Raw genomic sequence first — 44614 nt, 5'->3', positions numbered from 1 at the left:
CACCCGTAAACGTCTGCAAGCACAGGCTGAAAGTGTCATCAGTTGGAAAGACGTCTTCGGCGATCAGGCCGACCGCGAAGACCTGGACGTTTTGCTCACTGAGTGGCTGCAACTGGCTGATATACGGAAAGCCGCGCGACTGGCCAAAGCCTCGTACGACTCCAATCAAAAAATCGCCTGATTTAACGGACTATCAAAGGAATCCGCGTCATGACTCTAGCTCAGAGCGCCAATGCTTGCAGTGCATCCAATAAACCGAAAATAAACTCCGTTCCTCAGCGCAATGTAGTCGCGTATGACGAACTGGAGACTCAACTGAGAGTCTGTGATGACTTCGCTTCAGCTCGCCTGCCCGCCAGCCACAATCCACTGGTGTCCGCCGCGTCGCGCCTGCTGTCAAATCTTGCCCGCCTCAAGCCCCTCGAGGATCCTGACCACATCAAAAACCTGCGCAGCCGATTAGCCAAACGAATCGTTCGATTTACCCGTCAGGCAAGTCGGGCCGGAGCAGATGCGAAAACTGTCAAGGTCGCGTCCTACCTGCTGTGTACCGTTGCCGATGAAGCGGTACTGACCAGCGACTGGGGTAGTGAAAGCGACTGGGCAAATAACAGTCTTTTGCATGAGATTCATGATGAAGCATCAGGAGGCGTACGATTTTTTCAGTGGCTCGAGCACTACATGCGGCTCGCGTCAAACAGTGTCGAACTGCTTGAGCTGATGTACCTGTGTCTGGCGCTGGGTTACCAAGGTCGCTATGCCGCCATCGAGCACGGGGACAAGGAGTTGCTTCGGCTGCGTCATGCACTGTTTCAGTGTATCCAGCGCCAGCGCGGAGAGATCGCCCGCAATATTTCACGCGTTCCGTTGCCACAACGACATGAGCAACGCCGTCAGGTTCTGCTGATCCCCGGCTGGATACCGTTAATGCTGACGCTGTTCAGCCTGACGCTTGTGTATTCAGCCTTCGTCTGGATGCTCGACCAACAACGCGAGAAAGCCCTGATCCCCTTCCAGCAGTTTGATGCCTTGTCCGCCGGGCCCGGCATAGTTTGAGATTGAGCACGATGAAAACCTTCTTCACCACACTGGGAGGCGTGCTCCGTCGCGCCTGGGTCTGGAGCTTGCTGTTGCTTATGGGGGGCGGGCTGCTGATCTGGTTTGTCGGCCCACGCATAGGTGTTGACGAGTACCGACCGCTGGCCGATGCCTCTGCGCGCTTGGTAACCCTGTTGATACTGGCATTGGCCTGGGGGCTGTTTGTAGTTTTCAGCGACGGGAAACCAGTTCTGCACACCGGCGTATCAGCAACTGACAACGCGCCGGAAAAGCCAGCCACCCAACCTGACCACAAAGGGTTGCGTCTGCGCTTCAAGCAAGCACAACTCACGTTGTCCCGTGCGCGTTTGTACCGTGGTCGTAGTGAACGCTGGCGCATGGGGTTGCCCTGGTACTTGTTGCTTGGCCCCCAAGGCAGCGGCAAAACCAGCCTGCTCGAATACTCGGGCCTGAACCTGCCGCTCAATGCGCGCCAGAACAAAGACATCGCACCACCCGCGCCGACCGCTGATTGTGACTGGTATTTCGCCGAGCAAGGTGCCGTGCTGGACGTCTGCGGGGGCTATCTGACTCAAGACGATAATGCCAACGCCAGTGGCTGGCAGACCCTTTTGAAACTGATTGCCCGGCATCGTCGCAGCAAACCGCTCAATGGCGTGGTTATCAACCTGCCGGTCGATCTGCTGCTGGCCGAGGATCAGCACCCTCTTGATCAACTGGCCGATCACGTCCGCAGCCGTCTTGAGGAAATTCATCAGCGTCTACACAGCCAATCGCCTGTTTACCTGGTGGTCAGCAAAGCCGACCAGGTTCGTGGCTTCGACTGTTTTTATAACGATGCTGACCCGGCGCAGAACAGGCAGCCGCTTGGGGTCAGTTTCGGCGTTGCAGAAAGCCTGGACGCAAAAGTGCTGAGGCTGAAGTTCGATGAATTGCTGAGCCATATCGGCAGCCAGATCATCAAGCGCACGAGCAGTGAAAGCCAGGCCAAACGTGTTGCCCAAGTTCTGGATTTTCCTCGGCAGCTCGCCATGATCGTAGCGCCGTTGGCGGGCTTCATGGACAAAGCGTTCAGCGGCAATCGCTTTCAGCCGGGCAATCCGCTACGCGGCGTCTACCTGACCAGTGCGCCCCATATATTCCAGGCAAAGACCTCGGTCACTACGTCAACCGAGGGCACCGATAAAGCGACACCTCGCGGCACGCGCAAAACCGGAAAAATGCACGGCCCGACGCGCTTCATTCACGACCTGTTCAACCAGATTATCTTTGCTGAGACGGGGCTGGCAGTGCTGCATCAAAAGCACATTCGCAGACTCCGCTGGCGGCAACTGGCAATGTGCGGCGCAGCGCTGGCCTGTCTGGGGACGGTGACTACCATGTGGGCGAAAAACTTTGCTGAAAACAGCGAGCGCCTCACGAGCCTGAACCGACTGGGCGAGCAACTGGCGCTGGATCGCCTGACGCCAGGCCCGGCAAATGAAGCGTTTGCAACGCTGCCTCGACTTGAACGCAGCCACGCCGCGCTAGCGTTGTTCGCAAAGCCAGCGTCCAGCCTGCAAATGCTTGATCAGCAGGACGCCACTCTGCCTGCCCTGATCGACGCCTATCATCACGAACTGAAAAGCCAGTTACTGCCGCGCATCGCTACGCAATTGGCAAACCGGCTGCGTGGGGACTTGAACAACCGTGAACAACTGGGTAACAGCCTTCGAGCTTATTTGATGCTTGATGACTTAGAGCGCCGCGATGCTGATTTCATGAATGCACGCATTAGCCATGAATGGCGTGCGAGTTACGCCGCGACACCCAACGATCAGCGGCAACTCGGCAATCACCTTTCGCGCCTGCTCCAGCGGCCAGTGCGAATATCGCTCGACACAGCCCTGATCGAACAGGCCCGGCTGGCACTGAGTAATACTCCCGTGGCGGAGCTGACCTATCAGGCCCTGAAAGAGAAAAACCGACACTTGCCTGAGTACCATTTGAATCGACAGATAGATCCCTATGGCGTTGTGTTCAGTGCTGACACTCAGGCGATTCCGGGTTTCTACACGAAGAAAAGCTATCAGCATCATTTTCTGCTGCAAGGCATGTTACTGATTCAGGAAAGCTCGCGAGACGATTGGGTAATGGGTGAAGACAATCAGCTTGGCCTCGGCGATACACAGGCGCTGATGGTTGAACTGGAGCAACTTTACTTGCGCGACTATGCCGACCACTGGAGCCGGGCAATCAGTCAGGTTGCGCTGGTTCCACTGAGTAACGCGGGAGAAGGCGCGGAGCTGGCTTCACGGCTGACGGCTGCGAACTCGCCGCTTATACAGTTGCTGGTGGAAGTGCGAGCGAACACCCGGTTTGAAGCGCCAAAAGCAGACGCTAATGAGCCAGCTCAAGCGGATGCGAAAACCTTAACGACGTTAGCAAAAGCTGCATTGCCGGAGCCGTTGCCGAACAACGGAAAAATGGCATTGCAGCGTCGATTTGAAGCGATGCATCAATTACTGGATGACGACAACAACCCGACACTTGAACTCACCGCAGCACTACAAGCGTTGAACACCCTGCATTCACAATTAGCCACGGTGGCACGCTCTAGCCACCCGGAACAGGCTGCGTTCGAACTCGCCAAATCGCGCATGGGTGCCCAGCTGGATGGTATCGGCATAGTGCGCAGTTCAACGTCTCGTCTGCCGCAGCCGCTGAGTGGCTGGCTAGGCGCGATTGCCGATGACAGCTGGCGCGTGCTGCTGGATGACACCTACGCTCACATCAACCAGCGCTACCAAAGCGAGCTTTACAGCGTCTATGAAAAGGCTATCGCCAAGCGGTACCCGTTCATCGCTACCAGCGAAAGCGATGTCGCCATGGCTGATTTCCGTGAGTTCTTCAAGGCACAGGGGCTTGCCGAAAAGTTCTTTGATGCTTACCTGAAGCCATTTATCAAAAGCGACAGTACGCAGTACCGATTGCGCAGCGTGGATGGCCGTACCTTGCCGATATCCATCAATACGCTTAGTCAGTTGGGCCGTGTTCAGACCATTCGCCGCAGCTTCTTCAACGAAGACCCGGAACGACCGCATTTCAAATTTCGCCTGGAGCCCTGGTCGCTCGATCAAAACCTGAGCCGCGCCGACTTTCAGTTTGGCGATAAACAACTCGAGTATCGTCACGGCCCCATCGTACCCCTCGCCCTGCAATGGCCCGCCGAAGGTGATAACAGCAGCGCCAGTCTGATCGTCGAACACACGAGTGGCCGTCGTGTGGGCTATCAGGAAAACACGGGACCGTGGTCACTGTTCCGCCTGGTTGAACGCATGGAAACCGAGCACCACAGTGGCCGCGACGTACTGATGCTCAAGGCCAACCTGGAAGAACGCAGAGTGAATTACTTGCTGATGAGCCAGCGCTCGCCGAACCCGTTTGAGATGGGCGATTTACGGGCATTCAAGCTTCCGGCAGTGCTTTGAGAACTGGAAGTCAGGCATACATTCAGCTACTTGTCGCGCAGCAACAGCTCTTACAGGAATGTGACGTGGGACCGACTTCATCCGGGAAAGGGACGGTACATTCCATGCAACTGCAGCAGCAGACATACTGCTTTCCCGAATGAATTCGGCCCTACCGGGTCCGGCGTACGTCGCGTAGCAAACAGACAATTTGTAGGAGCTGCCGAAGGCTGCGATGGCGGTGTGTCAGGATAAATGCTTCGCAGCCTTCGGCAGCTCCTACAGGAATGCGGATGACGTGGGAGCGGATTTATCCGGGAAGCCGGGTCCGGCGCACGTCCCGCAGCAAACAGATAACTCGCAGGAGCTGCCGAAGGCTACGAAGCGAGCGAATCAATCAACCTGCCCAAACACCTGACTGGGCCGTCGCAATGTCGGGTCAAACGGGTTGATCCTGGCGCTGATAACCGCTGCTTCACGCTTGAGCAATTCCACCACGGTCAATAAACGGTCGGGGCCGAGGCGGTCGCTGATGGTGGCGACGCTGAGGGCGGCGACCGAGCGCCCTTCACGGTCGAAGATCGGTACCGCGAGACCCGCCATGCCCGGCAGTGCGCCGGTGTTGCGGGCGGCGTAGCCGAGGCGGCGGACGTTTTCCACTTCTGAGCGCAGGAATACTTCGTCGTAAAGGTGAAAATCCTTCAGGCGTGGCAGGTTATAGCGGATCACCGTGTCGCGCTCTTCTTCTGGCAGATAGGCGAGAATCGCCAGGCTGCCCTGCCCCACGCCCAATGCAACCCGGCCACCGATGTCGCCGGTGAAGGTGCGTATCGGATAAGGGCCCTCGCTGCGATCCAGGCAAACGGCATCGAAACCACTGCGGGCCAGCAGGAACAGCGAATCCCCCAAAGAGGCCGACAGGCGCAGCATGCTCGGGCGCACCACGTCGCGCAGATTGCTGGTCTTGCCTGCCTTAGCGGCCAGGGCGAAGAACTCGATGCTCAGGCGATAGCGCTTACTGCGCTGATCCTGCTCGACCATGCCTTCATCCATGAGGCTGCGCAGCAGACGGTGAGTCGTGGGTTGCGAGAGGCCGACTTGCTGGGCGAGTTGAGTAACGCGCTCGCCATCCTCGGAGCAATCACCCAGGCAGCGGAGCACTGCAAACAGCCGCGATACTGCCCCGACGCCGGTATCCTTGGGATTTTCATTCCGCTCAGTGGAATTCATATGATCACTTATCAATAACTAATTCATTGAACGAAAGAACTGAAAGAAATATACCATCCAGTGAAATTCATCCTTTCGCCCATCCTAGTCTTCGTCTTAATCTCAGTCCACAGGGCGATTTGAACAAAACCTGGTAGCCGACTCAGAGCGAGCACCAACGTCCACAGCAACTGCAAGATTTCATTTCGCATCTGCCCATAACAAAAACGCACCGCAACGCTGTGCGTGATGAAAAGGTGGAACGCAGCTATGGCTTTTTTGCAGCTTGAAGGTCTCTCCAAACGCTACGGCAGTATCGACGCCGTGGTCGCCACGAATCTGGCGGTGGAGAAAGGCGAATTCGTTTCTCTGCTGGGCCCCTCCGGCTGCGGCAAGACCACTACCCTGCAAATGATCGCCGGCTTCGTTGAGGTCAGTGACGGACGTATCGTCCTTGATGGCCGCGATATCACTCATGCCAAACCCAGCAGCCGCGGTTTGGGAGTGGTGTTCCAGAGTTACGCCCTCTTCCCGCACATGAGCGTTGCCGACAACGTCGCCTTTGGCCTGCGCATGCGTAAAGTACAGGCCGCAGATATTCAGCGCCGCGTGGCAACCGTGCTGGAACTGGTACGTCTGAGCCAACATGCACAGCGCTACCCACGTGAGCTGTCGGGCGGGCAACGGCAACGGGTTGCCCTGGCGCGGGCGCTGGTGATTGAGCCACCGGTATTGCTACTCGATGAGCCGCTGTCCAACCTCGACGCCAACTTGCGTGAAGAGATGCAGTTCGAGATTCGTCGTATTCAGCGCGAAGTCGGCATTACCACCTTGATGGTGACTCACGATCAGGCGGAGGCGCTGTCGATCAGCGACCGCGTGGTGGTCATGCAGGCCGGGCGCATCACCCAGATCGACGAACCCTACAAGCTCTACGAACACCCGCGCACCCGGTTCATTTCCGGCTTTGTTGGCAAGGCCAACATGCTGCCCGGTGATCTGGACAGCGAAGGTGCTGCGCAAGTGCGCCAGGTGCCTGGCGACGGCGCGCTGACCTTGAGCTTGCGCCCGGAAAAGATCGATCTGGTCGCCGCAGGTACCGGGCGCTTGCAAGGCAAGGTCGTCACCCGCTACTTCCTCGGCAGCCAATGGCTGTATCGCATCGAAACCGCCATCGGCGAGTTGACCGTGGTCCGTCGCAACGACGGCGACGCGCCGATGGAAGAAGGCACCGCAGTGGGCATGGACTGGCAAGCCGGATTGCTGCGCGTACTGGACGCCGACGAGGTGCACCCATGAGCCTGCTCAGTGATATGCGCCGAGGTGGCCGCGGTTACCTACTCTCGGCACCGGCGCTGGTGATGTTCACCTGCTTGTTGCTGGTCCCGCTGGCATTGACCCTGATCCTGTCGTTCAACGTCTTCGACTATGAAGTCGGGGTCAAAAGCGATTCTTACACCCTGGCCAACTATGGCGAAGTACTGACCGATTCGTACTTCTACGAAATCTTCCTGCGCACCTTCTGGATCAGTGCACTGGTGACCCTGCTCTGCGTGGTCATCGGCGTCCCCGAGGCCTATATCCTGAGCCGCATGGGCACGCCCTGGCGTTCGATCTTTCTGATTCTGATCCTCACACCGCTGCTGATTTCCGTGGTGGTTCGCGCCTTCGGCTGGAGCCTGTTGCTCGGCGCCGATGGCCTGATCAATCAGGGCATACAAGCGCTGGGCGGCCAACCGATCAAGATGCTCTACACCCCTTTCGCGGTGATCATTGCACTGGTGCACGTGATGCTGCCGTTCATGATCATTCCGATCTGGACCTCACTGCAGAAGCTCGACCCGGCTGCTGAACAGGCCGCTCTGTCCCTAGGCGCCAGTCAGGCCAAAGTGATGCGCTTGGTGGTTTTGCCTCAGGTCATGCCTGGCGTGTTGTCCGGCACATTGATTGTGTTTGGCTTGTCGGCCAGTTCTTTCGCCATCCCCGGCCTGCTCGGCGGACGCCGCCTGAAAATGGTCGCCACGGTGGTCTACGACCAATACCTCTCGGAGCTGAACTGGCCCATGGGCGCGACCATTGCCGTAGCGCTGTTGCTGGTCAACCTGTTGGTCATGTTGTCCTGGAACCGCATGGTCGAAGGCCGCTACAAGAAAACCCTGGGGGAATGAGCCATGTCTAAAAACGGTCCTTTGGCCCTGTCGTTTCACGCCCTGGTCGTGGTGTTCATGCTCGCGCCGCTGGTGGTGGTCTGTCTGGTCGCGTTTACACCGGAGAACACCCTCAGCCTGCCGACTTCAGGCTTTTCCCTGCGCTGGTTCCGGGCGATTTTCGAGCGCGCCGACTTCATCGATTCGTTCTACAACAGCCTGATTCTGGCCTTTGTCGCCGCCACACTGGCGACGATTATTGCCGTACCCGCAGCACTGGCGATCACCCGTCACCAGTTTCCGGGGCGCAATTTTCTCAATGGATTGTTCCTCTCGCCGATCATCATTCCGCATCTGGTCTTGGGCGTGGCGATGCTGCGCCTCTTTGCCCTGATGGGCGTCAACGGCAGCTTCTTCTGGCTGACCCTCGCCCACGTGGTGATCATTACGCCGTATGTCTTGCGCCTGGTGATCGCCGCAGCCATCGGTATCGACCGCAGCGCCGAACAGGCCGCTGAGTCACTGGGCGCCAGCCGCTTCACGCTGTTCCGCAAAATCACCTTGCCGATGATTCTGCCCGGCGTGGCCGGTGGCTGGTTGCTGGCCTTCATCAATAGCTTCGACGAAGTCACGCTGTCGATCTTCGTCACCTCGCCGTCTACACAGACCCTGCCGGTGCGCATGTATGTCTACGCCACGGAGTCCATCGACCCGATGATGGCCGCCGTTTCCGCGCTGGTTATCGCCCTGACCGCCGCCACCATGATCATCCTCGACCGGGTGTATGGCCTGGATCGGGTGCTGGTCGGCAAACATTAATTCGAGGCCTGGAGCGCGAACCTCATGGCATTGCTCAAACGTTTGGTCGAACACGACCGTCCGGCGCTGGCCTTCACCCTCGACGGCCAGCCTGCCAGCGGCTTGCAGGGCGACACCCTACTCACGGCGGTGTTGACCAGCAGCGAACACCTGCGCGGCAGCGACTTCAGTGCCGAGCCTCGCGCCGGTTTCTGCATGATGGGCGCGTGTCAGGATTGCTGGGTGCGCCTGGGCGATGGTCGCCGGGTACGCGCCTGCTCGACATTGCTTGAAAATGGCCAGGTCGTCAGCCGTGATCCGGGACGGCAGCTATGAGTACGGATACCGCGCAATCAGTGGTGATCGTCGGTGCGGGTCCTGCAGGCATTCGCGCTGCGCAAACCTTGCACGCTTATGGCGTAAAAGCGTGTTTGCTGGACGAGGGCCTGCGGGGCGGCGGGCAAATATATCGACGTCAGCCCGAGAACTTCCGACGCGAACCTAAAGCACTGTATGGCTTTGAGGCGGGCAAGGCCGTCGCCGTGCATCAGACCCTCGACGAACTGGCGAAGCACATCGACTATCGCCCACAAACACTGGTGTGGAACGCCGAAGAACAGAGGCTCGACACCTTGCAGGAAAACCGCGCGGGGTACATCGATTACAGCCGACTGATCATCGCCACCGGCGCAACCGACCGCATCTTGCCGGTACCCGGCTGGACGTTGCCGGGCGTGTACAGCCTGGGCGCGGCACAGATCGCTTTGAAATATCAGGGCTGCGCCATCGGCGAAAAAGTGGTGTTTGCCGGGAGCGGTCCGCTCTTGTATCTGGTCGCTTACCAATACGCCAAGGCCGGGGCCGACGTTGTCGCCGTCCTGGACAGCGCGCCCTTTTCCGCCCAGTGCCGGGCATTGCCCGCACTGCTCGGGCAGCCGCTGACCCTCGCTAAAGGGTTGTACTACCGCGCCTGGCTGACGGCCCATGGCATTGCCGTGCATCAGGGCGCGACCTTGCAACGTGTCGAAGGCGACAAGCGCGTCAACAGCGTGCAGTGGCAAGGCAGCGGCGCAGTGCAACAACTGGAGTGCGATTCCGTGGCCTTCGCCCACGCGCTGCGCAGTGAAACGCAGCTGGCTGACCTGCTCGGCTGCGAGTTTCAGTGGAGCGAGCTCAATCGTGCGTGGCTGCCCACGCGTGACGACGCCGGGCGCAGCACTGTCGCAGGCGTTTATCTGGCCGGTGACGGCGCGGGCATCATGGGTGCTGACGCTGCAGAAATGGCCGGCGAACTGGCCGCCCTCACACTGCTGGAGGACAGCGGCCTGGTCGTCGACAAAGCCCGCAGCGAACACTTGAAGAACATGCTGGAGCAGATCAAGCGCTTTCGTCATGGGCTGGAAACTGCATTCCCCTTCCCCGCTGACTGGGCCAAGAAAGTCCCGGACGAAACGATCATCTGTCGCTGTGAGGAAATCAGTGCAGGCGATATCCGTACCGTGGTCGACGAAGGCCATTGGGAGATCAACCGGGTCAAAGCCATGTGCCGGGTCGGCATGGGCCGTTGCCAGGGCCGGATGTGCGGGCTGGCGGCAACGGAAATCGTCGCGCAGTGCAGTGGCCGAGACCTGCAAAGCATCGGTCGGCTGCGCGGGCAGGCCCCCATCAAACCGTTGCCATTTGGTGTGGAGACGTCGTCATGAGCGCAATCATCGAAAGCGATGCGCTGATCATTGGCGGCGGTATTGTCGGCGCATCAGCCGCTTTGTTTCTGGCCATGAAAGGCAAACGCGTGACGTTGCTGGAGCGCGATTTCTGCGGTTCGCATTCCAGCGGCGTCAACTACGGTGGCGTGCGCCGACAGGGTCGTCCGCTGAGCCAGTTGCCTTTATCGCAGCGCGCCCATGGCATCTGGAGTGGCTTGCGCGAGCTGATCGGCATCGATGGCGAGTACCTGCGTTCCGGCCACTTGAAACTGGCCCGCAGTGGCAAGGATATGGACGCACTGCGGGCTTACGCCGATGCCAGCCGTGGTTTTGGGCTCGACCTGCAATTGCTCGATCGCGAGCAATTAAGGGCGCGCTTTGCCTGGGCGGGTGATGTGGCAGTGGGTGCCTCGTTTTGCGCCGAAGACGGTCATGCCAACCCGCGGCTGGTCTCTCCGGCATTTGCCCGGGCGGCCCGGAAGGCGGGTGCGCACATCCATGAACAAGCCAGGGTCGTAGACGTCAATCATGACGGCGGAGCCTTCGTGGTGCGCACCGCTAACGGCCTGAACCTGCGTGCACCCTGGCTGCTCAACTGTGCAGGCGCATGGGCCAGCGATCTGGCGGCGCAATTCGGCGAACCGGTGCCAATGGTCTCAGGCCACCCGGCCATGCTGGTCACCGAGCCGCTGCCGATGTTCATGGACGTCAGCACGGGTGTCGAGGGCGGTGGTATCTATGCCCGGCAAGTAGCCAGAGGCAATTGTGTGCTGGGCGGCGGTCAGGGCTTTGCGCTGGATCCGACCCGCGCCAGGCCGGGGCAAGCCGCCGTGGTCGATATCCTGCGCAACGCGGTGGAGCTGTATCCGCCACTGGCCGGTGCACAGGCGATTCGTACCTGGAGTGGTACCGAAGGGTACTTACCGGATCGCGAACCGGTGCTCGGCCCGAGCTTCCTGCAACCTGGCCTGCTGCATGGCTTCGGTTTTGCAGGTTCTGGTTTTCAGATTGGCCCGGCCGCGGGCGAAGCCCTTGCCGAATGGGTATGCACCGGTCAGTCGACGATTTCCCTGGAATCATTTTCCATCCGCCGTTTTCAACAGACTGCCCAAACCTGTAAAACCGTTAACCATTGATTTCATCCCTTTGCACAGAGGAAGGTCGCTGCAATGAAGAACGCAAAACGTATCGCATTTACCGGCTTGTCGTGCCTGCCCCTCGCGGTGATGCTCGCCTCTTCCCCGGCCCAGGCCGCCACCACGCTTTATCTGGGCATGAACGGCGGGACGATGGAGCGCCTGTATGCCGATCAGGTCCTGCCTGCTTTCGAGAAAGCCAATAACGTCAAAGTGGTGATCGTGCCAGGAACGTCTTCGGACATTCTCGCCAAGGTTCAGGCGAGCAAAGACAACCCGCAGATGCACGTGATGTTCCTCGATGACGGGATCATGTATCGGGCGATTTCCATGGGCCTGTGCGACAAATTGCAGCCAAGCCCGTCGCTGGCTGATCTGCCTGCCAAGGCGAAGATCAAGGACGAAGCGGCAGCGGTGAGCCTGGGCGTTACCGGGCTGGCGTACAACACGAAAATGTTCAACGAAAAAGGCTGGGCAGCCCCGACCTCGTGGATGGATCTGGCGGACAAGAAGTTCAAGGAGAAAGTAGTATTCCAGTCCATGGCCTCTTCCACTTTCGGCCTGCATGGCTTCCTGATGTTCAACCGTATTCAGGGCGGCAGCGAAACGGATGTCGAGCCGGGCTTCAAGGCATGGCCAAAAACCGTTGGCCCTAACGTGCTGGAGTACATTGCCAGCTCGGCGAAGATTTCCGAGATGGTGCAGACCGGCGAAGCCGCGTTGTTCCCGCTCACGCCGACCCAGGTCACTGCATTGAAGATCAAGGGCGTGCCGGTAGAGTACGCGCCTCCTAAAGAAGGCGGCGTGGTGTTGAACGTGGCCGAGTGTGCGATCGCCAAAAACGATCAGCCGGAACTGGCGCAGAAACTCGCTGCTTATCTGCTGACCCCAGAAGCTCAGGCGCCTGCGCTGGAATTTGGTGACCAGATCCCGTCCAACCCGAAAACCCCGACCACGGACAAGACCCGGGGCCAGGTTGAGGCGATGAACAAATATCTGGAAACGGCGGTGACCATCGACTGGGACCAGGTCAACCTGACACGCCCGGAATGGAATGCGCGCTGGAACAGGACAGTGGAGCGGTAAACCAAATCGCGAGCAAGCTCAATCCTGCAAGCCGTATCACCATCTGTAAGAGCGAGCTTGCTCGCGATGGCAGGAGATCTGTTAAGAAGGTGTCGTCTGACCTGACGCTATCGCGAGCAAGCTCACTCTCATCAAACCACACGTAACTATCTGAATTCACGAAGAGCCGGTCGGTCCCACCAGTCCTCTGTTTGCTGCGCGACAGCGTGGTGTCAGGGACACAGGGGCGACTCCTACAGTTACTGCGTCAGGTCAGCCAGCACATCGCCAATGGGTGGATTAAATCACCACCCCGGATCTTCCCGTAACCCACCCTGATAGCCTTTGATACCAAATGTTTCAACTATCCCATCCCTGAGCAGTCACAACCTTATCGCCTCGTCTTTGCGAGGCCCCGTTGTGAGACTTCAGGCCGGATGAGCTTCATTCTTTGCATGACCGTACTAGGCGCGTTGCTGATGATGCTCGCGCTGACTTCTTCCTACTTGCGCTGGTTGCCCGTCACCACCTCCGCAGTGTGCCTCGCATTCGGCTTTGCGATCGGTCCAGCCGGGCTGGACATGCTGAATCTGGACTTCAAGCAGGCTTCAGGCTGGCTGGAGCGGTTGACTGAAGTTGCCGTGCTGTTTTCGCTGTTCAGCACCGGAATCAAGCTTCGCCAGCCACTGAACAGCAAGGCCTGGCGCTCCGCCTACTGGCTGGCTGGGCCTGTGATGCTGGTGACTATCGCCGGTACCGCCATGGCGGCGCATTACCTGTTCGGTTTGTCATGGGGGATTTCGATTCTGCTGGGCGCAATGCTTTCGCCTACCGACCCGGTGCTCGCCTCACTGGTGCAAGTCAACAGCGCACAGGACTCCGACCGCCTGCGCTTTGGTCTGTCCGGTGAAGCTGGCCTCAACGACGGAACGGCATTTCCATTCGTGATCTTCGCCCTGTTGTTTTTGACCCATGGTGCCGGTGATATGAGCTGGGTCCAGCACTGGGCGATAAAGAACCTGCTGTGGGGCGTGCCAGTGGGGTTGCTGATCGGCTATGGGCTGGGCCGAGGTGTCGGGCATTTGATGATCTACCTACGGATCAAGAACGCCGACAGCGACACATCCCCCAATGACTTTCTGGCCTTGGCGTTGATTGCCATTGCCTATGTGGTGGCCAACGGCCTGGGCGCGTTCGGATTCCTGTCAGTGTTTGCGGCTGGCCTCGGTTTACGTCAGGCCGAGGCCCAGATCACCCGCTCCGAAGTGCCCGCTGAACACCTCGCGCAACCCGTTATCGGGCACATGAGCGGCAGCGTCGAGCGGGCCACGGTTGCCGAGAAAGAGGACTTGAGCGACTCGCAAATGGCTGCCGGCGTCATGATGGGCGACATGCTGGCGTTTAGCAGCCTAGTTGAGAGATCGATGGAGGTGTTGTTGATTACCCTGTTGGGGGCCTCTCTTTCCCTTTATTGGGATTGGCGTGCGGTCGGTTTGGGACTCGCGCTTTTTTGCGTCATCCGCCCCGTTGCCGTGTGGTTGTTGATCAGCCGTCGCTTGCTTAACAAGCGGCAGAAAGCGCTGGTGGGCTGGTTTGGTATTCGTGGCATTGGCAGCCTGTTCTACCTGTGCTTTGCCCTGGGCCACGGGCTGCCGGAAGAAGTCGCGCAGGCCAGCATTGGCCTCACGCTGTCGGTGGTAGCCCTTAGCATTCTGCTGCACGGGGTCAGTATCCAGCCGCTGCTGGAGCGTTATGAACGCAGCATTCAAGTTGAAAAACCCTGATTCCCCCTCATTCGAATGTTTTTTAGAACCTTTTATGAACCATTCAGTTAAGGGGTAGCCAAACTTCCAAGTCCGTGCATTTGCATGAATAAACGCTTTTTGCTCCGCGACGTAATAGCTAGTTGATTATCCACGTTGGCGTGTAGCGCTTAGAAGGCAGGAATGAAAAATGCGCATCCTCCTGATAGAAGACGATCCAATCCTTGCAATGATTGCGGCGGCCACACTAAGTGCAGAGCATCAAATCATCGGGCCGGCCCACGATGTCTCCCATGCGATGAAACTGGCCCGCGAACAGCAAGCTGATGTCGCTTTTGTCGATATCAATCTGGGCGGCCATGACGAGGGCATTGCCCTGGCGCGTCGCCTGCGTGATCAGCACGGCATCAACTCTGTATTTATCAGTGGTCAGGTCCAGACAGCGCGCGCCAATGCCGATGCCGCACTTGGCCTGTTACGCAAGCCCTACGCCCCTGGAGACCTTGCACATTGTGCGCAGGTGACCGAAGCATTGCTCGATGGCAGCCCCTTCGGCAGCCTGCCTGCGCACAGTGCGCTGGAAATTTTCCGCAATGCACCGCTGCGAAAGCCAATGGTCAGCCCTCATGAAATCAGAACCTGAGGGGCTGGATCAGCCATGCATGCTCGGTGAACTCGAGTTTCGTGAGCTGGCCGACCACGCACCCGTGATGATCTGGCGGGCCAGAAGCGATAAGCATTGTGACTGGTTCAACAAGCCCTGGACTGACTTTACCGGCAAGACCCAACAGCAACTGTGCGGATACGGCTGGAAAGACGATGTTCATCCTGATGATCTCGATAAGTGCGTTGACGCCTACCATAAAGCGTTCGATGAACGAGCCCCTTTCAAGACGCCATATAGGGTAAGGCGTCACGACGGCCAGTATCGCTGGATGCTGGACAGCGGTGCGCCGTTCTACCGTGACGGGCAATTCGCCGGTTACTTCGGCAGCTGCGTCGACATCACCGAGCAACGGGAGATGGCTGACAACCAGCAAATGCTGCTTGCTGAGCTCAATCATCGGGTCAAAAACAACCTGCAACTGATCATCAGTCTGCTGCAACTTTCAAGCCTGCGTGCGCAAGGCGACGAAGCCAAAAACCTGATGCAGTCGGCCATTACGCGAGTGGTGGGTGTCGGTGCCGTACAGGAGCAACTGCATCGCAGTAGCCGTAATCAGGTTGATCTCGCCCAGTTACTTCCCGACCTGGCCCAACGCCTGATCAACACGCAATACAACCGCTCAATCACGCTGAGCCTGCAGACCCGACCGGTTTATGTATCGCTGCAGATGGGCTCGAATATGGGCCTGATCCTTAATGAGCTGCTCGACAATGTCATCAAACACGCTAATGGCGGCAGCGTCGAATTGCAGATAGCCCCCATCGACGCAACCACTGCGCGCATCTGCGTGAGTGACGATGGCCCAGGCTTCAACGAAACCACACTGAAAGCCTTCATAAGCCCCGGCAGTGCATCGGTTCTCAGTCTCGTTGACGCCTTATCAAAACGCTGCGGTGCCAGCGTGCTCCGCAGCAACAGACAGCTAGCTACCGGCCAGGGCGCGCAGGTTGAGCTCACTTTCGCGCATCAACAAAGCCTCTGACCAAAGCGCTTTAGCCCGCGGTCTGCAAGGGCTTCAGGGCGACGATTGAGCATGTCGATGAGTTCATCGGAACAAGCGATTGGACTGCGGCATTTCGACTCAGTAGCTTGCTTACTAATTCAGGTGCCCCGCAGATCATCCCGGTATCCCCGGTTTGATTGCTATAAACCGGACACCTCTCGCCTCTGAATTACAGGAACCTGCGCACGTGACGTACGCGACGCTGCGCAACCAGACCGGACGCTAAAGAACCCTACTATTGACTGGTGACTGCCAGCGACGCGTGCTTATGCGCGCGCCCCGTATTGTCACTCTGCTTGAGCCAGAACCATGTCCGTGAATACCCCGCAACAGATCGCCGAACTGACCGTCGAAGCTGGCGTGAAAAAAGCGCACCTCCCCACCCTCTCTATTCTGATTCTGGGCTTTCTGGCGGGCGCGTTCATTTCCATTGGCTTTCTACTCGATATCCACGTCAGTACCATGATTCCCGCTCAATGGGCCTCGTTTGGCAATCTGCTGGGCGCAGCGGTGTTCCCGATTGGTCTGATTCTGGTGATTCTCGCGGGTGGTGAACTGCTGACCGGTAACATGATGAGCCTGCCCATGGCCATGTTCGCCGGGCGTATCCAGCTTTCAGCCGTAGCGCGCAACTGGCTGCTGGTGACCCTGGCCAACCTGCTGGGCGCTCTGTTTGTCGCGTTTTTCTTCGGTCATCTGCTGGGTTTGACCGAAGGCCCCTATCTGGCTAAAACAGTCGCTATCGCCACGGGTAAAGTCAGTGCTGACTTTGGTCAGGCGTTCATTTCCGGCATCGGCTGCAACTGGCTGGTGTGCCTTGCCGTGTGGCTGTCCTACGCAAGCAAGGACGTTGCAGGTAAGATTCTCGGCATGTGGTTTCCGGTCATGGCCTTCGTCGCGATCGGTTTCCAGCACGTCGTTGCGAATATGTTCCTGATTCCCGCCGCAATCTTTGCTGACGCGCTGAGCTGGACGCAGTTTGTAGAGAATTTTGTCGCGGTATTCCTCGGCAATGCGGTAGGTGGCGCAGTATTTGTAGGTCTGGCTTACTATGTTTCCTATAACCAAACGCTGACATCGGCCGATAAACCTGTAGCATCGACGGCCCGCTCGCAAAAAGTATGAAACTTGCCATGAACAGTGCTGTTAAAGGACTGTTGGAGAATGTGTTGAGAAGGTGGAAATGTCAGACCGTATCCTGATGGACAGCTTTGCACGCAAGGTCGATTACCTGCGGATGTCAGTGACAGACCGTTGCGACTTCCGTTGTGTGTATTGCATGGCCGAGGAAATGACATTCCTGCCACGCCAGCAGATTCTTTCTCTGGAAGAGATTTACCAGGTTGCCGAGCAGTTTGTCGCACTGGGCACCCGCAAGATTCGCCTTACCGGTGGTGAACCATTGGTACGATCCGGGATTGTCGGCCTCTGCCAGCAGATCGCCGCCCTGCCCGGCCTGCGCGAACTGTGCATGACCACCAATGGTTCGCAGTTGGAAAAACTTGCACAGCCGCTGTTCGATGCCGGGGTGTCCCGACTGAATATCAGCCTGGACAGCCTTGATCCGGCGCGCTTCAAGGAAATGACCCGTACTGGCGAACTGAGCAAGGTGATCGCCGGTATTGATGCCGCCAACGCGGCAGGTTTCGTGCACACCAAGCTCAACTGCGTGGTGATGCAAGGTCGCAACGATCACGAAATCAACGATCTGGTGGCCTTTGCCATCGACCGCAAGCTGGATATCTCCTTCATTGAAGAGATGCCGCTGGGCATTATCAGCGACCACAGCCGGGCCGAGTCCTTCTATTCGAGTGATCAGGTGCGCGAACGTATTGCCGAGCGCTACACGCTGATCAATTCCACCGAATCGACTCAGGGACCTTCGCGCTACTGGCGCCTGGCGGAGGCACCGGATATTCGCATTGGCTTCATCTCGCCCCACAGCCACAACTTCTGCGCGACCTGCAACCGCGTGCGCCTGACTGTTGAGGGCCGTCTGTTGCTGTGTCTGGGCAACGAACATTCCGCCGACCTCAAGGCCGTGCTACGGGCTAATCCGGGCCAGCCGGAAAAGCTCGAAAAAGCCATTATCGACGCCATGCAGCTCAAACCCTGGAGCCATAACTTCAGCGTTAACGATGAAGTGCAGGTGGTGCGGTTCATGAATATGACGGGTGGGTAAAAAAGCCCCCCTGAGCTGGCATTCAATCTCTAACGAAGCAAACATTGGCCTGTAGGAGCTCCTACAGGTCCTCTATTAGCATTTTGTCCTGTCAGCCCTCCCTCACCATCCCCTCAAACGCTTCTTCGATATCACTGACATTGCCCGGTCGCACCAGGCGACTCAGTTCGACGCCGTCGCGCATGAAGATCAGGGTTGGCCACAGTTTGATTCTGAATGAACGCCCCAGAGGCCGTCCGCTGCCGTCTTCGATTTTGAGATGACGAACATCCGGATAATCCGCCAGGACCTTGTTGACCAGCGGTTCAGCCGCTTTGCAGAAGCCGCACCAGTCCGTACCGAACTGAATCAGCGTCGCGCCGGCATAGGCATCGACTTCGGCGCGACTCGGCGCTGTTGTAGCGTAAGGTTGACTGCTCATTGGTAAATCTCCGGCCCGTTCAAATGACCATCATGGCCGTGACCTGATGATCGATATGTCACGTTTGAACGATCTTCTTCAGTGAAGTTCGAGGATCGCAGGCCTTACCAGCAGTGTTCAAGGATTACACCTGCATGCCATCCCGGGCCACGATCACGTGCTGCGGCAACTCATGCCCATGGTTCATCAGCCATGCGTCCAGCGTATGCCCGACGTGGGTCAGCACCGCTTTACCCGGTTGCAGTTGCTCGACGGCCTGCAGTGCAAGGTTCAAATCATTGTGATTACGTGGTGCTTGAGGTTGCGGCGGCATCGAGCAATCGAGAACCAGCACATCCAGTGGCTGACGTTGCAGATACTCGGCTGTCGCGTCAGGCAGACCAACAGTATCGGTGAGATAGGCGATACGCCTGCCCTCACCCTCCAACAGGTAGCCCAGGGTGGGTCTGGAATGCACCAGCGGCATAGCGGTGACCGTCAGCGTGCCAAGCTGCCGCGTTTCGAATGCGCTGAACGGCTGACTGAAGTCGAGAATGCCGGGATGTTTGTACAGATCGGCCAGACCTTCCGGATCCTGCGGGCCATGCACGGGGATTATCAGCCCCTGGCCCCAGCGCAGATGCAACAGGCCCTGCGCGTGATCGGCGTGGTAATGAGTCTGCAAAATGCCGCTGAGGGTGTGCGGTGCAAAGCGCTCAGCCAGATCGGTCAGCCCACTGTCGATCAGCCAGCGTTGATCGCCACATTCAATCAGCGCGCTGCAAGGCAGACGCCGCAATTGATGGTTGGCCTGCGCCGCCGCACAGGCCGGGCACTGGCAGCCGTAAACCGGAACCTGACGGGCATCGGCGGTGCCCAGCAATGTCAGGCGCATGCGTGCTCGCGCGCGATGCGTTGCAACAGGCGCTCGGTGGTTTGTGCCAGCCCCCCCGAGTTGTCCAGCACGAACACCGCAGGATCATCAGCGAGCAATTCCACGGTGAATCTGGAGTTGCGTTGCAAGCGGGCTTCGATGTCAGCCAACGACTCTCGACCCCGGGCCAACAAGCGCTGGCGCAAGATATCGTCACTGACCGTCAGCAAGACGGCCAGTAAATCGGGATAACGCTGCCGGGCCTGAGGCAGATGCGCCCGGGAACCATTGACCAGTACGTCCAGCCCCTCTTCCAGCCATTCATCAATGTGCCTGGGGATGCCGTAATGCAAGCCGTTGGCCTGCCAGCTCAAGGCGAAATCGCCCTGAGCCTGCATCGCCAGAAACTGCTCGGCCGTAACCGCCTGAGCCGCCTCGCCCACGGCTTCCGCCGAGCGCGTAATCACCCGCTGCACAACCCGGCAACCGCGCCGGTGCAGCTCATCGCGTGCGCTGTCCAGCAGGCTGTCCTTGCCCGAACCGGACGGCCCGATGAGATAGATCAACCTGCCAGCCATCAATACACCCTCTTGCCCTGTCGCCAGACCTGCTGAATAACCGGTAACGTACCGTCAACCCGACCACGATCAGCCCGGACGTGAACCAGATCGGCACGCAACCCGACACGAATTTCTCCACGATCGTCCAGCCCGGCAGAAACCGCCGGGGCCCGACTGACCATTGCCAACGCTTGTGGCAGCGTGCAGTACTCGCCCTGCCCGGCCAGCGTAAACGCGGCCTGCAACAGGCTGGCCGGATAATAGTCGCTGGAGAGAATATCCAGTAGCCCTTCTTTTGCCAGATCGACGGCTGCCACGTTACCCGAGTGCGAACCACCACGTACCACATTGGGTGCGCCCATCAACACGCTCATGCCCAACCGTCGGCAGCCCTGCGCGGCCTCCATCGTCGTAGGGAACTCGGCAATGCTCATGCCGTAGCCCGCCGACTCTTCCACGTGGGCCAGGGTCGCGTCGTCATGACTGGCGACCGACAGCCCGCGCGTCAGACAATCCTCAACGATGGCGCGACGAAAGCGGTCGCTGTATTCCCGGGAATTGGCCACCTGTTCAACGATGAACTCATCCATCTGCGCCGTCGTCAGGTGGTATTTGCCCATGTAGTACTCGCGGTACTTGGACTCCAGCGCAAACTGACGCTGGCCCGGCGAGTGATCCATCACTGAAACCAGCTGCACCAGTGGCTGCTCCACAAGATCGCGGAACACGCTCAAGGTGTCCGGGTGACAGACTTCACAACGCAAGTGCAAACGGTGCTCGGCACGGGTCAGACCTGCGGCGTTAGCGCTGGCGATGGCTTCGAGCATGGCGGGCAATTGCTGCATGCGCTTGCCTTTGGGGTTCACGTCACCGATAGACAATGCGTCGAACACCGTGGTGATACCGGAGGCAATGATCTGCGCATCGTGGCTGAGCACAGCCGAGGCCGACGGCCAGTCCACACCGGGGCGCGGCGACAGGTGCTTTTCGAGGTTATCGGTGTGCAGTTCGACGAGGCCCGGCAGCAGGTAATCACCCTGTAAGTCCTGGGCCTGAGGCAACTGGCTGCGGCCGGTCTGCATGTCGACGATAAGCCCGTCGCGCAGGACCACGGTACCGTTGAACACCTGATCAGCGGCGACAACCTGAGCATTGGTCAGAATCTGTTCGGTCAGCATTGCAGCAACTCCTTGGCGGTCAGGTCCACCGGGGTCATGTCCAGATAACGGTCAGCAACCGCCTCACGCGCAGCGCGGTCGTGGAAGATGCCGATCAACGCAGCTCCGGCGCTCTTGGCTTCATTCATCAGTTCCAGCACCACCTGGCGATTGCTTTCGTCTAGCGACGCGGTGGGTTCATCGAGTAACAGCACGGGCCACGGCACCATGAAGCCCCGGGCAATATTGATCCGTTGCTGTTCACCACCGGAAAACGTCCCGGGCGCCAATTGCCACAGGCGTCGCGGAATGTTCAAACGCGTCAGCAGTTGTTCGGCACGGGCTTTGGCATCCGCCTTCGACCAGCCCCGCGCCAGTGCGGGTTCCATCACCACATCAAGGCTGGCAACCCGGGGAATCACTCGCAGGAACTGGCTGACGTAGCCCAGCGTCTGACGACGTACGGCCAGGACTTGTCGGGGTTGTGCATTGACCAGCTCCAGCCACTCGCCGCCATGCTGGACGCGGATGCTGCCACCGGCAGGCAGGTAATTGGCGTACAGGGTGCGCAGCAAGGTGCTCTTGCCTGCCCCTGAATCGCCATGCAAAACCAGGCATTCGCCACCGCGCACCGCGAAATTCAAGCCGCGCAGCACATTGAGCACCACGCCATTCTGCTGGTGCAGGGTGAAGGTTTTCGAGAGGTCGCGGACCTCGATCAGGGTACTCATGAGACGTCCTCCAAAAAGCGGTTCACGGTTGCAGCACCGAAGACACCAGCAGTTGTGAATAAGGATGCTGGGGGTCATCGAGGATCTGGTCGGTCAAACCGGTTTCCACCACCCGCGAGCGACGCATCACGATCAAGCGGTCGGCCAGCAGTCTGGCGACGGCCAGGTCATGGGTGACGATGACCACCGCCAGGTCCAGCTCTCGCACCAGCGCACGCAGCAAATCCAGCAAGCGCGCCTGCACCGACACATCGAGGCCGCCAGTCGGCTCGTCCATGAATACCAGCCGCGGGCTGGACACCAGATTGCGGGCGATCTGCAACCGTTGTTGCATGCCTCCGGAGAAAGTCTTCGGCAGGTCGTCGATACGCAGCGGGTCGATTTCCACCTGGGTCAGCCAGTCGATACCGGCCGCACGCAGTTCCTGATAATTGCGTACGCCCTGGGCCATCAAGCGTTCGCCGATGTTGGCCCCGGCGGACACGCCCATGCGCAGACCATCACGCGGGCTTTGCTCGACGAACCCCCATTCGGTGCGCAGCAAGGTGCGGCGCTGGGCTTCGCTGGCGCTGTACAGGTCCAGTACCTGACCGTCTTTGCCGCGGTAATCGATGCCGCCACGATCCGGCGGACAGCGGCCACTGAGCAGCGAGAGCAAAGTGGATTTACCGGAGCCGGATTCGCCGACGATGCCCAGCACTTCTCCCGGATACAGCTCGAAGTTGACGCCCTGGCAGCCCTTGTCCGGGCCATAGAGTTTCGTCAGGTCACGAACAGTGAGCAGCGGCTGCGAGCTCTCTGGCAGCGCCCTGATGTTGTGGCTGGCTTGCGCGCTGGTCATTGGCCCGCCTCCTGTTGCTGGATAACGCGCTGAGCGCAGTAGTCGGTGTCGGAACAGACGAAGCTCTGGGTCCCTGCATCGTCCAGAATCAGCTCATCGAGATAAGAGTCGTGGCTGCCGCAGATGGCGCAGTTGTGCTCCCAGCTCTGGATCTGAAACGGATGGTCCTCGAAGTCCAGGCTCACGACTTTGGTGAAGGGTGGTACGGCGTACAGACGTTTCTCCCGCCCTGCCCCGAACAGCATCAACGCCGGACTCATGTCGAGCTTGGGGTTATCGAATTTGGGGATCGGCGAAGGGTCCATCACGTAGCGCTCATCGACCATCACCGGGTAGGCGTAGCTGGTCGCGATATGGCCGAAGGTGGCGATGTCTTCGTAGAGTTTGACGTGCATGACCCCGTAATCATTGAGCGCGTGCATGGTCCGGGTTTCGGTTTCCAGCGGCTCGATGAAGCGCAATGGCTCAGGAATCGGCACCTGATACACCAGAATCTGCTCGGCGCTCAGCGGCGTTTCCGGAATCCGGTGACGGGTCTGGATGACCGTGGCCTCAGGTGTTCTCTCAGTGGTTTCGACACCGGCAGTGCGAGCAAAGAAGCGCCGGATCGACACTGCGTTAGTCGTGTCGTCCGCCCCCTGGTCAATGACTTTGAGCACGTCTTCAGCGCCCAGAATCGCCGCCGTCAGTTGCATGCCGCCCGTGCCCCAGCCATAAGGCAGCGGCATTTCACGACCGCCGAATGGCACTTGATAGCCAGGAATCGCCACTGCCTTGAGCAAGGCGCGACGGATCATGCGTTTGGTCTGCTCATCCAGATACGCGAAGTTGTAGGCCTCATCACGCTGGGGCTTTGGCTGAGGCTGGGAATGGGCCTGCTGATAAGCATTCATGGTTTGAGCTCCTTGTGTGCAGGCGCGCGCAACTTGCGGATCAGTTCCAGTTCGGACTGGAAGTCGACGTAGTGAGGTAGCTTCAGGTGCGAGACGAAACCCGCCGCCTCGACGTTGTCGCAATGGGCGAGAACGAACTCTTCCAGCTGCGCCGGAGACTGGATTTCTTCGTTGAACTCTTCAGCGCGCAACGAGCGATCCACCAGCGCCATGGCCATCGCCTTGCGCTCTGCGTGGCCGAACGCCAGACCGTAACCCCGAGTGAATTGCGCCGGTTCAGTGGCCGAACCGACGAACTGGTTGATCATTTCGCACTCGGTCACTTCGATAGCGCCAATGGCAATCGGGAAACCCAGTTCCTCCGGCTCGATCCAGACCTCGACTTCGCCGATACGAATTTCCCCGGCGAACGGGTGATTGCGCCCGTAACCGCGCTGGGTCGAATAACTCAGGGCCAACAGAAAACCCTCATCACCACGGGCCAACGCCTGCAAACGCTGGGCTCGATTGGCGGGATACTCCAGCGGCTCGCGGGTGATATCGGGAATGGCTTCGCTGCTGTCAGCTTCGTTCTTCATCAAGCCTTCTTTGGCCAATAACCCCAACACACGCGGGCATGGCTCAAGAGCAGCATTTTCCTGCACTTGCGGCCCCGGAAACTCACCGTCGGCCAGCAAGGTGAAGTCTAGCAGGCGATGGGTGTAGTCGAACGTCGGACCCAGCAACTGGCCGCCGGGCAAGTCCTTGAAGGTCGCGGACAGACGACGGTTGAGCTGCATGTCCGAGGTGTCGATCGGCACGCTGGCACTGAAGCGCGGCAGTGTCGTGCGATAGGCGCGCAGCAGAAAAATCGCTTCGATCATGTCGCCTGCCGCCTGCTTGATTGCCAGTGCAGCCAGTTGTTCGTCGTACAGCGAACCTTCGGTCATGACGCGAGCCACTGCCAAAGGCAGTTGCTGACGAATCTGCTCGACGCTGAGTTCGGCAATGGAGGTGTCGCCCCGGCGTTTTTTTGCCAGCAGGCGGTGGGCATTATCGATGGCCTGTTCGCCACCCTTGACGGCGACGTACATCAGGCACGCTCCTGTGCAGATTGGCAGACCCGAGTGCTGCGCGGCAGCCCCAGCAAATCGCTGCTGGCGAGAAAAAACACATCCAGGCCACGGGGAAAATCGTTGTGCTGTTCGCGCTGGTTCCAGAACGTGTCGTTCAATGGCAGGGCGACTTTGTTTTCGCTTTCGATGCCCGGTCCCTGCCAGCTCATTGAGCTACCACCGCCGAGGCTCGGTAGCTGGATCAGCAACGTGCAGGACTGGTCCGGATAACGGTCGTTGCCCAGGTCGAAGCCGGACAGGTCGTGCAGCTGGCTTTCGTCGAGCAAGGCGAAACGTGCATGGCGGCGCTCGGCAACAATCGGGCAGCCGCAATGAAAGGCCAGGTTGGCGCGGATCGCCGGGGTATCGAAAGCCGGAGCCAGCCACAGAGCGGTGTCGATATCCAGCAAGGCAAGGCACAAGGCATGGGTGGCTGAATCAAGACCGGTAAGTGCGGGCGGTCGCTGGGCCGCCTGCAAGGTGTGGATGACACCTGGACCTGCCAGCGCTTTGAGGGCCGCGCGAAAACTGCGCTGGGCGTCGAGCACCGGATCGGCGAAAGCCGGTTGCAACAGAGCTGCATTCATCAGTCTTCTCCTCTGACCAGGGTAAAGAATTCAACTTTGCTGGCGGCGGTTTCGGCGTCTTTTTCAGCGCGACGTCTGGACTGGGCCTGGGCCAGCGGCTCGATCAATTGGTCGAGCCAGTGTTGCTGCTGAGGGCCTTGCAAATGGGCATCGGCCAGTGCCGCCAGCTCGGCGCGTGGCTTGTCGCGCCCGGCCAGATAGCTGTAACCGGTGCGTCCATCGGCCAGACGCACCACGCAGCGAGTGACGCTCATCTCACCGACGTTGAACGGCGCACCCGTGCCACCCATGCGGCCGCGAACCAGGGTCATGCCGATTTCCGGCGCACGAATCAGTTGGTATTCAGCGTCACGCAAGGCCGACTCGTGGCGGCTCAGCTCGTCGCCAGCCGCTCGGGCAAGTACACCGATCCAACGTTGACGTGCGGCTATTACGGGGTCTGTAGCAGGGTTCATAAAAGGCATCTCCATCAGACGATGAACTGGTATTGGAAGCGGTCGGAACGACTGGTGGAGCGGGACAACTCCACCGGATGACCGCTGCTGTCGCGGGAAACGGTGAGGACCGTGAGCACCGGTAAATGGCGAGGCATCATCAACAGGTCAGCCTCTTCGCGGCTGGGCAAACGCGCGCCTACCAGGCTCAGGGTCCGCGTCAACGGCAGGTCACGCTCAGCCAGAAACTGGCGCAGCGAGCCGCGCTTGTAACTGGCGAGCAATTCGCTGCGGGTGGCGCAAAAACGATGGCGAATCAAACTCACCGGGTGGCCGTCGAGTTTGCGCAAGGTGTGCAGTTCGATCAGCGGCGCGTATTGATCAAGCAGCAGATGTTCGGCGTCCTCGGCGCTGGCCGGGCACTTCTGGCGTTGCAACAGGGTGGCGTCGACGCCAACGCCTTGCGCTGACAGCGACTGGCTGTAAGCACTGTCAGCCCTCATCGGGTAGATCAGCGGACGCTGCAGCACCTGTGTGCCTTTGCCCTGACGCCGCAACACACTGCCCTCACGCACCAGTTCATCGATGGCACGGCGGATGGTGTGGCGGTTGACCTCAAAGCGTGCGGCGAGCTGGACCTCAGGGGGCAAGTAATCCCCGGCTGTATAGCTGCCCAGCTCGGCGCGCATGATGTTGGCGAGCTCCAGGTACAGCGGTTCGGCTTGTTGTCTAGACATGTCCATCGCTAAAGAACCTTCCTTAATCAACATATGGATGACTTCTGTAGGAGCTGCCGGAGGCTGCAAAACGGTTTCTCTGACACCTCGCGATTCGCAGCCTGCGGCAGCTCCTACAGGGCCAAAGCGTTCCATACGGTTAAATAAACTGCTTGCGCAAACGCTGGGACACGATGTCGATGGAGCTGACCACGACGATGATCACCAGCAACACGGCGCAGGTCTGGGTGAACTGGAACGCGCGGATGTTTTCCCAAAGGATCACGCCGATCCCGCCTGCACCAACCATCCCCACCACCGTTGCCGAGCGCACGTTGGATTCGAAGCGGTACAGCGCGTAGGAAATCCACAGCGGCATGACCTGCGGGATCACCCCGTAAATCACCTCCTGCAAAGCGCTAGCGCCGGTTGCTCTCACCCCTTCCACCGGGCCTGGATCAATGGCCTCCACCGCTTCGGCAAACAGTTTCGCCAGTACGCCCGTGGTGCTGATCCACAGCGCCAGAACACCGGCAAAAGGACCGAGCCCGACCGCCACTACGAACAACATGGCGAAGACCATTTCATTGATGGAGCGGAACGCGTCCATGACCCGGCGCAGCGGCTGGTGAATCCACCAGGGGGTGATGTTCTCGGCACAGAGAATGCCCAGCGGCACCGAACAGACAATCGCCAGCACCGTGCCCCACAGTGCGATTTGCACCGTGACGATCATTTCCTTCAGGTACGAGCGCCATTCGTGAAAGTCAGGCGGGAAGAAATCGGAGGCGAAGGTCGCCATGTTTCCCGAGTCGCGATACAGCGCCACGGGATTCATTTCGGCACCCTGCCAGGCCCAGGCCAGCACCGCGAGGAACAGGCCCCAGCCCAGATATTGTGGCCAGCTGCGCTTGCCCGCCGCCTGGGTATACGCCGCGTGGGTGGTCGTGCTCGTCATAATCGGATCTCGTTCAGCAGAAGGTGGGCGCACCCGAAAAGGTGCGCCGCGGATCAATCAACCAGCGCTGGCCGTGTTTTTCTTCTCAAGCTCGGTCAGGCGTTCCTGCAACTTGCTCAGACCGGCATCAATGTCCTTGAGGCGCTTGGCTTTCTCGTCGGCATTCAGGCTGGTGCTGGCGAGGGTTTCGGTGCGCTGCTTGAACAGGTCCAACTGACGGATCGGCAACAGTTGGTCATCACTGGACTTGAGGAACTTGCCCAGTTGCATGCCTTTGAGCACCGCTTTCTCTTCGTCGGTGTTGCCGTAGTCAGCGAAGAACTCACGAATCTTGTTTTTGTTCTCGTCCGACAGGGCTTTGCTCCAGACCATCGGGTCGGCAGGGATCAGCGGGGATTTCCAGATCACCTTGAGCTTGGCAGCCATGTCCGGCTGGGTGACTTCCAGACGATCCCAGCTTTCGGTATTGAAGGTCGCAACATCCAGTTGGCCCTTGGCAACACTCAGGGCATTCACTTCGTGGCTGGAGTTCAGCGTGCGTTTGAACGCTGTAGCCGCGTCGACGTTGTTCTTGGCAAACACGTAGTAACCCGGCACCAGGTAGCCGGAAGTCGAGTTTGGATCGCCGTTACCGAAGGTCAGGGTCTTGGCATTTTTGAGCATGTCTTCAACGGTATTGATCGGGCTGTCCTTGCGGGCAATGATCACGCTCCAATAGCCCGGCGCGCCGTTGGCCGCTGAGGTCTGGGCGAAGATTTCACCGTTGGAACGGTCTACCGCTTCCATCGCCGCCTTGTTGCCCAGCCAGGCCACATCGACCTTGTTGAAGCGCATGCCCTGGATCAGGCCTGCATAGTCCGATGCGAAGGTGGCGTTGATCTTCAGCCCGGTCTTCTTGCCCATGTCATCCAGAAACGGCTGCCAGATGCTTTTCAGGTTCTGCGAAGACTCGGTAGACATGATGCCGAAGTTGATGACTTTCTCATCTGCGTGAGCAGTGCCCAGCAGACAACTGCCCAGCAACGCGGCAGACGCAACGACGCGACCGATACGGTTCAACATGGAAGCACTCCTCAGTTTGGGTTTGGCTGTTGTTGTGTTGGTGTACAGCTGGAAATCAGGCGCGGTTAACCGCGAGCCAGCACCAGTCGGGGCGCTGCACCGGCGCGGCGACCTTCATCGGCAATCATCAGACTGGTGTCGACGTCAGCACCGTAGAGATCGTTGAGGAACTGGCTGCTGAGGTTTTGAGCATCGCCATCGAAATGAATGCGCCCGCCCTTGAGCGCCACGGCGCGGGGGCAGTACCGCACGGCGTAATCCACTTGATGCAGGGTGACGACCACGGTCTTGCCGTCGGTACGGTTGATGTCGGCGAGGATTTCCATGACCTTGCGTGCGGACTCAGGATCCAGCGAGGCGATAGGTTCGTCAGCGAGGATCACTTCGGCGCGCTGGGTCAAGGCCCGGGCGATTGCCACGCGTTGTTGCTGGCCACCGGACAGGGTCGAGGCGCGCTGAGCAGCCAGATCCACAAGCCCGACGCGGTCCAGAGACTGCAAGGCGCGTTGTTTCTCCTCAGCATTGAACAGGCCCAGATTGCCGCGCCAGCCGGGCATGCGGCCCAGGCAACCGAGCAGCACGTTGTCCAGCACGCTGAGGCGATTGACCAGATTGAACTGCTGAAAGATGTAGCCGATGTCAGAGCGCAACTTGCGCACTTTGCCGTTGAGACGGCCTGCGGCCTGCACTTCACGGCCCAACACCTGCACGCTCCCGCCATTGCCACGGTCACAGCACGCCAGACCGGCGAGATGACGCAGCAAGGTGGATTTGCCAGAACCCGAAGCGCCGATCAGCGCGACCATTTCGCCGGGTTGTATAGACAATGCCAGATCAACCAGCGCGGGCTTGCGGGCAAAAGTCTTGTTCAGACGCTCGACATGGATGGCTGGGTTCATGGGCTTCTCTGTCGGTTGTTGTGAGTTGCAACTGACAGTAGGCCCGCGGTGTTTCAGTGGGGTGAATCGAACGTGACGGTTGGATAACCGTTTTGTGAAAGGTTGAGGTATGGGAGCGGTAATCCGTCGTACCTGTCAGCCCCGGTCGCTCTTTCGCGGGCAAGCCCGGCTCCCACATGACACCGCGCTATCTCGCAGCAAACATGTGGCCCTGTAGGAGCTGCCGAAGGCTGCGATCGCGGTATGCCCATAGAAGTGCTTCGCAGCCTTCGGCAGCTCCTACAGAAAATGGATTTCAATCCGGCAGTTGCAGATTGTTTGATAAGAGCTGGGCCTGTCGCGAGTATCAGGCAGGCCGCAACCGGCCAGTTCGGCTGCGGCACTGCCCGGGCATGATTAGATCCGGAACGTCCCCACCAGATGCTGTAAGCGCGCCGCTTGTTCTTCCAGATACGAGCAGGCATCCAGGGTCAGTTTGAGGTTCTCGACGCCTTCCTGGTTGAGGGTATTGATCTGGGTAATGTCGACGTTGAGCGACTCCACCACCGCCGTCTGCTCTTCGGTAGCAGCCGCCACCGACTGGTTCATATCGTTGATTTCATCGATACGACGCGTCACGCTGCTCAGCCGTTCGCCCGCCTGATTGGCGACAGTCACGCTGCTTTCACTCTGGCGCTGACTCTCGGTCATGGTGACCACCGCTTCGCGCGCGCCCACCTGCAGTTCCTCAATCATCTTCTGCACTTGCTGTGCAGAGTCCTGAGTCCGGTGCGCCAGGTTGCGAACCTCGTCGGCGACAACCGCAAAACCACGTCCGGCCTCCCCCGCCCGTGCCGCTTCGATGGCCGCGTTAAGGGCCAACAGATTGGTTTGTTGGGAAATGCTGGTGATCACTTCCAGAATCTGACCGATGTTGACGGTCTTGCCGTTGAGGTTTTCGATGTTGGCGCAGGACTCGCTGATCTTCGCCGACAGCTCGTTCATGGCGTTGATCGTCTGTTGCACGACTTTCTGACCGTCACCGGCCAACTGGCTGGCATCGGCAGACTGCTGGGAGGTACGTGCTGCGTTCTGGGCAATTTCCTGAGCAGCAGCGCCCAGTTCGTTGATCGCCGCCGCAACACTTTCAGTGCGATTGGCCTGCTGATCAGAGTTAGTCATGGATGAGTTGGAAGCTTTGACTACACGCATCGCCACGTCACCCAACTGACCGGCAGTCGACGCCACCTCACGGATAGAGCCGTGAATACGCTCGACAAAGCGGTTAAAGGACTGTGCCAGCTCACCGAACTCGTCTTGAGTGGTGATCGCCAGACGCTTGGTCAGGTCGCCCTCACCGTCTGCGATGTCACGCATCGCACGACCCATCTGATGCAGCGGTTGCATCAGTACACTGATCAACATCCCCAGCAGCAGAATAATGATCACCACGGAAATCACCATGGCGGTGATGGCCGAGGTGCGGAACTCGCCAAGCATCGAGTACGCCGCATCCTGATCGAGGACCAGCGCAACGTACCAGTTGGCTGAGGAAACACCTTCAACCTTGGTCAGCGACATAATTTCTGCCTTGCCGGCCGACTGGATTTCGCTCACGCCCGCGACGATTTTCGGGGTGTCGGATGGATAAGCTTCGCTGATGTTTTTCAGAATCAGTTTGCTGTCCGGGTGGATCAGGATCTTGCCATCGCCGCTGACAATAAATGCATAACCATGCCCGCCGAAATTCAGCGAGTTGATGGTCTTGGTAATGCTGTCCAGAGAAATATCAGCACCGGCGACGCCAATGAACTGATTCTGATAGTTGACCGGTGTGGCCAATGTCACGACCAGCTTGCCCGACGAAGCAGCAATATACGGTTCGGTCACGATAGTGCCGGGCGCATTTTGTGCGGCCTTGTACCAGCCACGGGCGCGCGGGTCATAATCCGCCGCGCGATTGCCCGCAGGCACGGAAAACATTACGCCGTCAGTGCCACCGAAATAACTGAGCTGAAAGTTGTCGGTATAAGCCGCAATACCAATTGAACGCTGCAAATCAGGAATCGCTTTGCCGTCAGCCGAAATGCGCTGCGCCATGGACTGCAGCAGCTGCGTGCGGCTGTCCAGCCATGTCTGGATGTTCTGGGTCGTCAAGCCGCCGAGTTGTTGCAGTTCAGCGAACACATTCGACTTTAAAGTCTGGCGTTGTCGATAGTCGTTAACAACGATAAAACAGGTAAAAGCAACAACGACCACCAACGCGGCGGCGAGCAGAATTTTTCTGCTGAAACCCAGACTTTTCATCATGACAGGTACTTCCATACAAAAGAGTTACTACGGCGCACGCTTGTTCACTGAAACAGTGAACGCAATGCCGCGTTTGTACTGACTCTTTATGTAAAAGGATAGTGGCCGGAACAAATATATTTATTGGATCCAAATTGTCGGACGTATGACAAGTTAGTTCGCGATGAATGGTTACATATACTTTGTTTTAAGGCCTAAAGATTTTACAGGCTCTGCCGAAGGCGGCAAATATCAGAGTTTCAGACAACATTCAGTCTTGCAGATTAACCCCAATCCTGTAGGAGCTCACCGAGGTTACGAGGCCAGCGATGGCGGCGTGTCAGACAAACCGCTATCGCTGGCCTCGTAACCTCGGTGAGCTCCTACAGGTCCACTGTTTGCGTATCAGGTATACAAGGCAGGATTACCGTAAGTTAGTCTTCACTAACTCGAGCACCTCGTCACCTCGTCCGCCCAATACGGCGCGCATCATGTACAGGCTGAAACCTTTGGCCTGGGCCAGTTTGATTTTCGGCGGGATACCCAATTCCTGTTTGGCGGTCACCACATCGAGCAATACCGGGCCAGGATGATCAAACGCTTTACGCAGCGCAGCGGGCAGATCTTCGGCGCTCTCCACACGAATACCCAGAATGCCCGCCCCCAGCGCAATACCGGCGAAGTTGGTTTCAAACAGATCGGTGCCATGAGGAACATAACCGCTGGCTTTCATTTCCATGTCGACGAAACCCAGCGAGCTGTTGTTGAACACCACCATTTTGATGGGCAGATCCAGCTGCCGCACGCTTAACAGATCGCCCATGAGCATCGACAGGCCCCCATCGCCACACAGCGAAATCACCTGACGATCAGGATGGGCTGCTTTGGCCCCCAACGCCTGAGGCATGGCATTGGCCATCGAACCATGGTTGAACGACCCTAGCAGACTGCGTTTGCCGTTCATGTGCAGGTAGCGTGCAGCCCACAACGTCGGCGTCCCCACATCGACGCTGAAAATCGCATCGGCATCCGCCTGCTCATCAATCAGACGGGTCAGGTACTGCGGATGGATCGGGTTACCCGGCGACGATGGCGTGGCCAGATCATCCAGCCCTTCCCGCGCCTTGGCGTAATGCTTGAGCGCCTTGTCGAGGAAGCGGCGATCTTCATGACGATTCAGTTTGGGCAGTAGCGCTGCTAGCGTTTCCTTCACGCCGCCAGTCAGTCCCAAAGTAATCGGCGTGCGTCGCCCGAGGGCGGTGGGATCGATATCGATCTGGACGATTTTAGCGTCGGTCGGATAGAAATTCCGGTACGGGAAACTACTGCCCAGAATCACCAGCGTGTCGCATGACAGCATGGCGTGGTAACCGGAGCTGAAGCCGATCAACCCGGTCATGCCAACGTCGAACGGGTTGTCGTATTCCACGTATTGCTTACCGCGCAAGGCATGCACCACTGGCGCGCCCAGCCGGTCGGCCAGGGCAACCATTTCGTCATGGGCTCCGGCGCAACCGGCGCCGCACAACAGTGTGACGGCTTTGGACTCGTTAAGAATGTCGGCCAGTTGCTGAATGTCCGGCTCGCTCGGCGTGACGCTGGGTGGCGCGGTCGCTACCCACTTTGCAAGTGCATCAGGGGCCTCGCTCAGCGCGACGTCACCCGGCAAGACGATAACGGCGACACCACGCTGACCAATCGCGGCGCGCATGGCTCGCTCCAGCACTCGCGGGAACTGTTCCGGCGTGCTGACCAGCTCGACGAAGTGGCTGCACTCCTTGAACAGTTCCTGAGGATGGGTTTCCTGAAAGTAGCCCAGACCTACTTCTGAAGACGGGATATGTGCAGCGATGGCCAGCACCGGCACCTGATTGCGATGGCAGTCGTACAGGCCGTTGATCAAGTGCAGGTTGCCCGGTCCGCAGCTACCCGCACAGACCGCGAGTTTGCCGGTGCTGGCTGCTTCAGCACCGGCGGCAAAGGCTGCGACTTCTTCGTGACGGGTGTGCATCCAGCGGATGGAACCGAGCTTTTCCAGGCTATCGGTCAGGCCATTCAGGCTGTCGCCGCTCACCCCCCAGATCCGGTTGACGCCAGCACTGGCGAGGGTTTGAGCGAGGTGGTCGGCAATGGTTTTGGACATGCTGGTTTCCTTGTCGAGACAAATGGAAAACGTAGCCAGTGTCTTGGCACGCATCAGTGATCGACCGGCTGTACGGCGTACAGTTCAGCTGGTGACAGAACACAGATCAATCTGTGAAGAGCAATTACCTGTGGGAGGCATATGTTGGCCTGCAAGGATGCACAGATCCTGTGGGAGCCGAGCTTGCTCGCGATAAGACAGCACGCGATATACCTGATAACTGCGGCGTCCTTATCGCGAGCAAGCTCGGCTCCCACATAGACCGCGCTATTCCGTAGAACCAGATTTAGCAGACATAGAATCTCCCACACAAGACAGCAGTCAGCAGAAGAGACAGTGCCTAAGCTGAAAACCTATACATGAGGCTCACCCGGTTTAGCCGGTGCCGCATATTGCGGTTTGAGCTTGCCGTCCTTGTCCAGCAGCCAGGCGTCAAGGATTTCCCTGACGACGGGGCCCGCGACCCGACCGCCCGCCTCGCCGTTCTCGATCATGACCGCGACCACAATCTTCGGGTGATCAGCCGGTGCAAAGCCGACAAACAAGGCATTGTCGCGGTGGCGTTCGAGGGTCTTGGCGCGGTCATAACGCTCGCCCTGCTTGATCGCCACCACCTGTGCCGTACCACTTTTACCGGCGATGCGGTATTGCGCGCCTTGAGCCGCCGCACGGGCAATGCCGCGCGGATCGTGCATCACCATCTGCATGCCGATGTTGACCTGGTTCCACTCGTTGGGATCGTGCAGCACGATGTTGGGCATCGGGTGTTCATCCACCGGTGCACGGTCGCCCACTTCCATGGCCAGGTGCGGGCGTACCCACACACCTTTGTTGGCGATCAGGGAGGTGGCCTGAGCCAGTTGCAACGGCGTGACCTGCATGTAGCCCTGACCGATACCGAGAATCACGGTCTCACCCGGGAACCAGGTCTGGCGCCGCGTGGCCCGCTTCCACTGGCGCGACGGCATCAACCCTGCCGACTCTTCAAACATGTCCAGCGAGACCTTCTGACCCAGGCCAAACATGGTCATGTAGTCGTACATGCGATCAATGCCGAGCTTGTGCGCGACGGTGTAGAAGTAGGTGTCGTTGGAACGCATGATTGCGGCGTCCATGTCCACCCAGCCATCACCGCTATGGTTCCAGTTGCGGTACTTGTGATCGAAGTCCGGCAACTGGAAATAGCCGGGGTCGAAGACTTTGGTCGAGGCGTTCACGACACCGGTATCAAGCCCGGCGATTGCTACTTCCGGCTTGATCGTTGAACCCGGTGCATACAGGCCGCGCAGCACGCGATTAAACAGTGGCCGGTCAATGGAATCGCGCAGCGCGGCGTACTCCTTGAAACTGATCCCGGTCACGAACAGGTTCGGATCGAAGCTTGGCTTGCTGACCATCGCCAGCACCTCGCCCGTCGCCGGGTCCAGCGCCACGACTGAACCACGGCGATCACCCAGCGCCTCCTCTGCGGCTTCCTGCAGATGAATATCGAGGCTCAAGGTGATGTTCTTTCCGGGTGTCGGATCGGTGTGTTTAAGCACGCGCAATACCCGTCCCTGCGCGTTGGTTTCCACTTCCTCATAGCCGACCTTGCCATGCAGCTCGGACTCGTAAAAACGCTCGATACCGGTCTTGCCGATGGACTGAGTGCCGCGATATTCAACGGAATCCAGCTGCTTTGCTTCTTTCTCGTTGATTCGTCCGACATAACCAATGGAATGGGCAAAGTGCGCCCCCAGCGGGTAGTGCCGGACGAACTGCGGTTCAACGTCGATACCCGGCAACAGGTACTGATTGACGGCCAGTACGGCAATCTGCTCTTCAGTCAGCTCGTACAGCAGGGTCACAGGCTCGAACGGATGACGCACTTGCTTGAGGTCTTTGTCGAAGAGGATGCGCTCTTCCTCGGGGAGTTTGAGCAAGACCATCACTTCGTCGATGACCTTGTGCCAGTCCCCTGCCCGCTCGCGGGTCAGCGTCATGTTGTAGCTGGGCCGGTTATCCGCCAGCACCACACCGTTACGGTCATAGATCAGGCCGCGCTCGGGCGCGATTGGCAGCACGTGCACGCGGTTGTTTTCGGAGATTGTCGAGTGGTAGGTGAACTCAGTGACCTGCAGGAAATACATCCGCGCAACCAGGCACGCACTCAAGACACCCACGAGCAACGCGCAAGCGATCAGCCGCCGGTTAACCAGCCGCGCATCTTTCTCGTGGTCTTTCAAAGGAATTGGATCGGGCATTTCTACTGCTTCTCGATGGATGACTAAAACGGATGCTGGCCGCACAGCAAATAAATTGTGAGGAAAGATTTCCACGCACGACAGGGTGCGCACGATACCAAGAAGTGCCTGTCTAGTGAGGATTGTCTTGTCCGACCGGCATGAGCGGTCGTGAATGAGCGGTAGATTGTTACTTCTCGCGCAATAGTAATTTGTGAAATCAGTGCGGCGAAACGTTTAGCAACATATTTATGATGGCGGAACGTGCGGAAAAGATGACGCGGAATCTGGCTGTTGCGTGCTGAGCATGCACTACACGCTTGCGGCCTTGCCAGAGACTTAATGTCACACCCTCGCGTGAGCTTTCATTTGTCCCCCAGTCGGACAAACACCGTGTATTGACCGCGAAACGTCAGCTGTGGATGGGACACGTTCCTGTCGCAAGCGTTCGCAGGAGCCTTTAATGACTGACCTACCTCCCAAAGGCCTGACCCGCCGCCAACTGCTCGTGTCTTCCGCTACCACCCTGGCAGCCGGTGCCGCCGCCAGCGCCAAGGCCGCCACCCTGACCGGCGTGCCGCAATGGGTGCCTTTTGACCATAACGGTCCGATGCATTACGAAACACCCGGCTGGCAATTCTTTACTGCCGAAGAAGCCCGTGAAGTCGAAGCCATTGTTGAGCGTCTGATCCCTGCGGATGACCTCAGCGTCAGCGGCAAAGACGCCGGATGCGCTGTATTCATCGACCGCCAGTTAGCGGGCGAGTACGGCACTTTTGATCGCCTGTACATGCAGGGCCCGTTCGCAAAGGGCACGCCCATGCAGGGTGATCAATCGCCATTGGTGCCTCGCGAGCGCTACCGCCTTGGCCTCGCCGCGCTAACTCGCTACTGCCAGCAGCAGTTTCAGAAAAACTTCAGTGCCCTGAGCAATGAAGAGCGGGACAAGGTGCTGACCGATCTGGAAAAAGGCGCTATCGAGCTGGAAGGCATCGACGCCAAGCTGTTCTTCCAGCAGGTGCTGGGCAACACCATGGAAGGCTTCTTTGCCGACCCCGTGTACGGCGGCAATCGCGACATGGTGTCGTGGAAAATGATCGGTTTCCCGGGTGCCCGTTATGACTACCGCGATTACATCGGCAGGCATAACCAGAAGCTCGACCTCACACCGATATCGATCATCGGCAGCTCCGCCTGGCAAAAGAAGGGTTAATCGACATGGCTAGAAAACTACCTTCCACCGATGTGGTGGTTGTCGGACTCGGCTGGGCCGGATCTATCATTGCCAACGAACTGGCCGATGAAGGCTTGAGTGTTATTGGCTTCGAACGCGGCCCGTGGCGCGACACGGCAGCGGACTTCAACATCGCCTCCGCCACTGACGAATTGCGCTATGCGCGCCGTCAGGATCTGATGCTGCGCACCAAACAGAACACGTGCACCATCCGCAACAACGTCACGGAAACAGCCTTGCCTATGCGCAGCTGGGGTTCTTTTCACCCTGGTAACGGAACCGGTGGCGCAGGCAACCACTGGGCTGGCATTGCCTTTCGCTTTCAGCCTGAAGAGTTCCGCCTGCACAGCCACCTGACCGAGCGTTACGGCAAAGAGCTGCCCGCCGAGTTGACCCTGCAGGACTGGGGCACTGACTGGGAAGAAATGGAGCCGTTCTACACCAAGTTCGACCGTCTGGCCGGAGTTTCCGGCAAGGCTGGCAACATCAAGGGGGTGATTCAGGAAGGCGGCAACACCTTCGAAGGTGCGCGCTCGGAAGAATACCCGAACCCGCCTACCGAGCAGACTTACGCGCCGGTATTGTTCGCCGAAGCGGCGAAGAATCTGGGCTACAAGCCCTTCCCCGTACCCTCGGCACTGGTTTCCCGGGCTTACACCAACTCGCTGGGCGTGACCATGGGTGCCTGCACCTTCTGTGGTTTCTGCACCAACTACGGCTGTGCCAACTACTCCAAGGCCAGTGCGATCACCACGGTACTGCCGGTGTTGATTCGCAAGCCGAACTTCACCGCCAAGACCAATTGTGAAGTGCTGCGCGTGACCATGGACAGCACCGGCAAGCGCGCCACCGGGATCATCTTTGTCGATGCCAACGGCGAAGAGTTCGAGCAACCTGCCGATCTGGTCGTAATCAGCGCCTTCATCTTTGAAAACGTACGCCTGATGCTGCTGTCCGGGGTTGGCAAGCCTTACGACCCGGTGACCAACACCGGTACAACCGGCCGTAACTATGCCTACCAGACCGCCAACAACGTGCGTCTGTTCTTCGATGACAAGAACTTCAACCCGTTCATCGGCGGCGGCGCGATTGGCATGGGCATTGATGAATTCAACAACGACAACTTCGACCACTCCGGTCTGGGTTTCGTCGGTGGCGGCAGCACGCGAGTCACGCCTATTGGCGCAGCGCCTATCGAATCGCGCCCGGTACCCCCCGGCACACCGACCTGGGGCTCGCAATGGAAGCAGGCGACCGTCAAGAACTACGCCAACAGCATGTCCATCGGCTGTGAAGCGAGCAGCTACTCGATCCGCGGCAACTACCTGTCGCTGGACCCGACCTACAAGGACCCGCTGGGACGCCCCTTGCTACGCATCACTTTCGACTTCCCGGAAAACGACCGCAAGATGGCCGCGTACGTGACCGGCAAGGTCCACGAGATCGCCAAGAGCATGAACCCGGTGCAAATGGTCGACAGCGCCCAGACCGGGCACTGGAACAGTTCGCCGTATCAGTCTTCGCACATTGTCGGTGGCTTCATCATGGGCGCGGACCCGAAGACCAGTTCGGTGAACAAATACCTGCAGGTCTGGGATGTACCGAACCTGTTTGTGGTGGGCTCTTCGGCCTTCCCGCAGAACCCTGGCTACAACCCCACCGGCACCGTCGCGGCACTGGCCTTCAAGGCGGCCGATGCGATTCGCACCCGATACCTGAAGCGCCCAGGGGAGATGATCCCGGTATGAAGACTCTTCTTTCTGTCTGTGTCGGCGTACTGGGCCTGACCCTTAACGTCGCACACGCCGGCACCGGTGCCGACTCGTACAACCTGGTGGAACAAGGCCGTTATCTGACCACTCTGGGCGACTGCACGGCGTGCCATACCTTGCCCGGCAAACCGGCCTTCTCCGGGGGCGTAGTGCTTGATACGCCGTTCGGCAAACTGCTGGGGGCGAACATCACGCCTGACCCGGTCACCGGCATTGGCCGCTGGACATTCGAGGATTTCCAGAACGCCATGTCCAAAGGTCACGGCCTGGACGGCAAGCGTTTGTACGGCGCCATGCCCTACACCGCTTACACCAAAGTGACGCGTCAGGATAACCAGGCGATCTGGGCCTACCTGCAAACGCTGGATGCGGTGGAAAACAAGGTTGAAACCAACCAGTTGCCCTTCCCGTTCAACGTGCGCACCAGCTTGCTGGCGTGGAACCTGATGAACTTCAAAGAGGGCGAATTCAAAGCCAATCCGCAGAAGTCCGAACAGTGGAACCGCGGCGCTTATCTGGTGGAAGGTCTCGGGCATTGCGGCACTTGCCACACGCCCAAGGGCCTGACCGGTGGCGACAAAAACGACCAGTTCCTGACCGGTGCCAACCTGCAGAACTGGGTCGCACCGAACATCACCGCCGACGCCCACAGCGGCATTGGCAAGTGGACCGAGGAAGACATCGTCAAGTACCTGAAGACCGGTGCCAATCGTTTCGATATTGCCTCCGGCCCTATGGCAGAGGAAGTCGAGCATTCATCGCAGCACTGGAAGGACGCGGACCTGATGGCCGTGGCGGTGTACCTCAAGGATGGCGCGAAACCGGCTGCACCGCCCAAAGCCCTGGACGCGAAAGATCCGGCCATGGTCGCAGGCAAAACCATCTATGCCGACCGCTGTTCGGCGTGCCACGTAGGCAATGGCGAAGGTACAGAGAACCTGTTCCCGAAACTGGCTATGGCCCCGCTGGTCAACAGCGCAGATCCGTCGTCGATGATTCGCGTAGTACTGGCGGGCAGTCGCGCCGGAGCCACCGATGCTGCGCCGACCGCCCCGGCTATGCCGGCACTGGGCTGGGCGCTGTCCGATGACAACGTCGCTAACGTACTGACCTACGTGCGCAATAGCTGGGGTAATGCCGCCCCTGCGGTGTCCAGCGCTGACGTGAAGGCGGTCCGCGAGGCGCTGCAACCGAAATAACCGATTCACCTCCCCTTTGCCCGGCCTCTTCGTGTCGCCGGGCATTTTTTTGCCCGGGTGAAGCTCAAGGAATCCCGCAGATCCTGTGGGAGCGGTGCTTGGTCTGGGCGGCATTCCGACGAAAAACGATAACGCTGTGCATCTGATTCACCGCATTGACTGATTCGCGGGCAAGCACCGCTCCCACAAGTTACTGCCACATCAAACAGTAATCAGGTCAGTCTGGCTGGATCTACTTCGTACCGCGCCGCCATGATACTGCCCGGCCTCGTCATGTCATCTTTTGCCCGAGTGAAGCTCAAGGAATCCCGCAGATCCTGTGGGAGCAGAGCTTGCTCGCGATGCATAAGACGCAGCTAGATGACATACCGCGTTATCGTTTATCGCGGGCAAGCACCGCTCCCACAAGTTACTGCCACATCAAACAGTAATCAGCTCAATCTGGCTGAATCCACTTCTTCTCGCGCAGCCATGATCCGCGGCAGATTATCCTCGATCCAGTTCGCCAGACCTTCGACCTGCTGTGCCACTTCTTCACCCAGCGGTGTCAGGCGATATTCGACATGGGGCGGTACCACCGGCAGCGCCTTGCGCTCGACGAAACCATCACCCTCCAGATGCTGCAGCGTCTGCGAGAGCATTTTCTCGCTCACCCCGCCAATCTTGCGACGCAGCTCGCTGAAGCGGTGCATGCCGCTGCGCAGCACCACCAGCACCAACACCCCCCAACGGCTGCACACATGATTGAGTACAACCCGCGACGGACAATCAACCGCCATCAACTCGCCCGCCCGAACTTCCATCGCGGCTGCTAGCAATGAACGGCTTTGCTGCTCTGACCCATTCATGACACTTACCTTTTTGTACGTACTTACGAAAGGTTAGCATCATGTTTATGCTCTGGCTTCCCTTAAATACATTCGAGGAACCGAGCATGTACGTCATCACCGGAGCCACCGGCCAGTTAGGCCGTCTTGTCATTGAAAAACTGCTCACCCGCGTACCTGCGGAGAAAATCGTTGCTGCCGTGCGCAGCCCTGAAAAAGCGGCCGATCTCGCTGCATTGGGCGTACAGGTGCGTCACGCCGACTACTCTCAAGCCGCGACACTGGACAGCGCATTCAAAGGTGCCGAGAAAATTCTGCTGATTTCATCCAGCGAAGTGGGTCAACGTACCGCCCAGCATCAAGCCGTCATCGACGCGGCAAAACGTGCCCGCGTAAAACTGCTCGCCTACACCAGCGTTCTGCATGCTGACACCTCATTGCTGAGCCTGGCAGAAGAGCACCGCCAGACCGAAACTGCGCTGCGGGCGTCCGGTATACCGTTCGTGCTGCTGCGCAACGGCTGGTACACGGAGAATTACACGGCAGGCATCCCTGCGGCGCTGGAACATGGCGCAGTGTTTGGCAGCGCGGCTGATGGCCGTATCAGCTCGGCAGCGCGCGCCGATTACGCAGACGCAGCCGTTGCAGCATTGACCTCGGCCGAGGATCAGGCTGGTCGCGTCTATGAACTGGCTGGCGACGATTTCTATACGCTGAGCAACTTTGCCGCAGAAATATCGAAGCAGTCAGGCAAAACCGTGCCTTATACCGACCTGCCACAGGCTGACTTTCAAGCCGCACTGGTTCAGGCAGGCTTGCCAGGTTTCGTTGCTGATCTGCTGTCAGACTCGGACGCGGCCGCCGCCAAGGGCGCACTGTTCGATGACAGCCGCCAATTGAGCGCCTTGATCGGCCGCCCGACTACGCCGCTGGCCACCACCGTCGCCGAAACACTGAAAAATTAATGACACAGATGCTCGCCCTGTATCGTCAGGGCGAGCACTGGTTCACGGATCAACCACCCAAACTGCCATCACTGAACAATCAAACCGAATGATTTTTTTCGACGGTTGTCCTAGAGCTACGAACAGAGCATTACGCACTGAGCCCTAGGAGCTGTATATGAAGAGCAAATCACTCGTCGCCTGTCTGGCAATTCTTGGCTGTGTATCTCTGACCAGCCTGTCAGTCCAGGCTGCCGATGCCCCTGAGCCGACCATCGAGAAGTCCAAAGACAACATGCATGAGCTGGAGCTCGGCTCCCGCGCCCCTGAAAAATTCCGCCGCACCGAAGAAGGTCTCAAAGACTGGAGCAAACGCGGCCTGAAAGAACCGGCCAAAGAATCCCAGTGGGTGCAGATCCACGATAAATATGTGCAAGTACAGCTCACCAACGGGCAGATCACTGAAATCGTGCCGGTGAAAAAGTAACATCACCGCAACTGCAGGTCAGGCCCCGGTATCTTGCGGCAAACACTGAACCCTGTAGGAGTGAGCTTGCTCGCGATAGGTTTTTCCTGTCGATAAATTATCGCCTGACCTGACGCTATCGCGAGCAAGCTCACTCCTACAAAACCGGGTTAAAACGTCAAGATTGCATCTTTGGTTGATGGGCGCTGCCGTTTGGCTTAAAGAAAAACCCCGCCCGACGCTTCTATGCGCTGCCCGTTGATCCACTTGCCGCCATCCCCCAGCAGCATGCTGATCGCGGCACCGATATCGTCCGCCTCGCCCACCCGGCCCAACGCGGTGCTGGAAGCAATCATCTTGTTCACTTCAGCATTGTCTCGCACCGTGCCGCCCCCGAAATCAGTAGCAATGGCACCTGGCGCGAGCACGTTTACATTTATTCCACGGGGCCCCAGCTCTTGCGCCAGATAACGAGTCCAGACTTCAACCGCGCCTTTCATTGACGCGTAGGCGGCATAGCCGACCATGCTGAAACGCGCCAGCCCGCTGGACAGGTTGATGATTCGTCCACCGTCGGCAATCAGCGGCAATAGCTTCTGAGTGAGGAAGAATGGCCCTTTGAAGTGCATGTTCACCAGTTGGTCGAACTGAGTTTCGGTGGTCTGGGCGATGCTGCCGTAAATGCCGGCACCGGCGTTATTGACGAGAAAATCAAACTGCCCCGCATTGAAGACCTCTTTCAACACTTCTTTTAATTGGGCGGCGAACGCGTCAAAGCTGTCGCTCTGCCCGACATCCAGCTGAAGCATCCGGGCCTTGCCGCCCAACGCCTGGATTTCATCCGCTACCGCCTGAGCGTCAGCCTGGCGGCTTTGATAGGTCCCGATAATGTCCACGCCCTGCGCGGCGAGGTGCAATGCCGTGCTTTTACCCAAGCCACGACTGGCGCCCGTGATGATCGCGATTTTTCTGCTCATGGTGATGCCCTCAGTTCAGGTTGAAGTGTTCAGCGAGTGAGGAAAAGTCTATTGTTCGCGGGATATCAGATAAATGGTAAAAACCCGAAATCAATGGTCGAGCACGACGAACAATAAAGGCGTGTCCTCATGAACAAACTGGAGCTGTTGCGCTCGTTTGTGCGCGTTACCGAGCTGTCGAGTTTTACCCAGGCCAGTGAAGCGCTGGGGTTGCCGCGTTCGACGGTTTCCGAGCAGGTACGGGCGCTGGAGGAACTGCTCGGCACCCGCCTGTTGTTGCGCACCACGCGTAAGGTGCAGGCCACTCCGGACGGCGCCGTGCTGTATGAGCGCAGTAAAGAGATGCTGGCGCAGATGGACGAACTGGAGGGGCTGTTCCGTAGCGACGCGATGCTCAGCGGGCGTCTGCGGGTCGACATGCCCACTGCAATGGCCCATAACATCGTGCTGCCGCGCTTGCATGAGTTTCTCAGCGAACACCCCGGGATCGATCTGGAGATCAGCAGCACCGACCGCCGCGTCGATCTGGTCAGGGAAGGCTTTGACTGTGTGCTGCGCGTCGGCGACTTGCCGGACACCACGCTCGTCGCGCGAAATCTCGGTGACCTGGCGATGGTCAATTGTGTCGGTGCCGGTTACGCCCGTGAGCATGGCGTCCCACAGACCCTGGCCGACCTGCAGCACCACCGGCTGATCCACTATGTGACGGTGTTTGGTGGCAATACCGCGCTCTTTGAATATCAAGAGCAAGGCAAGACCCAGACCCTCGCCATGCCCCGCAGCGTTACCGTTAATAACGTTCAGGCGTACGAAGCCGCCTGCCTGGGCAATCTGGGTATCATTCAGTCGCCGCGCATGGGCATGTGCAAACATTTACTCAGCGGGGACATGGTCGAAATCCTCCCGGATCATCGTCCACTGCCCATGAAAATCTCCCTGCTCTACGCCCATCGTCGACATTTGCCGGAGCGCTGCCGGGTATTCATGGACTGGTTGCAGAACCTGATTGCCGAACGCAACACGCACTGGAAGAATCGCCAGCCCTCACCCGTGTGACGGTAAGGCCAGGAGCACGCTATGGAACTGCACATTGTCATTAAAGGCCGCAAGGATCTGGCGAACCAGCTCTATGAGCAATTGCGCGACAGTATTGAATGCGGACGGCTGGCAGC

At 58.7% G+C, this 44614-nt stretch carries 41 protein-coding genes and 2 pseudogenes (1 of these 43 running past the window's edge); 22 read left to right on the top strand and 21 right to left on the bottom strand.

Annotation, left to right across the window (positions count from 1 at the left end):
• From EE949_RS00905 to tssM, 3 genes are all read left to right on the top strand, one after another.
• Positions 1-181, top strand: a 181-nt coding sequence (locus EE949_RS00905; RefSeq protein WP_164666657.1) for a hypothetical protein, incomplete at its 5' end; no start/stop codon positions are given.
• A gap of 29 nt (positions 182-210) precedes the next feature.
• Positions 211-1056, top strand: coding sequence for a type IVB secretion system protein IcmH/DotU (gene icmH / locus EE949_RS00900; RefSeq protein ID WP_122662114.1), 846 nt, complete (start codon positions 211-213; stop codon positions 1054-1056).
• A gap of 11 nt (positions 1057-1067) precedes the next feature.
• Complete coding sequence (tssM, locus tag EE949_RS00895) at positions 1068-4529, top strand: type VI secretion system membrane subunit TssM (protein WP_122662112.1); 3462 nt, start codon at positions 1068-1070, stop codon at positions 4527-4529.
• 372 nt (positions 4530-4901) lie between these two features.
• Here tssM and EE949_RS00890 read toward each other — a convergent pair whose 3' ends face one another.
• Complete coding sequence (locus EE949_RS00890) at positions 4902-5738, bottom strand: IclR family transcriptional regulator (protein WP_122662110.1); 837 nt, start codon at positions 5736-5738, stop codon at positions 4902-4904.
• A 249-nt stretch (positions 5739-5987) separates the two neighbouring features.
• On the opposite strand from EE949_RS00890, the gene EE949_RS00885 reads away from it, so the two are divergent.
• From EE949_RS00885 to moaA, 12 genes and pseudogenes are all read left to right on the top strand, one after another.
• A complete protein-coding gene (locus EE949_RS00885; protein WP_122662108.1) occupies positions 5988-7016 on the top strand; it encodes an ABC transporter ATP-binding protein in 1029 nt (342 codons plus the stop codon).
• Positions 7013-7885: an ABC transporter permease gene (locus EE949_RS00880; protein WP_122395149.1), complete on the top strand. Its 873-nt coding sequence runs from the start codon at positions 7013-7015 to the stop codon at positions 7883-7885. The genes EE949_RS00885 and EE949_RS00880 overlap by 4 nt, the downstream gene beginning before the upstream one ends.
• Before the next feature lie 3 nt (positions 7886-7888).
• Positions 7889-8683 carry an ABC transporter permease gene (locus EE949_RS00875; protein WP_027901476.1) on the top strand — a complete coding sequence of 265 codons (795 nt, stop codon included), beginning with the start codon at positions 7889-7891 and terminating at the stop codon, positions 8681-8683.
• A 24-nt stretch (positions 8684-8707) separates the two neighbouring features.
• Positions 8708-8998, top strand: a complete 291-nt coding sequence (locus EE949_RS00870) for a (2Fe-2S)-binding protein (RefSeq protein WP_122662106.1) — start codon at positions 8708-8710, stop codon at positions 8996-8998.
• Entirely contained in the window at positions 8995-10365 is a 1371-nt protein-coding gene (locus EE949_RS00865) for an NAD(P)/FAD-dependent oxidoreductase (RefSeq protein WP_122662104.1), read from the top strand. Before EE949_RS00870 ends, EE949_RS00865 begins: the two co-directional genes overlap by 4 nt.
• A pseudogene (locus EE949_RS00860) lies at positions 10362-11541 on the top strand (NAD(P)/FAD-dependent oxidoreductase). The gene EE949_RS00865 and the pseudogene EE949_RS00860 overlap by 4 nt, the downstream one beginning before the upstream one ends.
• Positions 11538-12590: an ABC transporter substrate-binding protein gene (locus EE949_RS00855; protein ID WP_122662099.1), complete on the top strand. Its 1053-nt coding sequence runs from the start codon at positions 11538-11540 to the stop codon at positions 12588-12590. Before EE949_RS00860 ends, EE949_RS00855 begins: the two are co-directional and overlap by 4 nt.
• Before the next feature lie 416 nt (positions 12591-13006).
• Positions 13007-14353 carry a cation:proton antiporter gene (locus EE949_RS00850; protein WP_122662097.1) on the top strand — a complete coding sequence of 449 codons (1347 nt, stop codon included), beginning with the start codon at positions 13007-13009 and terminating at the stop codon, positions 14351-14353.
• A gap of 169 nt (positions 14354-14522) precedes the next feature.
• Entirely contained in the window at positions 14523-14975 is a 453-nt protein-coding gene (locus EE949_RS00845; protein ID WP_122662095.1) for a response regulator, read from the top strand.
• Positions 14959-15981: a sensor histidine kinase gene (locus tag EE949_RS00840; RefSeq protein WP_162874609.1), complete on the top strand. Its 1023-nt coding sequence runs from the start codon at positions 14959-14961 to the stop codon at positions 15979-15981. The genes EE949_RS00845 and EE949_RS00840 overlap by 17 nt, the downstream gene beginning before the upstream one ends.
• Before the next feature lie 330 nt (positions 15982-16311).
• On the top strand, positions 16312-17127 hold the full coding sequence (locus EE949_RS00835; protein WP_122662091.1) for a formate/nitrite transporter family protein: 816 nt from the start codon (positions 16312-16314) through the stop codon (positions 17125-17127).
• 58 nt (positions 17128-17185) lie between these two features.
• The gene (gene moaA / locus EE949_RS00830; RefSeq protein WP_122662089.1) at positions 17186-18184 is read left to right on the top strand and encodes a GTP 3',8-cyclase MoaA; all 999 of its coding nucleotides are present in this window, start codon (positions 17186-17188) and stop codon (positions 18182-18184) included.
• Between the two features lie 91 nt (positions 18185-18275).
• Here the strand turns inward: moaA and EE949_RS00825 are convergent, their stop codons facing one another.
• The 18 genes and pseudogenes from EE949_RS00825 to mrdA all read right to left on the bottom strand — a co-directional run bounded on the left by EE949_RS00825 (position 18276) and on the right by mrdA (position 36044).
• Positions 18276-18605, bottom strand: a complete 330-nt coding sequence (locus EE949_RS00825; RefSeq protein WP_122662087.1) for a thioredoxin family protein — start codon at positions 18603-18605, stop codon at positions 18276-18278.
• 124 nt (positions 18606-18729) lie between these two features.
• Entirely contained in the window at positions 18730-19479 is a 750-nt protein-coding gene (gene phnP / locus EE949_RS00820) for a phosphonate metabolism protein PhnP (protein WP_122662085.1), read from the bottom strand.
• Positions 19470-20036, bottom strand: coding sequence for a phosphonate metabolism protein/1,5-bisphosphokinase (PRPP-forming) PhnN (gene phnN / locus EE949_RS00815; RefSeq protein WP_122662083.1), 567 nt, complete (start codon positions 20034-20036; stop codon positions 19470-19472). The genes phnP and phnN overlap by 10 nt, the downstream gene beginning before the upstream one ends.
• Positions 20036-21196 carry an alpha-D-ribose 1-methylphosphonate 5-triphosphate diphosphatase gene (locus EE949_RS00810; protein WP_122662081.1) on the bottom strand — a complete coding sequence of 387 codons (1161 nt, stop codon included), beginning with the start codon at positions 21194-21196 and terminating at the stop codon, positions 20036-20038. The genes phnN and EE949_RS00810 overlap by 1 nt, the downstream gene beginning before the upstream one ends.
• Positions 21190-21906, bottom strand: a complete 717-nt coding sequence (gene phnL, locus EE949_RS00805) for a phosphonate C-P lyase system protein PhnL (RefSeq protein WP_122662079.1) — start codon at positions 21904-21906, stop codon at positions 21190-21192. The genes EE949_RS00810 and phnL overlap by 7 nt, the downstream gene beginning before the upstream one ends.
• Positions 21907-21928: 22 nt before the next feature.
• Positions 21929-22747: a phosphonate C-P lyase system protein PhnK gene (phnK, locus tag EE949_RS00800; protein ID WP_122662077.1), complete on the bottom strand. Its 819-nt coding sequence runs from the start codon at positions 22745-22747 to the stop codon at positions 21929-21931.
• The gene (locus EE949_RS00795) at positions 22744-23640 is read right to left on the bottom strand and encodes an alpha-D-ribose 1-methylphosphonate 5-phosphate C-P-lyase PhnJ (RefSeq protein ID WP_122662075.1); all 897 of its coding nucleotides are present in this window, start codon (positions 23638-23640) and stop codon (positions 22744-22746) included. Before EE949_RS00795 ends, phnK begins: the two co-directional genes overlap by 4 nt.
• A complete protein-coding gene (locus EE949_RS00790; protein ID WP_122662073.1) occupies positions 23637-24713 on the bottom strand; it encodes a carbon-phosphorus lyase complex subunit PhnI in 1077 nt (358 codons plus the stop codon). The genes EE949_RS00795 and EE949_RS00790 overlap by 4 nt, the downstream gene beginning before the upstream one ends.
• Positions 24713-25321, bottom strand: coding sequence for a phosphonate C-P lyase system protein PhnH (phnH, locus tag EE949_RS00785; protein ID WP_122662071.1), 609 nt, complete (start codon positions 25319-25321; stop codon positions 24713-24715). Before phnH ends, EE949_RS00790 begins: the two co-directional genes overlap by 1 nt.
• Positions 25321-25776 carry a phosphonate C-P lyase system protein PhnG gene (gene phnG / locus EE949_RS00780; protein ID WP_122662069.1) on the bottom strand — a complete coding sequence of 152 codons (456 nt, stop codon included), beginning with the start codon at positions 25774-25776 and terminating at the stop codon, positions 25321-25323. Before phnG ends, phnH begins: the two co-directional genes overlap by 1 nt.
• Positions 25777-25790: 14 nt before the next feature.
• Positions 25791-26498: a phosphonate metabolism transcriptional regulator PhnF gene (gene phnF, locus EE949_RS00775; RefSeq protein WP_122662067.1), complete on the bottom strand. Its 708-nt coding sequence runs from the start codon at positions 26496-26498 to the stop codon at positions 25791-25793.
• A gap of 133 nt (positions 26499-26631) precedes the next feature.
• Positions 26632-27429, bottom strand: a complete 798-nt coding sequence (phnE, locus tag EE949_RS00770) for a phosphonate ABC transporter, permease protein PhnE (protein ID WP_122662064.1) — start codon at positions 27427-27429, stop codon at positions 26632-26634.
• Between the two features lie 57 nt (positions 27430-27486).
• Positions 27487-28491, bottom strand: coding sequence for a phosphonate ABC transporter substrate-binding protein (gene phnD / locus EE949_RS00765; protein ID WP_027901496.1), 1005 nt, complete (start codon positions 28489-28491; stop codon positions 27487-27489).
• 65 nt (positions 28492-28556) lie between these two features.
• Positions 28557-29390, bottom strand: coding sequence for a phosphonate ABC transporter ATP-binding protein (gene phnC, locus EE949_RS00760; protein WP_122662062.1), 834 nt, complete (start codon positions 29388-29390; stop codon positions 28557-28559).
• A 396-nt stretch (positions 29391-29786) separates the two neighbouring features.
• Positions 29787-30551 (bottom strand): methyl-accepting chemotaxis protein, encoded by a 765-nt coding sequence (locus EE949_RS30070; protein WP_431194205.1) that lies wholly within the window; start codon positions 30549-30551, stop codon positions 29787-29789.
• Between the two features lie 93 nt (positions 30552-30644).
• A pseudogene (locus EE949_RS30065) lies at positions 30645-31676 on the bottom strand (HAMP domain-containing protein); the annotation flags it as partial.
• Positions 31677-32082: 406 nt separating this feature from the next.
• Positions 32083-33801: a ubiquinone-dependent pyruvate dehydrogenase gene (gene poxB, locus EE949_RS00750; RefSeq protein WP_122662060.1), complete on the bottom strand. Its 1719-nt coding sequence runs from the start codon at positions 33799-33801 to the stop codon at positions 32083-32085.
• Between the two features lie 353 nt (positions 33802-34154).
• On the bottom strand, positions 34155-36044 hold the full coding sequence (mrdA, locus tag EE949_RS00745; protein ID WP_122662058.1) for a penicillin-binding protein 2: 1890 nt from the start codon (positions 36042-36044) through the stop codon (positions 34155-34157).
• A gap of 442 nt (positions 36045-36486) precedes the next feature.
• On the opposite strand from mrdA, the gene EE949_RS00740 reads away from it, so the two are divergent.
• The 3 genes from EE949_RS00740 to EE949_RS00730 are packed head-to-tail and all read left to right on the top strand — an operon-like array spanning position 36487 to position 40228.
• Positions 36487-37236 carry a gluconate 2-dehydrogenase subunit 3 family protein gene (locus tag EE949_RS00740; RefSeq protein WP_122662056.1) on the top strand — a complete coding sequence of 250 codons (750 nt, stop codon included), beginning with the start codon at positions 36487-36489 and terminating at the stop codon, positions 37234-37236.
• A 5-nt stretch (positions 37237-37241) separates the two neighbouring features.
• Complete coding sequence (locus tag EE949_RS00735; protein ID WP_122662054.1) at positions 37242-39005, top strand: GMC family oxidoreductase; 1764 nt, start codon at positions 37242-37244, stop codon at positions 39003-39005.
• Entirely contained in the window at positions 39002-40228 is a 1227-nt protein-coding gene (locus EE949_RS00730) for a c-type cytochrome (protein WP_122662052.1), read from the top strand. The genes EE949_RS00735 and EE949_RS00730 overlap by 4 nt, the downstream gene beginning before the upstream one ends.
• Positions 40229-40659: 431 nt before the next feature.
• Here EE949_RS00730 and EE949_RS00725 read toward each other — a convergent pair whose 3' ends face one another.
• Entirely contained in the window at positions 40660-41031 is a 372-nt protein-coding gene (locus EE949_RS00725; RefSeq protein ID WP_430735968.1) for a winged helix-turn-helix transcriptional regulator, read from the bottom strand.
• Positions 41032-41162: 131 nt separating this feature from the next.
• Here EE949_RS00725 and EE949_RS00720 point away from each other — a divergent pair, with 131 nt between their 5' ends.
• Together EE949_RS00720 and EE949_RS00715 are read left to right on the top strand one after the other, a co-directional pair.
• Positions 41163-42020 carry an SDR family oxidoreductase gene (locus EE949_RS00720; RefSeq protein ID WP_122662048.1) on the top strand — a complete coding sequence of 286 codons (858 nt, stop codon included), beginning with the start codon at positions 41163-41165 and terminating at the stop codon, positions 42018-42020.
• Between the two features lie 157 nt (positions 42021-42177).
• Positions 42178-42486 (top strand): RcnB family protein, encoded by a 309-nt coding sequence (locus EE949_RS00715; RefSeq protein WP_122662046.1) that lies wholly within the window; start codon positions 42178-42180, stop codon positions 42484-42486.
• Between the two features lie 197 nt (positions 42487-42683).
• On the opposite strand, the gene EE949_RS00710 is transcribed toward EE949_RS00715, so the two are convergent.
• Positions 42684-43442: an SDR family NAD(P)-dependent oxidoreductase gene (locus tag EE949_RS00710; protein ID WP_122662044.1), complete on the bottom strand. Its 759-nt coding sequence runs from the start codon at positions 43440-43442 to the stop codon at positions 42684-42686.
• A 129-nt stretch (positions 43443-43571) separates the two neighbouring features.
• On the opposite strand from EE949_RS00710, the gene EE949_RS00705 reads away from it, so the two are divergent.
• On the top strand, positions 43572-44498 hold the full coding sequence (locus tag EE949_RS00705; RefSeq protein ID WP_122662042.1) for a LysR family transcriptional regulator: 927 nt from the start codon (positions 43572-43574) through the stop codon (positions 44496-44498).
• 21 nt (positions 44499-44519) lie between these two features.
• A protein-coding gene (locus tag EE949_RS00700; protein WP_122662040.1) for a PLP-dependent aminotransferase family protein crosses the window boundary here: on the top strand, positions 44520-44614 show its beginning. Its footprint extends 1336 nt past the window's final position; the window shows 95 of its 1431 coding nt (coding positions 1-95); its start codon is at positions 44520-44522; its stop codon lies beyond the right edge, outside the window.

Origin of the sequence: Pseudomonas viridiflava, from assembly GCF_900602065.1 — a bacterium.
Taxonomy (GTDB): Bacteria; Pseudomonadota; Gammaproteobacteria; order Pseudomonadales; family Pseudomonadaceae; genus Aquipseudomonas.
This window is presented reverse-complemented; position numbering and strand designations above follow the sequence as displayed.

Excerpts from the sequence above, each read along its gene's own strand:
- EE949_RS00730 (WP_122662052.1), top strand. The coding sequence starts at position 39,002 with ATGAAGACTCTTCTTTCTGTCTGTGTCGGCGTACTGGGCCTGACCCTT.
- EE949_RS00710 (WP_122662044.1), bottom strand. The coding sequence starts at position 43,442 with ATGAGCAGAAAAATCGCGATCATCACGGGCGCCAGTCGTGGCTTGGGT.
- EE949_RS00835 (WP_122662091.1), top strand. The coding sequence starts at position 16,312 with ATGTCCGTGAATACCCCGCAACAGATCGCCGAACTGACCGTCGAAGCT.
- phnD (WP_027901496.1), bottom strand. The coding sequence starts at position 28,491 with ATGTTGAACCGTATCGGTCGCGTCGTTGCGTCTGCCGCGTTGCTGGGC.
- phnN (WP_122662083.1), bottom strand. The coding sequence starts at position 20,036 with ATGGCTGGCAGGTTGATCTATCTCATCGGGCCGTCCGGTTCGGGCAAG.
- EE949_RS00735 (WP_122662054.1), top strand. The coding sequence starts at position 37,242 with ATGGCTAGAAAACTACCTTCCACCGATGTGGTGGTTGTCGGACTCGGC.
- EE949_RS00705 (WP_122662042.1), top strand. The coding sequence starts at position 43,572 with ATGAACAAACTGGAGCTGTTGCGCTCGTTTGTGCGCGTTACCGAGCTG.
- phnE (WP_122662064.1), bottom strand. The coding sequence starts at position 27,429 with ATGACGAGCACGACCACCCACGCGGCGTATACCCAGGCGGCGGGCAAG.
- phnK (WP_122662077.1), bottom strand. The coding sequence starts at position 22,747 with ATGACCAGCGCGCAAGCCAGCCACAACATCAGGGCGCTGCCAGAGAGC.
- poxB (WP_122662060.1), bottom strand. The coding sequence starts at position 33,801 with ATGTCCAAAACCATTGCCGACCACCTCGCTCAAACCCTCGCCAGTGCT.
- EE949_RS00715 (WP_122662046.1), top strand. The coding sequence starts at position 42,178 with ATGAAGAGCAAATCACTCGTCGCCTGTCTGGCAATTCTTGGCTGTGTA.
- EE949_RS00875 (WP_027901476.1), top strand. The coding sequence starts at position 7,889 with ATGTCTAAAAACGGTCCTTTGGCCCTGTCGTTTCACGCCCTGGTCGTG.
- EE949_RS00890 (WP_122662110.1), bottom strand. The coding sequence starts at position 5,738 with ATGAATTCCACTGAGCGGAATGAAAATCCCAAGGATACCGGCGTCGGG.
- EE949_RS00880 (WP_122395149.1), top strand. The coding sequence starts at position 7,013 with ATGAGCCTGCTCAGTGATATGCGCCGAGGTGGCCGCGGTTACCTACTC.
- EE949_RS00740 (WP_122662056.1), top strand. The coding sequence starts at position 36,487 with ATGACTGACCTACCTCCCAAAGGCCTGACCCGCCGCCAACTGCTCGTG.
- phnL (WP_122662079.1), bottom strand. The coding sequence starts at position 21,906 with ATGAGTACCCTGATCGAGGTCCGCGACCTCTCGAAAACCTTCACCCTG.
- EE949_RS00845 (WP_122662095.1), top strand. The coding sequence starts at position 14,523 with ATGCGCATCCTCCTGATAGAAGACGATCCAATCCTTGCAATGATTGCG.
- mrdA (WP_122662058.1), bottom strand. The coding sequence starts at position 36,044 with ATGCCCGATCCAATTCCTTTGAAAGACCACGAGAAAGATGCGCGGCTG.
- phnP (WP_122662085.1), bottom strand. The coding sequence starts at position 19,479 with ATGCGCCTGACATTGCTGGGCACCGCCGATGCCCGTCAGGTTCCGGTT.
- EE949_RS00865 (WP_122662104.1), top strand. The coding sequence starts at position 8,995 with ATGAGTACGGATACCGCGCAATCAGTGGTGATCGTCGGTGCGGGTCCT.
- phnG (WP_122662069.1), bottom strand. The coding sequence starts at position 25,776 with ATGAACCCTGCTACAGACCCCGTAATAGCCGCACGTCAACGTTGGATC.
- EE949_RS00885 (WP_122662108.1), top strand. The coding sequence starts at position 5,988 with ATGGCTTTTTTGCAGCTTGAAGGTCTCTCCAAACGCTACGGCAGTATC.
- EE949_RS30070 (WP_431194205.1), bottom strand. The coding sequence starts at position 30,551 with ATGACTAACTCTGATCAGCAGGCCAATCGCACTGAAAGTGTTGCGGCG.
- EE949_RS00795 (WP_122662075.1), bottom strand. The coding sequence starts at position 23,640 with ATGAATGCTTATCAGCAGGCCCATTCCCAGCCTCAGCCAAAGCCCCAG.
- EE949_RS00790 (WP_122662073.1), bottom strand. The coding sequence starts at position 24,713 with ATGTACGTCGCCGTCAAGGGTGGCGAACAGGCCATCGATAATGCCCAC.
- EE949_RS00810 (WP_122662081.1), bottom strand. The coding sequence starts at position 21,196 with ATGCTGACCGAACAGATTCTGACCAATGCTCAGGTTGTCGCCGCTGAT.
- EE949_RS00725 (WP_430735968.1), bottom strand. The coding sequence starts at position 41,031 with ATGGAAGTTCGGGCGGGCGAGTTGATGGCGGTTGATTGTCCGTCGCGG.
- EE949_RS00825 (WP_122662087.1), bottom strand. The coding sequence starts at position 18,605 with ATGAGCAGTCAACCTTACGCTACAACAGCGCCGAGTCGCGCCGAAGTC.
- EE949_RS00870 (WP_122662106.1), top strand. The coding sequence starts at position 8,708 with ATGGCATTGCTCAAACGTTTGGTCGAACACGACCGTCCGGCGCTGGCC.
- EE949_RS00855 (WP_122662099.1), top strand. The coding sequence starts at position 11,538 with ATGAAGAACGCAAAACGTATCGCATTTACCGGCTTGTCGTGCCTGCCC.
- phnH (WP_122662071.1), bottom strand. The coding sequence starts at position 25,321 with ATGAATGCAGCTCTGTTGCAACCGGCTTTCGCCGATCCGGTGCTCGAC.
- EE949_RS00840 (WP_162874609.1), top strand. The coding sequence starts at position 14,959 with ATGAAATCAGAACCTGAGGGGCTGGATCAGCCATGCATGCTCGGTGAA.
- icmH (WP_122662114.1), top strand. The coding sequence starts at position 211 with ATGACTCTAGCTCAGAGCGCCAATGCTTGCAGTGCATCCAATAAACCG.
- moaA (WP_122662089.1), top strand. The coding sequence starts at position 17,186 with ATGTCAGACCGTATCCTGATGGACAGCTTTGCACGCAAGGTCGATTAC.
- EE949_RS00850 (WP_122662097.1), top strand. The coding sequence starts at position 13,007 with ATGAGCTTCATTCTTTGCATGACCGTACTAGGCGCGTTGCTGATGATG.
- phnC (WP_122662062.1), bottom strand. The coding sequence starts at position 29,390 with ATGAACCCAGCCATCCATGTCGAGCGTCTGAACAAGACTTTTGCCCGC.
- EE949_RS00720 (WP_122662048.1), top strand. The coding sequence starts at position 41,163 with ATGTACGTCATCACCGGAGCCACCGGCCAGTTAGGCCGTCTTGTCATT.
- phnF (WP_122662067.1), bottom strand. The coding sequence starts at position 26,498 with ATGGACATGTCTAGACAACAAGCCGAACCGCTGTACCTGGAGCTCGCC.
- tssM (WP_122662112.1), top strand. The coding sequence starts at position 1,068 with ATGAAAACCTTCTTCACCACACTGGGAGGCGTGCTCCGTCGCGCCTGG.